45 protein-coding genes (2 of these 45 running past the window's edge) are annotated in these 57,671 nt (G+C 65.0%); 8 read left to right on the plus strand and 37 right to left on the minus strand.

Annotated features, from left to right (window positions below):
• From BX604_RS27000 to BX604_RS27090, 19 genes are all read right to left on the minus strand, one after another.
• A protein-coding gene (locus BX604_RS27000; RefSeq protein WP_098553832.1) for a pyruvate carboxylase crosses the window boundary here: on the minus strand, positions 1–2,536 show its 5' portion. 986 nt of this gene lie to the left of the window's left edge; the window shows 2,536 of its 3,522 coding nt (coding positions 1–2,536); the start codon lies at positions 2,534–2,536; its stop codon lies off the left edge, out of view.
• 434 nt (positions 2,537–2,970) lie between these two features.
• Positions 2,971–3,264 (minus strand): hypothetical protein, encoded by a 294-nt coding sequence (locus BX604_RS38655; RefSeq protein WP_143748130.1) that lies wholly within the window; start codon positions 3,262–3,264, stop codon positions 2,971–2,973.
• 77 nt (positions 3,265–3,341) lie between these two features.
• The gene (locus BX604_RS27010; protein ID WP_098553834.1) at positions 3,342–4,598 is read right to left on the minus strand and encodes an aromatic ring-hydroxylating oxygenase subunit alpha; all 1,257 of its coding nucleotides are present in this window, start codon (positions 4,596–4,598) and stop codon (positions 3,342–3,344) included.
• A gap of 176 nt (positions 4,599–4,774) precedes the next feature.
• A complete protein-coding gene (locus BX604_RS27015; protein WP_098553835.1) occupies positions 4,775–5,701 on the minus strand; it encodes a LysR substrate-binding domain-containing protein in 927 nt (308 codons plus the stop codon).
• A gap of 129 nt (positions 5,702–5,830) precedes the next feature.
• On the minus strand, positions 5,831–6,976 hold the full coding sequence (locus BX604_RS27020) for a porin (protein ID WP_098553836.1): 1,146 nt from the start codon (positions 6,974–6,976) through the stop codon (positions 5,831–5,833).
• 184 nt (positions 6,977–7,160) lie between these two features.
• Positions 7,161–8,162: a LysR substrate-binding domain-containing protein gene (locus tag BX604_RS27025; RefSeq protein ID WP_098553837.1), complete on the minus strand. Its 1,002-nt coding sequence runs from the start codon at positions 8,160–8,162 to the stop codon at positions 7,161–7,163.
• A 453-nt stretch (positions 8,163–8,615) separates the two neighbouring features.
• Positions 8,616–10,109 (minus strand): aldehyde dehydrogenase, encoded by a 1,494-nt coding sequence (locus BX604_RS27030; RefSeq protein ID WP_098553838.1) that lies wholly within the window; start codon positions 10,107–10,109, stop codon positions 8,616–8,618.
• A gap of 16 nt (positions 10,110–10,125) precedes the next feature.
• Positions 10,126–11,457, minus strand: coding sequence for an NAD(P)/FAD-dependent oxidoreductase (locus BX604_RS27035; RefSeq protein WP_098553839.1), 1,332 nt, complete (start codon positions 11,455–11,457; stop codon positions 10,126–10,128).
• Positions 11,458–11,463: 6 nt separating this feature from the next.
• Positions 11,464–12,351 carry a dihydrodipicolinate synthase family protein gene (locus tag BX604_RS27040; protein WP_098553840.1) on the minus strand — a complete coding sequence of 296 codons (888 nt, stop codon included), beginning with the start codon at positions 12,349–12,351 and terminating at the stop codon, positions 11,464–11,466.
• 185 nt (positions 12,352–12,536) lie between these two features.
• Positions 12,537–13,832, minus strand: a complete 1,296-nt coding sequence (glyA, locus tag BX604_RS27045) for a serine hydroxymethyltransferase (protein WP_098553841.1) — start codon at positions 13,830–13,832, stop codon at positions 12,537–12,539.
• A gap of 103 nt (positions 13,833–13,935) precedes the next feature.
• Positions 13,936–14,817: a glycine betaine ABC transporter substrate-binding protein gene (locus BX604_RS27050; RefSeq protein WP_098553842.1), complete on the minus strand. Its 882-nt coding sequence runs from the start codon at positions 14,815–14,817 to the stop codon at positions 13,936–13,938.
• A 153-nt stretch (positions 14,818–14,970) separates the two neighbouring features.
• A complete protein-coding gene (locus BX604_RS27055; protein WP_098553843.1) occupies positions 14,971–15,858 on the minus strand; it encodes an ABC transporter permease in 888 nt (295 codons plus the stop codon).
• Positions 15,855–17,144, minus strand: coding sequence for a quaternary amine ABC transporter ATP-binding protein (locus tag BX604_RS27060; RefSeq protein ID WP_098553844.1), 1,290 nt, complete (start codon positions 17,142–17,144; stop codon positions 15,855–15,857). Before BX604_RS27060 ends, BX604_RS27055 begins: the two co-directional genes overlap by 4 nt.
• 627 nt (positions 17,145–17,771) lie before the next feature.
• Positions 17,772–19,154 (minus strand): MFS transporter, encoded by a 1,383-nt coding sequence (locus BX604_RS27065; RefSeq protein WP_096506076.1) that lies wholly within the window; start codon positions 19,152–19,154, stop codon positions 17,772–17,774.
• Between the two features lie 620 nt (positions 19,155–19,774).
• Complete coding sequence (locus BX604_RS27070; protein ID WP_098553845.1) at positions 19,775–20,986, minus strand: M24 family metallopeptidase; 1,212 nt, start codon at positions 20,984–20,986, stop codon at positions 19,775–19,777.
• A 240-nt stretch (positions 20,987–21,226) separates the two neighbouring features.
• Complete coding sequence (locus tag BX604_RS27075; protein ID WP_098554074.1) at positions 21,227–22,243, minus strand: GlxA family transcriptional regulator; 1,017 nt, start codon at positions 22,241–22,243, stop codon at positions 21,227–21,229.
• A gap of 156 nt (positions 22,244–22,399) precedes the next feature.
• Complete coding sequence (locus BX604_RS27080; RefSeq protein ID WP_098553846.1) at positions 22,400–23,524, minus strand: DUF2817 domain-containing protein; 1,125 nt, start codon at positions 23,522–23,524, stop codon at positions 22,400–22,402.
• 76 nt (positions 23,525–23,600) lie between these two features.
• Positions 23,601–24,767, minus strand: coding sequence for an FAD-binding oxidoreductase (locus BX604_RS27085; protein ID WP_098553847.1), 1,167 nt, complete (start codon positions 24,765–24,767; stop codon positions 23,601–23,603).
• A 1-nt stretch (position 24,768) separates the two neighbouring features.
• Positions 24,769–25,818, minus strand: coding sequence for an aromatic ring-hydroxylating dioxygenase subunit alpha (locus BX604_RS27090; RefSeq protein ID WP_098553848.1), 1,050 nt, complete (start codon positions 25,816–25,818; stop codon positions 24,769–24,771).
• A gap of 169 nt (positions 25,819–25,987) precedes the next feature.
• Between BX604_RS27090 and BX604_RS27095 the strand changes: the two genes are divergently transcribed.
• Together BX604_RS27095 and BX604_RS39135 are read left to right on the plus strand one after the other, a co-directional pair.
• Positions 25,988–26,941 (plus strand): LysR substrate-binding domain-containing protein, encoded by a 954-nt coding sequence (locus BX604_RS27095; RefSeq protein ID WP_098553849.1) that lies wholly within the window; start codon positions 25,988–25,990, stop codon positions 26,939–26,941.
• 50 nt (positions 26,942–26,991) lie between these two features.
• Positions 26,992–27,165: a hypothetical protein gene (locus BX604_RS39135; RefSeq protein ID WP_179894894.1), complete on the plus strand. Its 174-nt coding sequence runs from the start codon at positions 26,992–26,994 to the stop codon at positions 27,163–27,165.
• Positions 27,166–27,217: 52 nt separating this feature from the next.
• Here BX604_RS39135 and BX604_RS27100 read toward each other — a convergent pair whose 3' ends face one another.
• The 6 genes from BX604_RS27100 to BX604_RS27125 form a co-directional block, all read right to left on the minus strand.
• Positions 27,218–27,991, minus strand: coding sequence for an ABC transporter substrate-binding protein (locus tag BX604_RS27100; RefSeq protein WP_096506064.1), 774 nt, complete (start codon positions 27,989–27,991; stop codon positions 27,218–27,220).
• 317 nt (positions 27,992–28,308) lie between these two features.
• Positions 28,309–29,163, minus strand: coding sequence for a 3-hydroxybutyryl-CoA dehydrogenase (locus BX604_RS27105; RefSeq protein ID WP_098553850.1), 855 nt, complete (start codon positions 29,161–29,163; stop codon positions 28,309–28,311).
• A gap of 38 nt (positions 29,164–29,201) precedes the next feature.
• Complete coding sequence (bktB, locus tag BX604_RS27110) at positions 29,202–30,395, minus strand: beta-ketothiolase BktB (RefSeq protein WP_098553851.1); 1,194 nt, start codon at positions 30,393–30,395, stop codon at positions 29,202–29,204.
• Positions 30,396–30,444: 49 nt separating this feature from the next.
• Positions 30,445–32,073, minus strand: a complete 1,629-nt coding sequence (locus tag BX604_RS27115) for an electron transfer flavoprotein-ubiquinone oxidoreductase (protein WP_373562443.1) — start codon at positions 32,071–32,073, stop codon at positions 30,445–30,447.
• Between the two features lie 79 nt (positions 32,074–32,152).
• Complete coding sequence (locus tag BX604_RS27120) at positions 32,153–33,943, minus strand: acyl-CoA dehydrogenase (protein WP_098553853.1); 1,791 nt, start codon at positions 33,941–33,943, stop codon at positions 32,153–32,155.
• A gap of 560 nt (positions 33,944–34,503) precedes the next feature.
• Positions 34,504–35,259 carry a GntR family transcriptional regulator gene (locus tag BX604_RS27125; RefSeq protein WP_098553854.1) on the minus strand — a complete coding sequence of 252 codons (756 nt, stop codon included), beginning with the start codon at positions 35,257–35,259 and terminating at the stop codon, positions 34,504–34,506.
• Between the two features lie 651 nt (positions 35,260–35,910).
• Here BX604_RS27125 and BX604_RS27130 point away from each other — a divergent pair.
• From BX604_RS27130 to yddG, 5 genes are all read left to right on the plus strand, one after another.
• Positions 35,911–37,113 carry an NAD(P)/FAD-dependent oxidoreductase gene (locus tag BX604_RS27130; protein ID WP_257146452.1) on the plus strand — a complete coding sequence of 401 codons (1,203 nt, stop codon included), beginning with the start codon at positions 35,911–35,913 and terminating at the stop codon, positions 37,111–37,113.
• Between the two features lie 120 nt (positions 37,114–37,233).
• Positions 37,234–38,565: an MFS transporter gene (locus tag BX604_RS27135; RefSeq protein ID WP_098553856.1), complete on the plus strand. Its 1,332-nt coding sequence runs from the start codon at positions 37,234–37,236 to the stop codon at positions 38,563–38,565.
• 80 nt (positions 38,566–38,645) lie between these two features.
• Positions 38,646–39,557 (plus strand): dihydrodipicolinate synthase family protein, encoded by a 912-nt coding sequence (locus tag BX604_RS27140; RefSeq protein ID WP_098553857.1) that lies wholly within the window; start codon positions 38,646–38,648, stop codon positions 39,555–39,557.
• Positions 39,557–41,059, plus strand: a complete 1,503-nt coding sequence (locus tag BX604_RS27145; RefSeq protein ID WP_098553858.1) for an aldehyde dehydrogenase — start codon at positions 39,557–39,559, stop codon at positions 41,057–41,059. The genes BX604_RS27140 and BX604_RS27145 overlap by 1 nt, the downstream gene beginning before the upstream one ends.
• 124 nt (positions 41,060–41,183) lie before the next feature.
• Complete coding sequence (gene yddG, locus BX604_RS27150; protein WP_098553859.1) at positions 41,184–42,110, plus strand: aromatic amino acid DMT transporter YddG; 927 nt, start codon at positions 41,184–41,186, stop codon at positions 42,108–42,110.
• 19 nt (positions 42,111–42,129) lie between these two features.
• Here the strand turns inward: yddG and BX604_RS27155 are convergent, their stop codons facing one another.
• The 12 genes from BX604_RS27155 to BX604_RS27205 form a co-directional block, all read right to left on the minus strand.
• Positions 42,130–43,386: an aromatic ring-hydroxylating oxygenase subunit alpha gene (locus BX604_RS27155; RefSeq protein WP_098554075.1), complete on the minus strand. Its 1,257-nt coding sequence runs from the start codon at positions 43,384–43,386 to the stop codon at positions 42,130–42,132.
• 602 nt (positions 43,387–43,988) lie between these two features.
• Positions 43,989–45,326, minus strand: a complete 1,338-nt coding sequence (locus BX604_RS27160) for a hypothetical protein (RefSeq protein ID WP_143748131.1) — start codon at positions 45,324–45,326, stop codon at positions 43,989–43,991.
• Entirely contained in the window at positions 45,326–46,243 is a 918-nt protein-coding gene (locus BX604_RS27165) for a hypothetical protein (RefSeq protein WP_179894895.1), read from the minus strand. The genes BX604_RS27160 and BX604_RS27165 overlap by 1 nt, the downstream gene beginning before the upstream one ends.
• A 770-nt stretch (positions 46,244–47,013) precedes the next feature.
• Positions 47,014–47,391: a hypothetical protein gene (locus BX604_RS38660; protein WP_143748132.1), complete on the minus strand. Its 378-nt coding sequence runs from the start codon at positions 47,389–47,391 to the stop codon at positions 47,014–47,016.
• Positions 47,392–47,471: 80 nt separating this feature from the next.
• The gene (locus BX604_RS27170; protein ID WP_098553861.1) at positions 47,472–48,389 is read right to left on the minus strand and encodes a LysR substrate-binding domain-containing protein; all 918 of its coding nucleotides are present in this window, start codon (positions 48,387–48,389) and stop codon (positions 47,472–47,474) included.
• 154 nt (positions 48,390–48,543) lie between these two features.
• Positions 48,544–49,545 (minus strand): glycine betaine ABC transporter substrate-binding protein, encoded by a 1,002-nt coding sequence (locus BX604_RS27175; protein ID WP_098553862.1) that lies wholly within the window; start codon positions 49,543–49,545, stop codon positions 48,544–48,546.
• 207 nt (positions 49,546–49,752) lie between these two features.
• Complete coding sequence (locus BX604_RS27180) at positions 49,753–50,877, minus strand: quaternary amine ABC transporter ATP-binding protein (protein WP_098553863.1); 1,125 nt, start codon at positions 50,875–50,877, stop codon at positions 49,753–49,755.
• On the minus strand, positions 50,870–51,757 hold the full coding sequence (locus BX604_RS27185; protein ID WP_098554076.1) for an ABC transporter permease: 888 nt from the start codon (positions 51,755–51,757) through the stop codon (positions 50,870–50,872). Before BX604_RS27185 ends, BX604_RS27180 begins: the two co-directional genes overlap by 8 nt.
• A gap of 67 nt (positions 51,758–51,824) precedes the next feature.
• The gene (locus BX604_RS27190; protein ID WP_098553864.1) at positions 51,825–53,150 is read right to left on the minus strand and encodes an NAD(P)/FAD-dependent oxidoreductase; all 1,326 of its coding nucleotides are present in this window, start codon (positions 53,148–53,150) and stop codon (positions 51,825–51,827) included.
• Between the two features lie 17 nt (positions 53,151–53,167).
• Complete coding sequence (locus tag BX604_RS27195) at positions 53,168–54,061, minus strand: dihydrodipicolinate synthase family protein (protein WP_098553865.1); 894 nt, start codon at positions 54,059–54,061, stop codon at positions 53,168–53,170.
• Between the two features lie 4 nt (positions 54,062–54,065).
• Entirely contained in the window at positions 54,066–55,565 is a 1,500-nt protein-coding gene (locus tag BX604_RS27200; protein WP_098553866.1) for an aldehyde dehydrogenase, read from the minus strand.
• A gap of 60 nt (positions 55,566–55,625) precedes the next feature.
• Positions 55,626–56,351, minus strand: a complete 726-nt coding sequence (locus BX604_RS27205; RefSeq protein ID WP_098553867.1) for a GntR family transcriptional regulator — start codon at positions 56,349–56,351, stop codon at positions 55,626–55,628.
• 613 nt (positions 56,352–56,964) lie between these two features.
• Between BX604_RS27205 and BX604_RS27210 the strand changes: the two genes are divergently transcribed.
• Positions 56,965–57,671: the 5' portion of a hybrid-cluster NAD(P)-dependent oxidoreductase gene (locus BX604_RS27210; RefSeq protein ID WP_098553868.1), read on the plus strand. 424 nt of this gene lie beyond the right edge of the window; only the first 707 of its 1,131 coding nucleotides appear in the window; its start codon is at positions 56,965–56,967; its stop codon lies off the right edge, out of view.

A 57,671-nucleotide genomic window follows, 5' to 3' on the forward strand; every position in this document is an offset into this window, starting at 1 on the left:
TGCCCGCGCGGATCTCCGATTCGAACGGCGCGTAGTAGCGGCGCACGCCTTCCCAGTACATCGACGCTTCGTGCAGGCGATCCTGATCCAGCCCCGGATCGCGTTCGCTGCCGGCCAGCGCGGCCGCGATGCTCGACAGGTTCGGCTGCGACGTGAGGCCGCTCATCGCGTCGAGCGCCCCGTCCACCGCGTCGCAGCCCGCGCCGATCGCCGCGAGCACCGACGCCGCGGCAATCCCGCTCGTGTCGTGCGTATGGAAATGCACCGGCAGCCCGGTTTCTTCCTTGAGCGCCTTCACGAGCGTCGCGACCGCCTGCGGACGGCAGATGCCGGCCATGTCCTTGATGCCCAGCACGTGCACGCCGGCTTTCTGCAGCTCGCGGGCGATGCCGACGTAATACTTGAGGTCGTACTTCGCGCGCGACGTGTCGAACAGGTCGCCGGTGTAGCAGATCGCGCCTTCGCACAGCATCCCGCTCTCGCCCACCGCGTCGATCGCCACGCGCATGTTGCGCACCCAGTTCAGCGAATCGAACACGCGGAACACGTCGACGCCCGCATTCGCGGCCTGCTGCACGAAGAAGCGCACGACGTTGTCCGCGTAGTTCGTGTAGCCGACCGCGTTCGAGCCGCGCAGCAGCATCTGGAACAGGATGTTCGGCACGCGCTCGCGCAGCAGCGCAAGACGCTCCCACGGGTCTTCCTTCAGGAAGCGCAGCGCAACGTCGAAGGTCGCGCCGCCCCAGCATTCGAGCGAGAACAGTTGCGACAGCTCGCGCGCGTAGAACGGCGCGATCGGCAGCATGTCGGCCGTGCGCATGCGCGTCGCGAACAGCGACTGGTGCGCGTCGCGCATCGTCGTGTCGGTCAGCAGCACCTGCTTCTGGTCGAGCATCCACTGTGAGAATTTTTCCGGGCCGAGTTCGCGCAGGCGATCGCGCGTGCCGGCCGGAATCGCCACCGCCGTATCGACCTTCGGCAGCACCGGTTTCGACAGCGGCAGCGCCGGCAGCGTGCGGCCCTTCATCTCGGTGTTGCCGTTCACGTTCAGCTCGCCGAGATAGCGCAGCAGCTTCGTCGCGCGGTCGCCGCGCTTCGCGAATGCGAGCAGCTCCGGCGTCTTGTCGATGAAGCGCGTCGTCACGTCGCCGGTGATGAACGCAGGATGATTGATCACGTTCTCGAGGAACTGCAGGTTCGACGTGACGCCGCGAATCCGGAACTCGCGCAGCGCGCGATCCATCCGGTGAATCGATTCGGCCGCCGTCGGCGCCCAGGTCGTGACCTTCACGAGCAGCGAATCGTAGTACGGCGTGATCACCGCGCCTCCGTAGGCGGTGCCGGCGTCAAGGCGCACACCGAAGCCCGCCGCACTGCGATAGGCCGTGAGGCGCCCGTAGTCGGGCAGGAAGTCGTTCTCCGGATCCTCGGTCGTGATCCGGCATTGCAGCGCGTTGCCGTTCAGCGGAATCGCGGGCTGTTCCGGCACGCCGGCCGCGCGCGCGACGAGCGCTCCGGCGCCGTCCGTCGCGTCCTCGGCGAGGCCGATCCGGCCGCCTTCGGTGATGCGGATCTGTGCCTTCACGATGTCGATGCCGGTGATCATCTCCGTCACCGTGTGCTCGACCTGGATGCGCGGGTTCACCTCGATGAAGTAGAACTGGCCGGTGTCGGCGTCCATCAGGAATTCGACGGTGCCCGCATGCGTATAGCCGACCGCGCGCATCAGGCGCAGCGCCGATTCGCACAGCGCGTGACGGCCGTCGTGATCTAGGTACGGCGCCGGCGCGCGTTCGACCACCTTCTGGTTGCGCCGCTGCACCGTGCAGTCGCGCTCGTACAGATGCACGACCGTGCCGTGCAGGTCGCCGAGCACCTGCACCTCGACGTGGCGCGCATTGCGCACGAGCTTCTCGACGTACACCTCGTCGTTGCCGAACGCGGCCAGCGCCTCGCGGCGCGCGACGGGCAGCAGCGTCTCGAGGTCGCGTTCGTTCTCGAGCACGCGCATCCCGCGCCCGCCGCCGCCCCAGCTCGCCTTCAGCATCAGCGGATAGCCGACTTCCGCGGCCAGCGCCTTGCATGCGGCGAGATCGTCCGGCAGCGGCGCGGTCGCGGGCATCACGGGCACGCCGGCCGCGATCGCGGCGTTGCGCGCGGCCACCTTGTTGCCAAGCGTGCGCATCACGTCGGGCGACGGGCCGATCCAGCGGATGCCGGCGTCGATCACGGCTTGCGCGAAATCGGGGTTCTCGGACAGGAAGCCGTAACCGGGATGGATCGCGTCGACCTTTGCCTGGCGCGCGACCCGCAGGATGTCGTCGATGTCGAGATACGCGGCGAGCGGCTTCTTGCCTTCGCCGATCAGGTAGCTTTCGTCCGCCTTGAAGCGATGCAGCGCGAGGCGGTCTTCCTTCGAATACACCGCCACCGTACGCATGTTCAGTTCGGCGGCGGCACGCATCACGCGGATCGAGATTTCCGAGCGGTTCGCGATCAGGATGGACTGGATGGGAGTGGGCGTCACGGCAGCCATGGATAGTGAAGAGTTGAATTAAGCACGCCGACGCACCGTCCTCCGCCCGCTTGCTTCATTGGGCGGCGTGCGGATCGTCGCATCGGTCATTCGCGGTTGCATCGTCCCGGCTTTCGCCAGTCAACATGTTCGTCATATCGCCCGATGGCCGCTATAACCGTCGCGACGATGAATGGTATCCAGCCGACCAACAGGGAACGAAGGACCGGCTCGCCGGCCGGGCTCGCAACAGGATCAGTCGCGGTGGTCGAACAGCGGTGCGTGATCCATCCAGTCGTAGCCTGTCGTGCCTTTCGCCCACGCCCAGTTCGTATCGCGGCACCGTTCGCCGAACCATCCGGGTGTCATGGCGGATGGATTCGCGTCCGTCACGTGTTCCTGCACAACGCGACGCGCCTCGTTCCCATATACCGTGTTTCGTTTGCCGTAGCCAGTCATTGCATCACCTTACGATTGGAAAGCGGGTCGTCCCTCGAACTGCCGGGTGCGTTTCGTTCCGTGTGGAAAGACCGGTCAGACGAGAGGACATCGAGAATGTCGCTCCAGTCATGCAAAAAGCAGGCCACGTCGACGATCGGACGGATGGCGTTGATGGACGGTGACCGGACGCGCGATCCGGTCCTCCACTGGCTCAGGGATGAAATTGAGATTTCAATTCTGAAATCGGTGAATGTCGTCGCAAGGGGTTGCGATGGGGTGCGGTGCGGGTGCCGGAACGGCACGATCATGCGGGTTGAATCCGGAATCGCCTCGATCCCGGTCGTCGTCAACGCATTGACGCTTTCATTTCAGCCCACCCGCCGCGTCAAACCCCGTGCGCACTCAGCCGCGCCGCATACCAGCGCGAGAACTGATCGACATAGGCTTCCGTGAACGGCGAGAACACGCCCGGCGCATACGCCGGATCCTGCGTTCCCGCATGCGTGATCTCGACGAGGTGCTTGTCCTGCGTATTCGTCGCGACCCACACTTCGGTCAGATCCGACAGCGTGTAATCGACACCCTCGACCGCGTCCGCATGCACGAGCCATTTCGTGCGGACGAGCGTGCGGTCCGGCGCGAGCGGAATGATGTACGAAATCACCGCGTGATCGCTCATCACATGGGTCCACGAGTTGTGCGTCCACAGGTGCATATCGCCGAGATCGCGCCGCTGCAGATTGCCGAACAGCTTCGTGCTCGCCACCTTGGTGCTCATCGTCTGCGATTCGCCTTCGCCGGCGATCACGAGCTGCTGGGTCCGGAACTGCGTGACGGCGTCCTCGTCGAGCCATTCGACGGTCGAGCCGATGAAGCCTTCGTTCTCCCAGTTCGTCTGGCAGGCGGCATTGCGCGTCTTGTATTCGTCGAACGCCCGAAGCTGCTCTTCCGTCAGGTTTTCCGGGCAAAAGCCGAAATCCTCGGGCAGGAACGACGCGGTCAGCTCGGGATGGGTGCCCGCGCAGTGGTAGCACTCGCGGTTGTTCTCGATCACCAGCTTCCAGTTGCCGTTCTCGATGATCTCCTGCTCGAACGCGATCTTCGTGTTCCGCATGTCGTACGGTGCGAAGCGCGGCACCATCGTTTCCTCTAGCTTCGCGATGTCGGCCGGCGGAGTGTCGGCGAGGCACACGAAGATGTGCGTGCCGATGATGCGCGTGTGCACCGGAATCAGGCTGCGGCAGGTCGCGTCGAAGTCCTTGCCCATGTGCGTCGCGTGGCGCAGCGAGCCGTCGAGATCGTAGGTCCATTGATGATAAGGACACACGAGCATGCCGACCGTCGACTTCCCCGCCTCCTTCAGCCGCGCGCCGCGATGGCGGCACACGTTCCGGTAGGCGCGGACGTTTTCGTCGTCGTCGCGCACGATGAGGATCGACGACTTGCCGATATCGACGGTCGACACGTCGCCCGGCTCCGGCACGTCGGCGGTCACGCCGACCAGGATCCAGTGCTTCGAGAAAAAGACGTCGACATCCGTTTCGAACACGTCCTGACGGCCGAACAGTTGGCCGGGCATCCCGTGCCCCGGCTGGCGGCTGCGAATCAGGTCCCCATGCGTCTTGACATGCACTTCAGACATCGTCTTTCTCCAATCCTGTGTTGATGGAATCGCGCGGCTTCGGTCATCCCGCTGTGATTCCAGTATTGGATTGTCGAAAAAGAGCGTCAACGCGCTTTGTTTTCGCTCTGGCATTACCTGCGATTATGCGAAAAAGGAAGGTGCGCGGCGGCGCGATCGCCCGCCGCCCGGGCGCGTCAGCCCTGGGCGTCCGCCCGCAGCCATGCGACGAGGCCCTCGATCGCCGGCGTGATCGTCTTGCCGTGCGGCACCACGATGTAATAGGCGTCCGTCATCGGCAGCGACGCGACCGGCAACCGCACGAGTTCGCCCGCGTCGAGCAGGTCCTGGACGAGCCGCCCCCAGCCGAGCGCGACGCCGTGGCCATAGCGGGCGGCGTCGATCGCATCGGTGTACAGGCTGCACCGCAGCGCGTAGTTCAGCCGGTCGGGCCGGAAGCCGGCCGCATGGAACCATGCCTCCCAGCCCATCCAGCCCTCCGACGTCGAATCGGATTCCACGAGCGTGACGGCCGCGAGTTCCGCCAGCGATTCAGGCGTGCCGTGCCGCTGCAGCCACGCCGGCGAACAGACGGGAAAGACGGTTTCGTCGAACAGCCGGATCGCGGTGCCGTCGGCCCAACGGCCGTTCCCGTAGCGCACCGCGACATCGATTTCGTTGTGGCGAAGATCGGCGGTAAACATCAGCGTCGCGAGGCGCAGCTGCAGTTCGGGTTGCGCCGCCTTCAGCGCGGCGAGCCGCGGCAGCAGCCGGAAATGCGAGAACGCGGCGGTTGCCGCGACGACGAGTTCCTGCCGGATCGGGCCGCTCGTCAGGCGGTCGAACACGCCGGCGATCTTCTGCATCGACTCGGCCACCACGCGGTACAACGCGGCGCCTTCGTCCGTCAGCGCGATCGAGCGATGCAGCCGAAGGAACAGCCGCTGGCCGAGCATCTCCTCGAGGAACTTGACCTGCCGGCTCACCGCGGCCTGCGTGACGCCAAGCTCGTGCGCGGCAAGCGTGAAGCTGCCGAGGCGGGCGACCGCCTCGAATTCGACGAGCGCCGTCACGGACGGGATGAGCCGCCGATAGCCTTTGGGGGTTGCCGACGCAGGTTTCATCTGACGGACCAGTCGTTGGAGGTGATGCGGATTCTATCAAGCGGCACATCCGTCATCGACCGCCGGCCATGCGTCGTGCGGGGAGCGGCCGTCGCGCCGGCCGCTCCGGAGACCGGCGATCGACGGCGGTCAGAACTTGTGCCGCAGCGCGACGCGCGCAACGATCTGGTTGCTGCCGGACGACACGCCGTCCGCGCCCGGCACGTAGGCGACATCCAGCACGGTCCCGGTGCGATCGCCGCCGACGTGCTGATAGGCGCCCTGCACGTACACGTCGGTTCGCTTCGACAGGAAGTAGTCGGCCATCAGCCCCGCGCTCTGGTAGTTCGGGTGCTGCTTGCCGCCCGTCGCGTTGAAGTCGGCACGCGTATAGGCATACATCGCGCCGACGAAGAACGCGGGCGTGAACTGGTACTTGCCGTTGATTTCGACGTTCTGGAACCGCAGGCTCGACAACGTCCCCGCCGACGGCGTGATCGCGCCGACGTACCCCGAGCTGAGCGGATTCGCGATGTACGTGTTCGTGTACGAGACGCCGACGTTGGCCTTGCCGAACGTATAGCTCGCGCCCGCGCCGAAGATGCGCAGCCGGTCGGCGAGGAAGTTCTCGTCGCCCGCGTTGGTGATCGCGCCGGCGGCGGTCGACGACGGATGGTCGGCCTGCAGGTACGCGGCGGCGAGCAGCAGGTCGCCGATGACGTACTGGACGCCTGCGCTGAACTGGCGGTTGTTCGCGAAGCCGGTCCCGTTGCTGAAGCTGTACGTGCCGCCGAACTGCAGGCCCGCGATCGTCGGGCTCGTGTACTTGACCGTGTTGTTCACGCGGAACGAGTTGTCCGTGTTGTCGTTGTCGTACGGATGCGAGAACAGGTAACCGCCCCAGCTGCCGTTCGCGGTCGTCTGCGCAAGATAGTCGACGACCGAGTCGTACTGACGGCCCAGCGTCACGGTGCCGAACCGGTCCGACGCAATGCCGACGTACGCCTGGCGGCCGAACATCAGCCCGCCCTGGCCGAGGCGGCCGCTGTTGACGTCGAAGCCGTTCTCCAGCTGGAACACGGCCTTCGTGCCGGCGCCCAGGTCCTCGGCGCCCTTCAGGCCCCAGCGGCTCCCCTGGACGAAGCCGCTCTGGAGTTCATAGACTTTCTTGCCCGATACGTTGTTCGTATAGTTGAACCCTTCGTCGATCAAGCCGTAGAGCGTCACGGTACTTTGTGCGATCGCCGGTGCGGCGATGGCGGACAGGATCGTGCAAGCGAGAATTTTCCGTTTCATTCAGGTCTCCGAACCTAATGTTGCGATGATTGTTATCCAACCTGGCAAATCACTGCTGAAGCAGTTCGGAGCGTATCAATCCAAATTGCGCCCGCCAGAAACATTTCCTGCGGCTTATCCGATACTTTTGGTTATGCAGGCGTCGGCGAGCCGGGCGGGCGACGGCCGGCGTCGGTGTCGCGCGCTATTGGCCGATCTCGACGCCGGCATCGAGCCAGCCGCGCATCATCACGCCGACCTCGTCGCTCAGCCACTGCCGGAACAGCCGGTACTCCGGGCGCGGCTGCGCATTGCGGTGCGTGATCAGGTAGTGATGGCGATCGCGAAACACCAGTACGTCCTGTACCGGCCGCACGAGCAGGCCTTTCTCGATCTGCCGGTGCACGAGGTGATGCCAGCCGAGCAGCGTCCCCTCGCCGCTCTCGGCCTGCGCGACCAGCAGCCGGTAGTCGTTGCTTTCCAGATACTTGTTCTCGGTCATCGTATCGGTGCCGTCGCTCTGCTGGAACCAGTTGCGCCACACGCGCCAGTCGACGTGCTCGCACACCTGCGCGCGGCCGAGCATCGACAGGTTCAACGTCGGGCACGACAGCAGGTCCAGCGGCTTCAGCGACCGGCCATGGAAATGGCGTTCGTGAAACGACGGACTGCACACGGGATAGACGATGTCATGGAACAGCGGCTCGGCCTCGAACTCGGGCTCGCGCGGCGGGTTCTTCGTGATGATCACGTCGGGCTCGATGAGCCCGTCCAGCTCCATGAAATGCTCGGTCACGATCACGTGCAGCCGGATGTCCGGAAACTGCTCGCGAAACGCGGGCAGCCGCGACGACAGCCACAGCGCCGAGAACGTATGCGACACGCAGACCATCAGCGCATGCTTGTCGGTCCGGCGCACGGCCTCCGCCGCCTCGGCGATGTTCATGATCGACAGGTACGACGCGTTGTAGAGAATGCGCCCCGCATCCGTCAGCGCGATATGCCGGCCGGTACGCTCGAACAGCGCGACGTCCAGCGAATCCTCGAGCTCCTTGATCTGCCGGCTGATCGCCGCCTGCGTCACGCACAGCACCTCGGCCGCCTGAGTGAAGCTCTCGTATCGCGCCGCCGTCACGAAACATCGCAGCGCCCGCAACGACGGCATCTGCGCGAGGAGTCGGTCTGCAAACAGTTGCTTCTTCAACATGGCTTTCACTCTCAAAACGGAAATCGGACGCGCCGTCGACGAACCCGTCGACGACAGTCCCGCCGGGTGGCCGCGGGCTGTCTCATCGCAAACCTTTCAATTATCTGAATAGTGCAGCTTGCGCGTCAGCCGGGCGGCTGGCAAGGGCGGCTCAGCCGCCGCGACGGCGTCATGATGACGCCATTCTCGATCGTTTGTGCACCGCGTCGCTATTATCGGAAGCGATGACGGGGACTGCAAGGCGAACCGCGAATCGGCACGTCCGTGGCCGCGCGGCTGCGCAGCATCGCGCGTTTGCGCAACGCACCAAACGACACGCCTCGTGGTGCCGTCATGGCGTCGTGCAGCGTGGCGTCGCGATCGAGCCGCAGCGTGCACGGGCGTCCGAAGCCGCGCCGCGCATGCCGCCAACCGGGCCGCGCGGGCCCGGCGTGCTGCGCCTCGCGCGCGCATTCAGTCGAGCTTCAGCCAGGTGGTCTTCAACTCGCAATACTGATCGTGCGCGTAGACGGACTTGTCGCGCCCGCCGAAGCCCGACTGCTTGAAGCCGCCGAACGGCGTCGACAGGTCGCCTTCGCCAAAGCAGTTCACCGTGACCGTGCCCGCGCGAATGCGCGCGGCCACCTTGTGCGCGCTGTTCACGTTGTCGGTCCACACCGACGCGGCAAGCCCGTAGCACGTGTCGTTGGCGATCCGCACGGCATCGTCGACGTCGTCGTACTCGATGAAGCACACCACCGGCCCGAACACCTCGTCGCGCGCGATGCTCATCTCCGGCGTCACCTGGTCGAAGATCGTCGGTTCGACGAACCAGCCGCCGGTCTCGGTCAGGATCGCGCGCCCGCCGCACGCCACGCGTGCGCCTTCGGCCTTCGCCTTCTCGATGTGGCCGAGCACCTTCTCGTAGTGCTTCTGCTCGATCAGCGCGCCGAGCTTCACGTCCGGGTCGAGCGGATCGCCGGTCTTCCAGCCGGCGAGCACCGCCTGCATCTTCTCCAGCAGTTCCGCCTTGCGGCTCGCCGGCACGAGGATCCGCGAGCCGGCGCTGCAGTTCTCGCCCATGTTCCAGAACGCGGCCGCGACGGCCTGTTCGGCCACCGCGTCGAGATTCGCGACGTCCGGCAGGATCACCTGCGGATTCTTGCCGCCGCACTCGAGCACGACGCGCTTGAGGTTCGTGTCGGCCGAGTAGTGCAGGAAACGCTTGCCGGTGGCGGTCGAGCCGGTGAACGCGACGAGATCGACGTCGGGATGACGGCCGATCGCTTCGCCGGCCTCGCCGCCGAAGCCCGTGACGACGCTGAACACGCCCGGCGGCACGCCGGCCTCGGCCGCGAGATCGGCAATGCGCAGCGTCGACAGCGACGTCTGCTCCGCCGGCTTCACGACCACGCTGTTGCCGACCGACAGCGCCGGACCGATCTTCCACGCGAGCATCAGCGCCGGGAAATTCCACGGCAGCACCGCGCCGACGACGCCGATCGGCTCGCGGGTGATCATGCTGACGACGCCCGCGCCGGACGGCGACAACGCGTCGTAACGCTTGTCGGTCACCTCCGCGTGCCAGCGAATGCACGCGGCCGACTCGGGGATGTCGAGCCCGAGGCATTCGCCGATCGGCTTGCCGGCTTCCAGCGCCTCGAGCAGCGCGAGTTCGTCCGTATGTTCGTCGATCAGTTGCGCGAGCCGGAGCAGCACCGCCTTGCGGTGCGCGGGCGCGGCCTTCGACCACACGCCGGAGTCGAACGCGTCGCGGGCGGCCGCGACCGCCTGATCGACGTCGCGCGCGTTGCAGCGCGCGACGTCGGCGAGCACCTTGCCGGACGCCGGGTTGAGCGTGCCGAACGTCTCGCCCGACGCTGCCGCGCTGCGTTTGCCCGCGATGAAGGCGCGACCGTCGAGCGACAGCGCTTGCGCCTGTTGAATCCAGTCCTGATGGGTCGTCATGTCGTTTCCTCAAAAATCAAAGTTCGGCGCCGGCCGAGAATTCCTTGGCCCAGATCGTCGCCGACACGGCCAGGTCGACGAGCGGCCGGACCGGCAGCGGGCGGGGATGCGGCTGCTTCAACAACTGCTGCACGAGATCGTTCGATTCGCCGAGCGCGTATTCGGCGATCAACTTGCCGGACGCCGACCCGCGGCTCAGGCCGAGGCCGTTGCATCCGAGCGCTTCGTAAAGGCCGTCGTCGCGCTTGCCGAACAGCGCGCCGTTGTTCGCGGACAGGCACAGCGGCCCGCCCCACGTGTATTCGAGCTCGACGCCGCCGAGCATCGGGAAGCGGCGCGCGAACGAGCGCTGATGCAGGCTGCGCGACTTCACCAGATCGGCCTGCGACACCTTCACGTCCGGCCGGAACGCGAAATGGTTGCGCACGCAAATACGGTTGGTAATGAGGCGCCGCACCGTGGTGCCCATCGGGTCGGCCGGGATCACCGACCACGAGCGCGTGCCGCCGAGTTTCGCCACTTCGTCCGGATTCATCGGACGCGTGAGCGAAGCGAACGTATAGACCGGCAGCAAGCCGTTCGAATGCCGGCCGAAGGTCGCCGCATAAGCGTTGGTGCACAGGATCACCTGCTTCGCGACGATCTTGCCGCCCGCGAAATGCAGCACCCGCGTGTCGCCGTGCTGTTCGATCGACGTGACCGCGCTGAGCTCGAACACCGTCACGTTGTCCGGCTGCGTCGCCGCCAGGCCGCGCATCAGCGCGGCCGGCTGCACCGTGCTGCAGCCCGGCGTAAACAGCGCGCCCGTGTAGAAACCGGTTCCGGTCACGGCCTGGATCGCCGGCTGGTCGAGCCATTCGCACGCTTCGCCGATGCGCGCCAGCCCGTCGGCGAAATGCGCGAGCGCCGCCGCGCCTTTCTTGTTGACCGATGCGTGGAATTTGCCGTCGTCGCGCCAGTCGCAATCGATGCCGAAGCGCCGCACGATCGAGCGGACATAGTCGATGCCGTGCCGCTGGAAGCGGACATCGGCGCGATCTTCGTCGATGCTGCGCGAATAGCTTTCGCTGCTGATGTCGTGCGGCAGGTCGACGAAGAATCCGGAATTGCGCCCGGCCGTCGTGCGTCCGATCCGGTCGGCCTCCACCAGCGCGATGCTCGCGTGGGGCGCCAGCTCCGCGAGCCGGCGCGCCGCGCACAGCCCGGTGATGCCGCCGCCGATCACGACCCAGTCGAACCGGGTCTCGGACGCGACGGTGCGGGCATCCTGCGCAGGCGGCAGGCTCTCCCACCAGCCGTTCATGCCGTCCGGCGCCGGAAACCGCGCGAATTCCAGATTCGAGCCCATGATGGGTTACCGGCCGTCGCGGATCAGCGGTTTCACGAGCGTCGCGAACGCGTCGCGCTCGTCGCCCGACAGCGCGCCGAGCGGCGCACGCGCGACGCCGACCGGCAGCCCGGCCAGCTCGCAGCCGTAGCGCACGTACTGAATGAACTTGCCGCTGCGCTCGAGCAGTTCGAGCACCGGCAGCAGTTGCGCCATCAGCGTGCGCCCGGTCGCGAAATCGCCGCGCGTCACGCAGGCGTCGAACAGCTCCGTGTGTGCTTCCGGCAGGAAGTTCGACGCGCCGCCGACCCAGCTGCGCGCGCCCCATGCGAAGAATTCGAGCGCCTGGTCATCCATCCCGCAGCTGAGCACCAGCCGCCCGCTGAAATGCGTCGACAGATGATGCAGATGCGCGATGTCGCCGGTGCTTTCCTTCATCGCGACGAAGTTCTTGCGCTCGAGCAGCTTCTCGAGAATCGCATCGCCAATCCCGGTGCCGGTGCGGGCCGGAAAGTTGTACAGCATGATCGGCATGTCGAGCGCATCGTCGACCGCGAACAGATGCGCGAGCAATTCCTGCTGCGTCGGCTGCGCGTAGTACGGCGCCGCGACCAGCAACGCATTCAGTCCCGCGCGCTTCGCTTCCCGGCCCAGACGCAGCACTTCCTTCGTCGTGGTCGCGTTGATGCCCGCGGTCAGGAACGTCTTGCCGCCGGCCGCGGCCGCGACCGTGTCGAACGTGCGCACGCGCTCGTCGAAGCTCAGTGCGTAGTATTCACCCGTCGTCCCGCCGATCCCCAGACCCGACACGCGGCCAGCGAGATCGGCAGCATGCCTGCCCAGCAATGCGTGGTCGATTTCGCCGTCCGCGTCGAACGGGGTGACCAGCGGTGTGTGTACGCCCTCGAAGCTCATTTCAATTCCTCATCTGAGTGGATGGGCCAGGCCGTCGCTGCAGCGGACGCATCGTTGAAGCGTCGCAGCACACACGGAACCGGCCATTCGACAAACGTCGTCGGCACGCCGCCGCGTTCGGGCAGCCGGGCCGATCGATTCGATACGTCACCGGGACGCGAGCCCCGGTCTGCCCGCTTCCGGGATCAGGCGAACGCCTCCGCATGCGCGTAAATGGGGAACTGGTTGCACAGATCGCGCACGCGGGTCCGGACCGCACGCTCGACCACTTCGTCGCCGCCCGGATCGCGCGTGAGCGCCGACAACACGTCGAGGATCATTTCGCCGATCTGCTCGAACTGCGCGGGACCGAAGCCGCGCGTGGTGCCGGCCGGCGTGCCGAGCCGGATGCCGGACGTGACGGTCGGGTTCTCCGTATCGAACGGAATCCCGTTCTTGTTGCAGGTGATGCCTGCGCGCTCCAGCGCCTTCTCGGCCTGCGTGCCGGTAATGCCCCGGGCGCGCAGGTCGACCAGCAGCAGGTGGTTGTCGGTGCCGCCCGTGACGAGCGTCAGCCCGCCGTCGGTCAGCACGCGGGCGAGCGCCTGCGCGTTGCGCAGCACCAGATCGATATAGCTCGTGAACTCCGGGCGCAGCGCTTCGGCGAAGGCGACCGCCTTGCCCGCGACGACATGCATCAGCGGGCCACCCTGCAACCCCGGAAATACCGCCGAATTGACCTGCTTCGCGACGTCGGCGTGCTTCGTCAGGATGAAGCCGCCGCGCGGGCCGCGCAGCGTCTTGTGCGTGGTGGACGTCACCACGTCGGCGAACGGCACCGGGTTCTGATGCCGGCCGGCTGCGACGATGCCCGCGATGTGCGCCATGTCGACCATCAGCTTCGCGTCGACGCTGTCCGCGATCTCGCGGAACGCGGCGAAGTCGAGCGCCCGCGGATAGGCCGAGTAGCCCGCGATGATCAGCTTCGGACGATGCCGCTCGGCGAGCCGGCGCACGTCGTCGTAGTCGATGCGCAGCGTGTCCGGGCTCACGCCGTACTGCACCGCGTTGAACCATTTTCCCGACAGCGCCGGCCGCGCGCCGTGCGTGAGATGGCCGCCCGCATCGAGCGACATGCCCATCACCGTGTCGCCCGGCCTGACCAGCGCGAGCATCACCGCCCCGTTGGCCTGCGCGCCCGAATGCGGCTGCACGTTCGCATAGCCGGCGTCGAACAGCGCGCATGCGCGGTCGATCGCGAGCGCCTCGATCCGGTCGACGTGGTCGCAACCGCCGTAGTACCGCCGGGACGGATAGCCTTCCGCATACTTGTTCGTCAGGACGGTGCCCTGCGCCTCCAGCACCGCCGCCGACGCGATGTTCTCGGACGCGATCAGCTCGATCTGGGTTTGCTGGCGCCGCAGCTCCAGCGCGATCTCCGATGCGATCACCGGATCCCGACTCTGAAGCGTTTCGGAAAAAAAGCGGGCGTTCTCGTTCACTTGGTCACTCCGCGACGGGAATCATGACGTGCTGCGTGTCCTGCACACTGGCCGGCCGGCGAATTCGTCGCGCCCCGGCGATCGACACCGGGGCGCGCGGGATTTACTGCTGCAACCAGGCCTTCAGCTTCTCCGGATGCGCATCGACGAATTTCTTCGCGGCCGTCGCATAGTCGTTCGTGCTGTTGCCTTCGAACTCGATCGCTTCGACGTCGGCCAGCGTCAGCTTCAGGTGCTTGAAGAACACGTCGGCGCGCGGGAACTTGCCGGCGAACTTCTTCGATGCGAACGCATGGATCTGCTCTTCACCGCCCAGCGTGCCCTTCGGATCCTTCAGGTAGCGCATCTGCCACTTCTGGAACAGCCAGTGCGGGCTCCAGACCGTCGCGACGACCCACTGCTTCGACTGGTACGCACGCGACACGCTCGCCAGCATCCCGGCCTCGCTCGATGCCTGCAGGTTGTAGCCGTCCAGGTTGTAGGCCTTGATGGTCTTTTCGGACGCCTGCATCAGGCCGCCGCCCGGCTCGATGCCCTGGATCGTGGCGTTCAGCTTGCTCTTGACTTCCGGCTTGTTCAGGTCGGCGATCGACGACAGCTCCGATTCCGGAACGTAGGTCGGCACGGCCCAGCCGTTCTTGCCGCCGGTGTAGATGATGCCGACGTCATCGAGGTCGTTCTTGTACTTCGCGTAGTACGTGGCATGCGTGACCGGCAGCCAGCCGCCGACCATGATGTCGAGATCGCCGCGCGCAACGCCCTGGTACTGGATGCCGATCGCCGCCTGCACGAAGTCCACCGGCTGCTTGAGCTGCGTTTCCAGCACGTACTTCGCGACGTTGGCCACCGCCAGCACGTCCGCCCAGTTGGTCACCGCGATCTTGATCGGCTCGGCCGCCGACGCCGCTCCCACACCTGCGCTGCAGGCAACCACCGTCGATACCGCAAGTTTCGCCAGAAGCGACTTGAACGTATGGGTTTTCATCTAGTACTCCTTTTTAATCACGCGGGTCTTTCAAGGATGAGGAACGCCTCCGAACGGCGTTTCTGGTCTCCACGCACTGCTACATCGGTTCCGCCGCGGCACCGTGGTCGCGGCGCGTCATCGTCCTTCAGCTGCTTGCAACTACCGTGACCATCAGGTGCGCGCCGCGCCACGCGGGCCGGCCTTGCCGGCACGCGCCATCGGCTTCTTCACCTTCTTCTTCGCCTGCACGCCGAAGCTCTCCGTCAGGCGATCGAGCACGATCGCGAGCAGCACGACACCCAGCCCGCCTTCGAAGCCGATCCCGATGTCCAGACGCTGGATGCCGCTCAGCACGTATTCGCCGAGGCCGCCCGCGCCGATCATCGACGCGACCACCACCATCGACAGCGCCATCATGATCGTCTGGTTCACGCCGGCCATGATCGACGGCAGCGCGTTCGGCAACTGGATCTTCCACAGCAGCTGCCAGTCGGTGCTGCCGAACGAACGGCCGGCTTCGATCAGTTCCTCGCGCACCTGGCGGATGCCGAGCGTCGTCAGTCGCACCACCGGCGGCATGGCGAACACGATCGTCGCGATCACCGCCGGCACGCGTCCGAGCCCGAACAGGATCACGGCCGGGATCAGGTACACGAACGCGGGCATCGTCTGCATGAAGTCGAGCAGCGAGCGCAGGATCATGCCGATCCGGTTGTTGCGCGCGCCCCAGATGCCGAGCGGCACACCGATCACCAGGCTGAAGAACGTCGCCGCGATGACGAGCGCGAGCGTCGATACCGTCTGCGTCCACAAGCCCATGTAGTGGATCAGGAGCAGCGCGAAGCCGACGAAGATCGAAAACACGATGCCGCGGCGCCACAGCGCGAGGCCGACCAGGAGCACGACCATCGCGACGAACGGCACGGCGCCGAGCCCGTCCTCGAGCAGCTTCACGACCGCGCCGAGCCCGGCCGAGAACGTGTCGAAACCGCCACGAAAGTGCAGAAACAGGAAATTGACGAAGTCTTCCGCGAACTTCCCGATCACCGACGAATTCATGCTGCCCTCCGTTGCATCATCTGCTTGAGTATCGTCCGGCAGGACACGACGCCTGCCAGTTGCCCGACCGCGTCCGTCACCGGCACGTCGTGCTGCTGGGTCAGCGCGATCGATGCGAGTCGATGCAGATCCGTATCGATCGACACCGCGTTGAAGTCGTTCAGGAATGCCTCGCGAATCGGCCGCGCGCCGGACCGGTGCAGCGTGGCGGGCGTGACGCAGCCCAGGTAATGACCAGCCTCGTCGCACACGTAGCCGCATTCGGCGCCGCTGTCGATCAGCTGGTTCAGGTAACGATCGGACGGCGTGCCCGAATCGCAGCGCAGCAGCCCGCGCTCGACCTGCGTCATCATGCTGGAGGCCTTCAGGAAGCGCGACACGTCGACGTTGCGGAAGAAGTCCTGCACGTAGTCGTCCGCCGGCGTCTGGATCAGTTCGGCCGGCGTGCCGACCTGGATCAGGCAGCCGTCCTTCATGATGCCGATGCGGCCGCCGATCTTCACCGCTTCCTCGATGTCGTGGGAGATGAACACGATCGTGCGCTGTTCCTCCTTCTGCAGGCGCAGCAGCTCGTTCTGCATTTCGAAGCGGATCAGCGGATCGAGCGCGGAGAACGCCTCGTCCATCAACAGCACCGACGGATTCACCGCCAGTGCGCGCGCCAGGCCCACGCGCTGTTGCATGCCGCCGGACAACTCGCTCGGCAGCAGCTTTTCGTACGAGCCGAGGCCGACCCGCTCCAGCGCGGCACGCGCGACTTCGTAGCGCTGCGCCTTCTTGATGCCCGCGACTTCCAGCCCGTACGCGATGTTGTCGATCACGGTCCGGTTAGGCAGCAGTGCGAACGACTGGAACACCATCGCCATCTTCTGGCGTCGCACGTCGCGCAGTTCCGGCGTCGACATCGGTGCGATGTCGCGGCCTTCGAGCACGACCTGCCCCGACGTCGGCTCGATCAGCCGGTTGAGCAGGCGCACGAGCGTCGACTTGCCGGAGCCCGACAGCCCCATGATCACGAAGATCTCGCCGGCCCTCACGCTCAGGCTCACGTCGTTGACCGCCACCATGTTGCCGGTTTCGGCGAAAATCTCGTTGCGGCCGACACCGCTCTTCAGCATCTCGATCGCACGCTCGGGCTTCGGACCGAAAATCTTCGACAGGTGCTTGACGGTCAGGATGTCGTTTCCGGTCGCGATGCTCGACCGGGCGATCGACGGCGCACCGTCGGTGTGGATTGCCCCGGGGGGAAGTACGTCGCCCGGTGCAAACGTCAGATTTGGGGCCATTCTGTCATCCCGACTGGATGGTGAAGGAAACCGCGAACTTCGTACGAACCGCCATCGCTTGCCCGCTTGCTGCGCGGGCTCGATGCCGCTCCTGCTTGGTTGACGGCGCTGATGCAGTGATTGCAGCGTATCAATCCAATTACATCGGTCCCGATACATTTTCTGTGCGCTTTTCCATACCTTTGGTAATGCATCGAATCCGGGCAAAAAGGCGTGCTTGCCCCGAAACCGTGCGAATGGCGTGAAAGCCAATGGCGGCGGGGCTGTGCGGGATTTCGCTGGAATCGCGGCAATGGGGTGCACGCGGTGCGCAAGACGGTGCGCTAGGGGAAAATCCCGACGAGGGGACTTAAGGGAAACTACGGAGAAAACGGTCGAATGAAGGCAAAAACGTCCGTCGAACCGGGTCGGGTATGCAGGATCGGCGATCGACGGCGATCGCCACCGCGCCGCCATCGCCGCGACGAACAACACGCAATCCGCACGCGCGACGTCGTCACGAACGTCGATAACGCGCGATGGCATCGCGACTGCTGAAAAAAACACCGTGCGGCAGCGCATTCGCTACTGCCGTACGGCGTTCTGGTTCAAACCGGGTGAGAACCGGCCGAACGATTCATCGCATCGTCAATCGTCCGCAAGCGGCCGCTTCGATGTTTCACTGCTCGCGAGCATCGCGACCAGCGCGACACCCGCCGCCCCGACCAGATACCATGCCGGCGCCAGCTTGTTCCCGGTCGCGCCGATCAGCCACGTCGCGACCAACGGCGCCGTCCCGCCGAACAGCGCATTCGCCGTATTGAAGCAGAACGCAAAACCGGTGTAACGCACCCGTGTCGGGAAAATCTCCGACAGGAAGCAGGGCAACGTCCCGTCGTTCATCGTCAGCAGCGCACCGAACGCGATCTGGATCATCACGATCGTCGCGAAGCTCGCGCCGGCCAGCCCCTTGAACAGCGGCACCGTCAGCGCCGCGAACAGCACCGACGCGCCGATCAGCATCGTCTTGCGCCCGACCCGATCCGACAGCGCACCCATCAGGAAGATCAGCCCGATATACGCCGCCAGCGAAATCGTCGCCGCGATGAACGACTCGGTCTCGCCGACACCCATCTCGGTAGACAGGTAGGTCGGCATGTAGCTCAGCACGAGATAGAACGCCACGGCGTTCAGACAGGTCACGCCGAACGCGATCAGCATCCTGCCGCGATGCCGCGTCAGCAATTCGGTGGCCGGCGCCTGCGCGACATGGTGCGCGCTTTCGAGCGCCTTGAACTTCGGCGTGTCCTCGAGTCGAATACGGATGTAGCGTCCGACCAGGCCGAACGGCGCAGCCAGCAGGAATGGCAGACGCCAGCCGAAATCGTGCAGTTGCTGCGACGTCAGCACCGCGTGCATCGCCGCGACGAAGATCGACCCGAATAACAGGCCGGCCGCGGTGCTGGCCGGCACGATACTGGTGTAGAACCCGCGCTTGCCTTCCGGCGCATATTCGGCAAGGAACGCCGACGCCCCCGCATACTCGCCCGACGCCGAGAAACCCTGCACGACCCGCACCAGCAGCAGCAAGACCGGCGCGACCATCCCGACCTGCGCATAAGTCGGCAGGAACGCGATCAGGAACGTCGAGCCCGACATGATCAGGATCGACAGCGACAGCGCGGTCCGGCGTCCGACCCTGTCGCCGAAGTGCCCCCACACCACGCCGCCCAGCGGCCGGATCACGAACGAGATCGCGAACACGCCATACGCGGCCAGCAGCCCCGTCATCGCGTCGCTCTTCGGGAAGAACACGACCGCGATGACGGTCGCGAGATACCCGTACGATGCGTAATCGAACCATTCGACGAAATTGCCGATGAAGCTCGCACTTGCCGCCCGCCGGAGCAGCCGCGTATCGACCTCCGCGCGCGCGGGCGCGCCGCCGCTCGAATGAGCGGTGCCGCCCTGGCTCGGCAACCATGCGCCGGCATCGGCCGACCGGCCCGACATTACCTTTCTGGTACTCATGCTCAGTCTCCAAACTGAATAGTACGTTGCGGTGTCATGGCCGCCATCCGTGATTCGATCGATCGTGCGGTGAGTGCACTGCGCAGTGCCGAATCGCGGCCGTTCAAACGCATGGTAGGAGTTGGAGCCCCAGGAAGATTTTCCTTTTCGACAATAAACTCCCTGGATTCGACATCGAGGGTTAACACCGTCGGGCATCGGGCGGCACGCCGCGTCGACGGCGATCGCGTGTCGAAAATCCGAAGTCGTGAGGAAGGCCGGCATCGCGCTGCGCGAACGCGGAAGCGCGTGATTGTCACGTGGGAGAGGATGCCAGTCGAAGACGGTCGACGGAGAGGGGCAGGAAACGCGCGTGCCCGGCCACTTGACGGCCGGTCAGGCAAACGGAAGGGGGATGCAAGATCGCGCAGCCGGAACGCCGGAACGCGATCACTCGCGAAGACAGGCGGCCGCATGCCCTGCCCGTTCGCGCATCGACCGGGACGGGACCCGCGATCGACTCGATATGCTTCGTTTAACGAAATAGCCGACGTTGACGATCCTGGCGGATCGCCCTCCGTCGGCTACGGGGTGCCTTCCATGCCGCGTGCGCCATCATCCGCGAACGCGGCGGATGCCGCTCACGCCTTGATGATGTTGCGCTCCGGGCCATACGGGAAGCCGGTGATGTTGGTGGCGCCGCGCTCGCCGACGACGAGGATGTCGTGCTCGCGATAGCCGCCCGCGCCCGGGTGCCCTTGCGGCATCATGATCATCGGTTCCATCGACACGACCATGTTCGGCTCCAGCACGGTATCGATGTCCTCGCGCAATTCGAGCCCCGCCTCGCGTCCGTAGTAGTGCGACAGCACGCCGAACGAGTGGCCGTACCCGAACGTGCGGTATTGCAGCAGCCCGTATTCCGCGTAGATCTTGTTGAGTTCGAGCGCGATGTCGCCGCAGCGTGCGCCGGGCTTGATCAGCTTCAGTCCCGCTTCGTGCACTTCGACGTTGACCTTCCACAAACGCAAATGTTCATCCGGACAGTGGTCGAAGAACATCGTGCGCTCCAGTGCCGTGTAGTAGCCGGCAATCATCGAGAAGCAGTTCAGACTCAGGATGTCGCCCTTCTGCACCTTGCGCGTGGTGACGGGGTTGTGCGCGCCATCCGTGTTGATGCCGGACTGGAACCACGTCCACGTATCCATCAGTTCCGACTCGGGGAAGCGTCGCGCGATCTCGCGAACCATCGCCTGCGTGGACGCCAGCGCGACTTCGTGTTCGGGCACGCCTTCGTGCACGGCGGCAGCCAGCGCCGCGCCGCCGACATCGCAGACGTTCGCGCCATGCTTGATCAGCGCGATTTCCTCGTCGGACTTGATCATGCGCATGCGCATCGTCTGCGCGCCGATGTCGACGAACTCGACCGACGGCAGCGCCGCCTTCAGCTTCGACAGCACCTCGAGCGGCACATGGTCGAACTCGATGCCGACGCGCCCCCGATTGTCGATCTCGGCCTGCACCGCGCGGAAGAAATTGTCGCGTTGCCAGTCGGTATAGACGACGTTGTAGTCGCCGACCGTGCGCCGCCACGGCTGGCCGCCATCGATGTTCGCCGAGATCGACACGACCTTGTTCGGCGTGACGACGAGGCCGTACTTCCGGCCGAACGAACAATACAGAAAGTCCGAGTAGTAGTTGATGTTGTGATACGACGTAAACAGCGCCGCGTCGATGTTTTCGCGCGCCATCAGTTCGCGCAGCTTGCGCTGACGGTTCGCATATTCGGCATCGGAGAAGGTGTGCTTCACCTTTTCGCCATTCTCGATTCGAATCAGGTTCTCCATCTTCATGAGCTCGCTCCTCGGTAAAAAGCGTGGTGGGTGTGAGCAAATGGTAGAAGTTCGGCAGATTCGAAGATTTCCGCAATGGACATCGGAATCCGCGATTTGGCCATGTCGGGTTAACCCACCAATCCGGCACGGCCCGCCGTGCGCGAACGAGCGCGAACGAGCGCGGGCCTGTCCGTCGGCGGGACGATCGTCGGTACGGGAATGAATGCCGGCCGAGCCCGGCAGGCGATCGCCGCCGGACTACAGCGCGTTCTGGTAACGGCGCCGGTCGGCAATCGGCGAGATCTGGAACTGTTCCTTGTAGCGCGTCGCGAAATGGGTCGTCGACGTGAATCCGGTACGCGCACACACTTCCTCGAGCGAGGTCGCGGTGCGGTAAAGCAGTTGCCGCGCACGCAGCAGGCGAATCTCCAGATACGCCTGCGCGGGCGACTTGCCGAGGCGATCCTGGAACCACCGCTGCAGCTGTCGCTGCGACACCTGCAAATGGACGGCGATCTCCGGCACGGAAAGCGTTTCCTCGACGTTGCTTTCCATCAGTTGCAAGGCCTCGTCCAGCTTCTCGTGTTCCGCGCCGATGTACTGACGCAGCGACGTCTGCTGCCGGTACTCGCGGCTGCGCGGCTCCGCGACCAGCAATTCGAGCACGCGCGCGGCCAGTGCCGGGCTGCCGGGCGCGGTTGCCAGCAGATGCACCATCAGGTCGAGCGGCGCGACGCCGCCGCTGCACGTATAGCGGTCGCGATCGATTTCGTAGAGGCGGGTCGACACGGTCAGTTTCGGAAACTGCTCCATCAGGACGTCCTGGTCCTCCCAATGGATCGTGCAGCGATAGCCATTCAACAACCCGGCGCGCGCGAGGAAGTAGCTGCCGGTATCGAGGCCGCCGAGCGCGGTCCCGTTGCGTGCCTGCCGACGCAGCCAGTCGACGATCGCGCCGGTCCGTCGGCGCGGGATGGGATTGGGGCCGACGACGAATACCACGTCGAATGCGTCGCTGTCCGACACCGACACGTCCGGCACGACACGGATGCCGTCGCTCGACTGGACGAACGCGTCGCCGGCCCCGATCAGCCGATAGTCGTAGACTCGCCGCCCGACGACCATGTTCGCGATCCGCAATGGATCGATCGCGGCACTCAGCGCGATCAGCGAGAAGTTGTCGACCAGCAGAAAGCCGTAACGGACGATTCGAAGGTCATGAAGACCTTCGCGCGATCGGGGCGGCAGCGACGATACGGGCGCGGTTTTCGACATCGAGGGATCAGTGCCATCGGACGGATGCGGCATCATAGCGCCGCGAATCCGGTGACTGCAATGCGCGCTTTCCGGCGGCCGCCTTGTCGTGATCGCCACCGCGTCGCCGTGCAGGCAATTCGCACGCATGCCCACCGATCGCGCGGCGGGTAGCACTCAATCTTCGCGGATTGGCCGAATTTCCGGCAACCCGTTCAACGCGCGATTCAGCACCTGCCGGGTACGCACCCACGCAATCTCCCGCCAGTCGGGATCGGCGGGCAAAAACGCGTCGAGCAGCGCACGCTTGATCTGCCTGCCAAGCGCATCGCGCGGATCGCCATGCAGATGCAACCAGTGATCGTCGCGCAGCGCCGCATGCATCGGCACCTCGGGAAACGTCCCGCATTCGATCACGAGTTGCATCAGATGCGTATCCGGCAGCGCATCGAGCATCGCCTGCGACGTGTAGCCGGTCGCACGCGCGGCCACGCCCGTGTCGCTGACCGCCGCATCCTGCGCCGTCAGCAGCGTATAGAGCCACGGGCCGAACAGCTTTTCGGCATCGGCGAGCGCCGGATAGCGCGACTGCGCGATCGCCATCAGCATCGGATGCCCGAACGGCCCCGCGCCGGTGTGCAGGTCGAACGCGATCGCGATCCGTGCGGGCTGCAGGTACTGCGCGACGATCTCGCGCAGCGTCCGGTTCGACCACGTCGCCTGCTGCCCGCCGTAAAAAAGTCCGTCCGCGTGAACGTATTGCCCGGCTTCGAGCAACGCCAGATAACCGGGCCAGCCGAGCGAACGCAAATGCGCGTCGAGCCGTTCATCGGCGTGTCGGCGTTCCGGGCCGTCGACATCGCGGCACGTGTAGATTTCGTGAATCGATTCGTAGCCCTGATTGACTGGCAGCGCGGCCCCGAAATCCACGTAGTTCCGGTTCAGGTCGACGTTGTCTTCGTTGACGCGCCGCACCCATGCGGTGCCCCACGGATTGATCAGATGCACCATCAGCACGGCCACGCCGGGCGGCAGCGCACGCCCGGCGAGTTCGTGCAGCCATTCGGTCTGACACGTGGATCCATAATAGCCTTCGACGCCATGCGTGCCGGATACGACCGCCAGCACGCGATGCGCGTCGCGCGGGCCGAGCCACGCGACGTCGGTCGCGAGCGGCTCACCCGCCGGCCCGGTGAGCGGGTGCGGATGGCTCGTCACCGTCGCGCCGGCCGCTTCGGCCGCCTGCAGGAACTGCGCGCGTTGCCGCGTGAAATCGGCCTCGACCGGAAAGCCATGCTTCATCGTTGAATCCTCCTTGTTCGCGCGGCGGACCGTAGCGTCCGTCGCCTGTTCGGTTCATATGCGCGGCCGCCGCGCGTCAGTGGCGCCCGCATTGCAGATCCAGCGTCACCGCGCCGGTCGGCCGTGCGCAGCACAGCAATACCGACCCTTCGGGTGGCGCCGACAGCGGCGCCTCGTCATACGCGACGCTGCCGGACAGCAGCGGCGTCATGCAGGCATTGCACAGGCCGGCACGGCAGTTGAATACCGGCGCATATCCCGCCTGCTCGGCCATCTCCAGCAACGAGCCGTGTTCCGGTCGCCAGCGTATCGGCTTGCCATGCGGCTCGAAGCGCACGGTGATCGCAGCGCCGTCGGCATCGGCCGGATCGGCACTCGCACTCGCACCCGTGGCCGCAGTCTGCTCCGCGACGCCGGACCGCGGTGCATCGGTTTCGTCTTCAAGCACCGTCGCCGGCCCGAAGAATTCGTGGCGAATCCGCTCGCGCGCGACGCCCAGCCCGCGCAGCAGGCGCCAGTTCGCCTGCATGAAACCGGGCGGGCCGCACAGGTACACGTCGTAGTCGTCGAGCGGCAGCAGCGATTGCAACAAGTCGCGCGTCACGATCCCGCGACTGTCGAAGCCGCCGCGCGCGTCATCGTCCTCGAGCGGCTGCCGGTAGCACACGTGCACGTCGATACCGTCCCGCGTCGCGGCCAGCGCGCGCACTTCGTCGGCGAACGCATGGACCGCGCCGTTCTCGCAAGCGTGAATGAAATGCACGCGCCGATGCGACGCGCGCGACAGCCGATGCAGCATGCTGACCATCGGCGTCACGCCGACGCCGCCGCTCATCAGCACGACCGGACGCTCGCTGCCTTCGTCGCACACGAACGCACCGGCCGGGCCGGCCAGTTCGAGTTCGGTGCCGACCTCGACGTTCTCGTGCAGATACGTGGAACCGCGTCCCGGCGGCACGTCACCGCCGCCGTCCTCGCGCTTGACCGAGATGCGCCAGCGCGTCGTGTCGGCAGGGTCGCCCGACAGGCTGTAGTGGCGCAGCACGCGCTCACCGTCCGGCAGCGTCAACCGCAGCACGACGAACTGGCCGGGCGTGAACACCAGCAGTCGCGCACCGTCCACCGGTACGAGTTCGAACGAGACGATCGCGACGCTCTCACGCGTGCGGCGCTCGACGCGAAACCGCTCGAAACGGCTCGGCGCGGTCGGCGCCTGCGCGGCAGTCAAACCGGCGGCGGCCATGTTATCGCCCCGCCTCGCACGCGACGGCAGCCGCCGCCTGCTCGGCGTCGATCATCTGGCCGAGCGCGCGCCGGAACCGCAGCGGCCCGGAATCGATCGCGAGATCGATGTTCGGCTTGCGGCGGCGCGCCATGCCCGCATGCACGGCGGCCAGCACCACGCGATCCTCCTCGAACGCATGGCGCACGTCCTCGTCGAACGCACGCGACACCTGTGCGTCGCCCGGCGCGAAATTGCGCGTCTGGAACCAGAAGTAGCGCGTATGCGCATCGTCGACCGGCGTCATGAAGTTGTACGAGTTCATCAGGAACACGTCCGGATGCACGACACCGTCGTCGCTGCCGGTGCCGGCCGGCGTGAAGATCGCCTTGATCACCGCGACCGACGGAAACCGCACCTCGTAATGCTGCTTGCGATCGCAGCGCCCCGGGAAGCGGACGAATTTCGCGTAGAACGGCGCGACGTCGACGTCGCGCATCCAGCGCGACACGGTCACGCCGTTGTCGGCGACGCTCGTCTTCAACGGCTCGGATTCGCACGCGGCGTTGCCGAACGACGAACGATGCACCCACGCGACATGCGACGGATCGAGCAGGTTGTCGGTCATGTACAGGTAATGACAATCGACGGTCATCGCATCGCCGCGATTGAGGCCCCATGCCGGATCGTTCCATTCGTCGATCGTCAGGATCGCGTCCGGATCCGCGGCCGCTTCGTCGCCCATCCACACCCACACGAGCCCGTAGCGCTCCGCGACCGGGTACCGCCGCACCATCGCCTGGGCCGGAATCCGGGCCGAGCCCGGCGCGCGCACGCACGCGCCGGAACAGTCGAACGTCAGGCCGTGATAGCCGCATTCGACGTCGTCGCCCGTCAGCCGGCCCATCGATAGCGGCAGCATCCGGTGCGGGCACGCGTCCTCGAGCGCCACCGGCGTGCCGTCGGCCTTGCGGTACAGCACGATGCGCTCGCCGAGCATCGTCACGGGCGTCAGCCGGCGCGTGACATCCTTGTCCCATGCCGCGACATACCAAGCGTTTCTCAAAAACATCCGATTCTCCTGTTGTTCGGAGCCGCGCGCCGCGCTCTCCGGTCTCGATGCGTCAGACCGAAGCATAAGAAACCCCGACAGGAAAGAATAGCTACCCAAAACTGATCGATGCTTTAGTATCTCTAAAACGAATTTCGTCTACGATCACGCTTTTGCCGGATCCACTGCCATGAGTACGCTTCCTCCGTTGCGCGCGCTGCAGGTCTTCGAAGCCGTCGGTCGCTGCGGCGGCATCGCCGAAGCCGCGAAGCGCCTCGGCATTTCGGCGGGCGCCGTCAGCCAGCAGATGAAACTGCTCGAGGACACCCTCGGCCTCAGCCTGCTCGAGAAGGACGGCAAGCGGCTGCGGCTCACGACGGCCGGGCGCCGCTACCACGAGCGCTGCGCGGACGCGTTCGAACGGCTGCGCATCGCGCACGCGGAAGTCGAGCGCTCGCGGCACGACCGCAACCTGCGGATCAGCGCGCTGCCGTCGCTGCTGTCGAAATGGCTCGCGCCGCGCGTGATCGAATGGCAGCAGGCCTACCCGGAACTGAGCCTCTATCTCGACGGCACGCATACCGAGCCGTTTCCGGACGGCTGCGAGATCGATTTCCGGATCAGCTATGGCGATCGCGTCGCCGACGTCGACAACGCGGTCGAGCTGTTTCGCGACGCGGTGGTACCCGCCTGCAGTCCGCACCTGCTGCACGATCGCGCGCCGCTCGCGGCGGCGGCCGACCTGCTGCCGTTCCCGTTGATCGCGATCGACTGGCAGCCGAAGTTCGCGTCGCCGCCGTCGTGGCAGGACTGGTTCGACGCGCATGGCGTGGATGCATCGATGGCGGCACCGGTCCGCCATGCCTTCTCGCTGTCGAGTGTCGCGATCCAGGCCGCGATCGACGGCCACGGCTTCGTGCTCGCCCAATCGTCGATGATCGCCGACGACGTCGCCGCCGGGCGGCTCGTCGTGCCGCTTGCGTCGGGGCTGCCGCTGCCGTGGCCATACTTCCTCGCGTGGAAGAAAAGCGCGTTCGACAAACCGGAATGCCGCAGCTTCCATCGCTGGCTGCTCACGCGTGCGCGCGAGCAGCAGCAGGTGAGCGACCAGTTGATCGCGGCGTGCCCGACGGGCGCCGCGTAGCACGACGCAGCACGTGTGCCGGATGCCGACCCGGGCGCAGCGCACTGCCATTGCGCGAGTCGCTCGAAGAGGCCCTGGTCAGCGTGATCTCGCGCAGCGATCGACCGCCGGGGCCGGCGGCCGAATGCTTTCTCGACTGCCTGATCGAGACGATCCGCACGGCGCTGTCATCCGCGTCGCCGCATGCGCGCAACGTGCTGCAATCGGTCGACCTGCTGATCTGAGCGCCGCCCGGCATCCAATCTGCCGGACGGCACGCGATGGAACCGTATCCGGTTACGGATTCGACCGTTCGATATCGAAATAGTGGCGTTCCAGCCGGCGGAACGTGCCGTCCTGGTTCATCGCGGCGATCGCGCCGTCGATCTTGTCGCGCAGCGCGCCGTCCTCCTTGCGCAAGCCGATCGCCACGCCCTTGCCGAGCGTCTTCTCGTCGACGACCGGCTCGCCGACGAATGCATAGCCCGCCCCTTGCGGCGTTTTCAGAAACCCTTCGCTCGCGGAGATCATGTCGGTCAGCGTCGCGTCGAGGCGGCCGGCGCGCAGATCGTTGTATACGAGTTCCTGGTTCGCGTACGACACGATCTCGATGCCGGCAGGTGCCCAGTACGTGCGCGCATAGGTCTCCTGCGTCGAGCCCTGCGCGACGCCAACGCGCTTGCCTCGCAGCGACGCGACGGTCGGCTTGAGGTCGCGGCCGCGCGGGCCGACCAGCCGGCTCGGCGTATTGAACAGCGACGTGGAGAACGCGACCTGCGTCTCGCGCTGCGGCGTGACCGACATTGCAGACAGGATCGCGTCGAACTTTCGGCCCTTGAGCGCCGGGATGATACCGTCGAATGCCGTCTCGACCCACACGCACCGCGCGTTCAAACGGCGGCAGATCTCGTTGCCGACATCGATGTCGAAGCCGACGAGTTGCCCCGACGGCGCTTTCGACTCGAACGGTGCGTAGGACGGATCCACGCCGAAACGAAGGCGTGTCGCGTCGCCCGCATGGGCGGAAACAGCGGACACCAGCATGACCAGACCGGCAATTGCGTTTTTCATGTGTGCTCCAGGGGACTCGGATCGAGGCGGCGCTACTTGCGTTGCGCGTGCCCGGCCGACAGGTTGAAACGACCGGGACCAAGCTTAAAAATCCACAATTCCGCCGAACAGAGGCCTTGTGCTGCGCGTCCCTTAAGTTTTTCTAAAATGGCCGCGTGCGGTTGCGCCGTTCGACTCGCCCCGGAACGCCTCCATTCATCTGCTGAATCCACGCGGTCGCGTTGCCGCGGGATCTGGCGGTGCTCGACGCATAAGCGCGCCGCTTAAAACAAACGGCCGCCCGAAGGCGGCCGCACGAAGTGGCACCGACGCGCCGCTTACTTGCCGTAGTCGTACACCCCGCGCCCGGTCTTGCGCCCGAGGCGCCCGGCCGACACCATCTCGCGCAGCAGCGGGCATGCGCGGTATTTCGTGTCGCCGAAGTCCTTCAGGAACACGTCCATCACCGCGAGGCACACGTCGAGACCGACCAGATCGGCCAGCGCGAGCGGCCCGATCGGATGGTTCGCACCGAGCTTCATCCCCGCGTCGATCTCCTCGGCCGACGCGATGCCTTCGGCCAGCACGAAGAACGCTTCGTTGATCATCGGCACAAGGATCCGGTTCACGACGAAGCCCGGCGCGTTGCGCACGCCGATCGGCGACTTGTCGAAACGCTCGGTCAGCGCGCGCACGGCCGACGCCGTTGCTTCGCTCGTCTGCAGCCCGCGGATGATCTCGACGAGCGGCATCAGCGGCACCGGGTTGAAGAAGTGCATGCCGACGAAGCGCGACGGATCGGCGAGCAGCGCCGCGAGCGACGTGATCGAGATCGACGACGTGTTGGTCGCGATGATCGCATCGGGCCGCGCGACCGACTCGATCTGCTTCAGGATGCGGCTCTTCAGCTCGACGTTTTCGGTCGCGGCTTCGATCACGATGTCGACCGCGGCGAGCTTCGCGTAATCGGTCGACGTCGTGATGCGCGCGAGCGCGGCGTCGCGTGCGCCGGCGTCGAGCTTGTCCTTCGACACGAGCCGCTCGAGGCTGCCCTTGAGCGCGGCGACGCCCTTGTCGAGCGCCGCATCGCTGACGTCGATCATCACGACGTTGAGTCCTGCAACGGCCGCGGTTTGCGCAATGCCGTTGCCCATGGTTCCGGCGCCCACGACGCCGACGGTTTCGATGGCCATACGATTCCTGTGTGTTCGGGTGCTTGAGCGGTCGATTATCAGATGTTCTCGAAGATCGCCGCAATCCCCTGACCGCCGCCGATACACATCGTCACGAGCGCATAACGCCCGCCGATGCGCTTGAGTTCGTACAGCGCCTTGACCGTGATCAACGCGCCCGTCGCGCCGATCGGGTGGCCGAGCGAAATGCCCGAGCCGTTCGGGTTGACCTTGGCCGGATCGAGGCCGAGCTCCTGCGTGACCGCGCATGCCTGCGCGGCGAACGCCTCGTTCGCCTCGATCACGTCGAGATCGGTGATCTTCAGGCCCGCGCGCTCGAGCGCCTTCTGCGTGGCCGGCACCGGGCCGATGCCCATGTACGCCGGATCGACGCCCGCATGCGCATACGCGACCAGACGCGCGAGCGGCTTCACGCCCTGCGCGCGCGCGGCGTCCGCGCTCATCATCAGCACCGCGGCGGCGGCGTCGTTGATCCCCGACGCGTTGCCGGCCGTCACCGTGCCGTTCTCCTTCGCGAACACCGGCTTGAGCTTCGTGAAATCGTCCGGGCCGGCATCGTGGCGCACGTGCTCGTCGCTGTCGAACGCGACCTCGCCCTTCTTCGTGCGGATCGAAATCGGCAGGATCTGGTCCTTGAAGCGCCCTTCGGCGATCGCGCGCGCCGCGCGACGATGCGATTCGAGCGCGAGCGCATCCTGCGCGTCACGCGAAATGCCGTATTTCTTTGCGACGTTCTCGGCGGTCACGCCCATGTGGATCGTCTGGAACGGGTCGTGCAGCGCGCCGAGCATCATGTCGACGAGCTTGCCGTCGCCCATGCGCTGGCCGAAGCGCGCGGCCGGCACCGTGTACGGCGCACGGCTCATGTTCTCCGAGCCGCCGCCGATCGCGACGTCGGCATCGCCGAGCATGATCGTCTGCGCGGCCGACACGATCGCCTGCAGGCCCGAGCCGCACAGACGGTTCACCGTCAGCGCCGGCGCATGCTGCGCGACGCCGCCGTTGATCGCCGCGACACGCGCGAGGTACATGTCCTTCGGCTCGGTGTTCACGACGTGGCCGAACACGACATGGCCGACCGCATCGCCCGGCACGTTCGCGCGCGACAGCACTTCGGCGACCACCTTCGCACCCAGATCGGTCGGCGAGAAATCCTTCAGGCTCCCGCCGAAATCGCCGATCGCGGTACGGACACCGCTCACCACCACGACTTCCTTCGCTGCATTGCTCATCGTCTCACTCCGGTTCGTTCGCGCCCGCGGGCGCAGGGATGCGTTTGCGTTACATGTTCGGGTAATTCGGCCCGCCACCGCCTTCCGGCGTGACCCACACGATGTTCTGCGTCGGGTCCTTGATGTCGCAGGTCTTGCAGTGCACGCAGTTCTGCGCGTTGATCACCAGCCGGTCGCTGCCGTCGTCGTTCTTCACGAACTCGTACACCGCCGCCGGGCAGAAGCGCCCCTCCGGCCCCGCGTACGTGCGCAGGTTCACGTTCACCGGCACGCTCGCATCCTTCAGCGTCAGGTGCGCCGGCTGGTTCTCCTCGTGGTTCGTGTTCGAGATGAACACCGACGACAGCCGGTCGAACGTCAGCTTGCCGTCCGGCTTCGGATACTCGATCGGCGTGCATTGCGACGCCGGCTTCAGCATCTCGTGGTCCGCATGCTTGTGGTGCAGCGTCCACGGCACGTTGCCGCCCATTACCTTCTGTTCGAGCCCGACCATCAGCGTGCCGAGGTACAGCCCCTTGGCCATCCACTGCTTGAAGTTGCGTGCGCGGTACAGCTCTGTATGCAGCCACGATTGCTTGAAGGCGTCCGGGTAGGCATTCAGCTCGTCCGACTGACGGCCTGCCTGCAGCGCATCGAATGCGGCGTCGGCGGCCAGCATGCCGGTCTTGATCGCCGCGTGGCTGCCCTTGATCCGCGACGCGTTCAGGAAGCCCGCGTCGTCGCCGATCAGCGCGCCGCCCGGGAACACCGTCTTCGGCAGCGACAGCAGGCCGCCGGCCGTGATCGCCCGCGCGCCGTACGACACGCGCTTGCCGCCTTCGAGGAACGCGCGGATCGACGGATGCGTCTTGTAGCGCTGGAATTCCTCGAACGGGGAAAGATACGGGTTCGTGTAGCCCAGGCCCACCACGAAGCCGACCACGACCTGGTTGTTGTCCATGTGATACAGGAACGAGCCGCCGTACGTGTCGGACTTCAGCGGCCAGCCGGCCGTGTGGATCACGAGGCCCGGCTTGTGCTTCGCGGGATCGATTTCCCACAGTTCCTTGATGCCGATCCCGTACGCCTGCGGATCGGCGTTCGCGTCGAGCTTGAACTTCGAGATCAGCTGACGGCCGAGGTTGCCGCGGCAGCCTTCGGCGAACAGCGTGTACTTCGCGTGCAGCTCCATGCCGAGCTGGAAGTTCTCGGTCGGCTCGCCGTCCTTGCCCACGCCCATGTTGCCGGTGGCGACGCCTTTGACCGAGCCGTCGTCGTTGTAGAGAATTTCCGCGGCCGGGAAACCCGGGAAGATCTCCACGCCGAGCGCCTCGGCCTGTGCCCCAAGCCAGCGGGTCACGTTACCCAGCGAGATCACGTAGTTGCCGTGGTTCTGGAAGTTGGCGGGCAGCGCCCAGTTGGGCGTCTGCACCGCGCTCTTCTCGGACAGGAACAGGAAGCGGTCTTCCGTCACGTCGACGGTGAGCGGGGCGCCGCGTTCCTTCCAGTCGGGGAACAGTTCGGTGATCGCGCGCGGATCCATCACCGCGCCCGACAGGATGTGCGCGCCGATCTCGGAACCCTTTTCGAGCACGCACACGCCGATCTCGGCGCCTTTCTCGGCGGCCAGCTGCTTGAGCCGGATCGCCGCAGACAGCCCGGCGGGGCCGCCGCCGACGATCACGACGTCGTATTCCATCGATTCGCGCGGGCCGTACTGCGCGAGCAAGTCCTGTGTGGTCAAAATCCTGTCTCCTCCTGCGCCCCGACCGTTACGGTCAGAACTGGTCTTCCGTCAACGCGAGCACGCTCTCGTTGCCCTTCGCGCCGACGATCGACGCTTCGAGGCCGACTGCCTGCACGAGCACATGTTCCGCATAGCATTGCGCGATCGCGATCTTCGCATCGAAGAACGCCGTGTCGCTCGCGCGGTTCGCCTGCGCCGCCAGCAACGCGCGCGCCATCTGCCAGCCGCACAGCACGACACCCGCGAGCTTCAGGTACGGCACGCTGCCCGCGAACACCGCGTTCGGGTCCTGCTTCGCGTTCGCCAGCACGTAATCCACCACCGCCGACAGCGACCGCGCGCCCTGCTCGAGCTGCGCCTTCATCGACGCCGCCGCCGCGCCGTCCAGCTTGCCGAGCGCCGCGACAGTCTCGCCGATTTCGGCGATCAGTGCGTTGGCGACCGCACCGCCGTCGCGCAGCGTCTTGCGGCCGACGAGGTCGTTTGCCTGGATCGCAGTCGTGCCTTCGTAGATCGCGAGGATCCGCGCATCGCGGTAGTACTGCGCCGCGCCGGTTTCCTCGATGAAGCCCATCCCGCCGTGCACCTGCACGCCTAGGCTCGCCACGTCGTTCACCATCTCGGTGCTCCAGCCCTTCACGACCGGCACCAGATATTCGTAGATTGCCTGATGACGCACCCGCGTCGCCTCGTCCGAATGGCGGTGGGCAATGTCGCTGTGCGCGGCGGCCACGTAGGCGAGCGCGCGCGCGCCTTCGGTCAGTGCACGCATCGTGCCGAGCATCCGGCGTACGTCCGGGTGATGGATGATGGTCACCGACTGTTTGGCCGACCCGTCGACCGGGCGGCTCTGCACGCGCTCCTTCGCGAATTCGGCGGCCTTCTGGTAGGCGCGGTCGGCCACGCCGATCCCCTGCATCCCGACGCCGAAGCGCGCCGCGTTCATCATGATGAACATGTATTCGAGGCCGCGATTCTCTTCGCCGATCAGGTAGCCGATCGCGCCGCCGTGGTCGCCGTACTGCAGCACCGCCGTCGGGCTCGCCTTGATCCCGAGCTTGTGTTCGATCGACACGCAGTGCACGTCGTTGCGCGCGCCGAGCGAGCCGTCTTCGTTGACCATGAACTTCGGCACGATGAACAGCGAAATGCCCTTCACGCCTTCCGGCGCGTTCGGCGTGCGCGCCAGCACCAGGTGGACGATGTTGTCCGCCATGTCGTGCTCGCCCCACGTGATGAAGATCTTGGTGCCGAACACCTTGTACGTGCCGTCGCCCTGCGGCTCCGCGCGCGAGCGCACCAGCGCGAGGTCCGAACCGGCCTGCGGCTCGGTCAGGTTCATCGTGCCCGTCCATTCGCCGGAGATCAGCTTCGGCACGTAACGCTGCTTCTGTTCGTCGGTGCCGGCCGTCAGCAGCGCTTCGATCGCGCCGTCGGTCAGCAGCGGACACAGTGCGAACGACAGGTTCGACGCGTTCAGCATCTCGATGCACGGCGTGGCGATCAGCTTCGGCAGGCCCTGGCCGTCGTATTCGGCCGGATGCTGCAGGCCTTGCCAGCCGCCTTCGACGAACTGGCGGAACGCGGCGCCGAAGCCGGGCGTCGCCGTCACGACGCCGTCCTTCCAGCTGCTCGGATTGCGGTCGCCTTCGACGTTCAGCGGCGCGAGCACCTCGCCGCAGAATTTCGCGGACTCGTCGAGCACGGCCTGCGCCGTGTCGTAACCGGCTTCCTCGAAGCCCGGCAACTGCGCAACGGCGTCGATGCCCGCGAGTTCCTTCAGCACGAACAGCATGTCCTTGACGGGGGCGTTATAGCTCATGGTCGATGTTCCAATCAGGCAGTGAAGGGGGTGCGCCACTGAGCCCGCTACGGCAAAACCGGCCAGCTCCAGGCGACGTCATGACCCATCGTAATGCCGCGCCGGCCGTTTCCCATTGTCATATCCGGCCCACATGGTGACAAAACCGGCCACGCGATGCGCGGGCGGCGCAGGCAAGGAGCGGGCCGGATGCGGGTCGGGCGGGCGCCGGCTTCGTGGAAAACGATGTGAGCAAGCGGTGTGCCGGTGTGTGCGGCGGGGCGTCGAACGAAGCAACCGTTCGCGTGTGGCCAGTGCCGGTCGACGATAGGGTGCCGGTTATGGGAGTCGCCGAAGGAACCCGGTTATGGGAGGGCCCGATCGCGCCGTAAAGTCATCGGGATCGAAATTCGGCAGCGGATCGCAGTTCGAGAATCCGCGGGCAACACGCATCCGGGCCTGCGCCCCGGCCGATCGCGGAATCCGGCCTCGTTGCAAGGCCGGCCGCCAGCGCCCCACGCCAGTGACCGCGCCGGCCCGCCGGCCGATCCGCGACCACCAAGCGATAGCCAACCCTGCCGCTATCGCCTGTCCTGCGCCAGCACCGGATCGCCGAGGTTCACGGAAACGGCCATCCCCTGCGGCGCCGCATACTCGGTCATCCGCCGGCGCGACAATTCGAAGTGATCGCGCACCAGTTGCCCGGCCGCGTCGGCGTCCTGCCGCTCGAGCGCGTCGATGATCTGGTCGTGCTGGACGACGGCGCTTTCCAGCGTGTGCTGCATCGTGTCCGTCGTCGGATAGCGGTAGAACATCTTCCCGAGCCGCGCGTGATCGATCAGCAGGCGGCGCAAGCTCGGCATCAGGTAATCGTTCTGCGCGATCCGGCCGATCTCGAGGTGGAATTCGTCGTTGTAGATCACGCGGTTGACGACATTGCCGCTGGCGATCGCCGCACGGAACTGCGCCTGGATCGCACGCAGCCGCGCGATGTCGTCGGGCGTGGCATTGAGGGCCGCGAGCTGGGTGGTCGCGATATAGATCACCGGCGCCGCGATGAAAAAGCTGCGCAGCGACTGGAAATTCATCGACGACACGCGCGGCGCGCGATTCGTCTCGAGCTCGATATAGCCTTCCGCCGCCATCTGCCGGATCAGCTCGCGGATCGGCGGGCGCGACATGCCGAACTCGTCGGCCAGTGCGGCTTCGTCGATCAACGCGCCCGGCGCCAGCTCCATGTTCACGATCCGGCGTCGCAACGCCTCGCCCAAGGCCGACTTGCGATCGACCGTTTGCGTCGTATCCGCCGGTGCCGAATCCCCACCCGTTCCTTTCATAACGCTCTCGTCAATGTGAAGCGCGTACTATACGGCCCCGCCCGGGGCCATGGCTAGCGCCGTCCCTTGCCCCGCCGGTCTGCGCGCTGCGTGCGCCGCCGGCTCCCGTTCCCGCCTCGACGGCCGCGCAACGCGGCATGCCCCCCGCCCCGTCACCCGCCGTCTCCTCCATCGCCCATCCAGCCACTGCATTCGTCGAGGGTTAACCCGCGATTCCCGCCATCCGATTGTTGGACTATAGTCTGTCTACTAACTATAGTTTATTAGACGCACGACAAAATATTTTCTTTCTGGCGCGGTGTCTCGCGTGCCTTCGTGGCGCCGACCGGACCGATCCAGGGAGTCGGACAAGGGCGATCCAGGTACCACCGCCGACCTGAATCACCCGCACAGCCAGCGGCTGACATCGCGAATCAGGACATGGGCGCCTTCGCACGCACGTGTCGTATCAATCAACGAGACACTGGATTCAGAATGCTTAGGGTTACTTCGCCGACGGTAGAAGAGGTTGCGCAGCCGCAGCGCGATGCGCGCAAGGTCAGGGTCGGTGCGCTGCCCGCCGACGACAAAGCGTGCGGCTGGTATCACACGAGCCCGCCGCGCGTGCCGCGGCCGTCGCACACGGGCACGACGAAGGCGCGCTGGGGCGTGATCGGCGCCGGCTTCACCGGGCTTGCCGCGGCGCGTCAGCTCGCGCTGAACTTCCCCGACGACGAAGTCGTCCTGGTCGACGCGCAGGACGTCGGCTTCGGCACGTCCGGGCGCAATGCGGGTTTCGCGATCGACCTGCCGCACGACATCGGCGCGGACGACTACATCGGCGATATCGACACCGCGAAGATGACCCTGCAGCTGAACCTGCTCGGCCAGTCGGTCCTGCGCTCGCTGGTCGACGAGCACGGCATCGACTGCCACCTGCGCGCGTCCGGCAAGTACCAGGCAGCGGTCGAGCCGCGCGGCATCGCGGTGCTCGACGCGTACCGGCGCGGTCTCGACAAGCTCGGCCAGCCGTACGAAGTGATCGAAGGCAAGGACCTGCCGTCGCATATCGGCACCGACTTCTACCGCAAGGGCCTCTTCACGCCCGGCACGATGCTGCTGCAGCCGTCGGCGCTCGTGAAGGGCCTGGCCGACAGCCTGCCGTCGAACGTGACGCTCTACGAGCACACCGCGATCACCGACGTCGAATACGGCGACAGGATCGTGCTCGCGCATGCCGGCGGACGCATCACCGTCGACAAGCTGGTGCTGGCGAACAACGCGTTCGGCATGCGCTTCGGTTTCCTCGCGCGCACGATGTTGCCGGTGTTCCTGTACGCCAGCCTGACGCGCCCGCTGACCGGCGCCGAGCAGGCGCGACTGGGCGGCCAGCCGTTCTGGGGCGTGATTCCGGCCGACCCGTTCGGCAGCACGGTGCGGCGCACCCACGACAACCGCATCCTGATCCGCAACAGCTTCAGCTTCAATCCGAACGGCCGCCCGAACGATCGCCACCGCGCACGCGCGCTGGCGCGCCATCGGCTCTCGTTCGAACGCCGCTTCCCGGTGCTGCCCGACGTCGAATTCGACTACACGTGGAGCGGCTCGCTCGCGCTGTCGCAGAACCACAAGGGCTTCTTCGGGCAGCTCGCGCCGAACGTCTATGGCGCGCTCTGCTGCAACGGCCTCGGCATCACGCGCGGCACCGTGACCGGCACGCTGCTCGCCGACTGGCTGGCCGGCAAGCGCGACGCGCTGACCGACTTCCTGCTCGCGACGTCGGGCCCGAACCGCACGCCGCCCGAGCCGTTCCTGTCGGCCGGCGTGAACGCCACGCTCTGGTGGGGCCAGCGCAAGGCCGGTCTGGAGAGCTGAACGGGCCGCACCACACGACGACACCATCGAATCCGGGCTTCAGCGATCGGGCCGCCGCCGCACGGCGCGCCCGCGGAGATCGCGCCCACTCACAGGACATCAGGCAGGAGACAACAGCGAATGGCAAAAACAACGGTATCCATCGAAGACGTACCCCTCAACGGATTTCACCAGTTGCTCACCGTGCGATCGGGCGGCGGCTGGCTCATGGACGGCTACGTGCTCAGCATCATCGGCGTGGCCATGGTGCAATTCTCGGCCGCGCTGCACCTGACCAGTTTCTGGGAAGGCATGGTCGCGGCGTCGGCGCTGCTCGGCATCTTCGTCGGCGGCTTCCTCGGTGGCTGGCTGACCGACCGGATGGGGCGCCGCCGGCCGTATTTCTTCGGGCCGGTGCTGTTCATCGTCTGCTCGATCGCGCAGTTCTGGGTGCAGTCGGGCGAGGCGCTGTTCGTGCTGCGCTTCATCACCGGCATCGGCGTCGGCATCGAATATCCGGTCGCCGGCTCGCTGCTGACCGAATTCATGCCGCGCAAGTACCGCGGCCCGCGTCTCGCGATGCTGACCATCATCTGGTTCTTCGGCGCGGCGCTCGCGTACATCGTCGGCAACATCCAGCTCGCGAAAGGCGGCCCCGACGCATGGCGCTGGGTGCTGGCGAGCCCGGCCGTGATCGGCGTCGCGCTGTTCCTGGTGCGCATCGGCACGCCGGAGTCGCCGCGCTGGCTGCTCAACAAGGGCCGCAAGGCGGAAGCCGAAGCGGTGATCCGCAAGGTGTACGGGCCGTCGTTCTCGATCCGCAACCTGCCGGAAGAACCGGTCGACCGCAAGGTGTCGCTCGGCGCGCTGCTGCATTCGGGCTACGGCAAACGCATGCTGTTCGTGGTGCTGTTCTGGACCTGCTCGGTGATTCCGGTGTTCGCGGTCTATTCGTTCGCACCGCGCGTGCTGCAGGCGCTGCGCCTCGAAGGCGACTGGGAAGCGTACGGTTCGGTGGCCATCACGCTGCTGTTCGTGGTCGGCTGCGCGATCGCCACGCGCATCATCAATACGCTCGGCCGCCGTGCGCTGGTGATCCACAGCTTCCTGTGGTCGGCGCTCGCGCTGCTGGCGCTGGGCGCGTGCTCGGACAGCTCGGCGATGCTGATCCTGGTGCTGTTCGGCGCGTACGCATTGCTGATCGGCGGCGCACAGGTGCTGCAGCTCGTCTATCCGAACGAAATCTTCCCGACCGACATCCGCGCGTTCGCGGTCGGCATGGGCGCATCGCTGTCGCGCATCGGCGCGGCGGTCGGCACCTGGCTGGTACCGATCGCACTGCAGAACGTCGGCATCGGCAACACGATGTACGCGGCCGCGGCCGTGTCGATCGTCGGCCTGATCGCATCGGTCGCACTCGCCCCCGAGACGGCTTCGCTGTCGCTTCAGGAAGCCGCTTCGCTCAGTCACTGATACGCATTACACGCACGCCGCGGCCGTCGCGGCGTCGGCATTTCCAACGCAACGCCTACTTTCATTCGCTGGAGCACATCATGAATTTCAATGGCATCTACACGCCGGCCATCACGCCCCTGACCGCCGAAGGCGGCATCGACAAGGCGGCGTTCGCCGAAGTCCTCGAGTACCTGATCGGCGCGGGCGTGCACGGCATCATCATCGGCGGCTCGACCGGCGAGTACTACGCGCACACCATGCAGGAACGCATCGACCTCGGCGCGTACGCGAAGCAGGTGATCGGCACGCGCGTGCCGCTCGTGATCGGCACCGGCGCGATCCGCACCGAAGACTCGATCGAATACGCGAAGTCGGCCCGCGAGATCAAGGCCGATGCGATCCTGGTCGGCTCGCCGCCGTACGCACTGCCGACGGAGCAGGAAAACGCCGCCCACGCGATCGCCGTGGACCGCGCCGCCGACCTGCCGGTGATGCTCTACAACTACCCGGCGCGCATGGGAGTGTCGATGGGCCGCGAGTTCTTCCGCACCGTCACCGCCGCGTCGAAGAACTTCGTCGCGATCAAGGAAAGCTCGGGCAGCACCGGCCAGCTCCACATGCTGGCGCGCGAATTCCCGAACATCAGCGTGTCCTGCGGCTGGGACGACCAGGCGCTCGAATTCTTCGCGTGGGGCGCGAACAGCTGGGTCTGCGCGGGGTCGAACTTCCTGCCGGCCGAACACGTCGCGCTGCACCAGGCATGCGTGGTCGAGAACGACTTCCGCAAGGGCCGCCGCATCATGTCGGCGATGCTGCCGCTGATGGACTTCCTCGAAGACGCGGGCAAGTTCGTGCAGTCGATCAAGTACGGCAGCGAACTCGTCGGCCTGCGCAGCGGCGGCGTGCGTGCACCGCTGCAACCGCTCGACGACGCGAACAAGGCAGTGCTCAAGCAGATCGTCGCCGACGTGAAGCACGAGATCGCGGCGATCGTCGGGGGCCAGGCCTGATGGCGGAACTGCTCAGCGCATCGCAATACGCAGCCATCGCGGCCGGGCTGACACTGCCGACGCAAGCCTTCGTCGACGGGGCGTTTCGCCCCGCCCACTCCGGCAACACGTTCGCAACGGTCAACCCGGCCACCGATCAGGTGCTCGCGCACGTCGCGGCATGCGACGCCACCGACGTGGACGATGCCGTCGCGCGCGCCAAGGCGGCCTTCGCCGACGGCCGCTGGCGGCAACTCCCGCCGTCGCAGCGCAAGTCGATCCTGCTGCGGTTCGCCGATCTGCTCGAACAGCACGCGCACGAACTGGCGACGATGGAAAGCCTCGACAGCGGCAAGCCGATCCGCGAATGCCAGAACATCGACGTCCCGGAAACGATCCACACGATCCGCTGGCACGCGGAGCTGACCGACAAGGTCTACGACAACACCGCGCCGGTCGGCTCGAACGCGCTGGCGCTGGTGGTGCGCGAGCCGATCGGCGTGGTCGGCCTGGTGCTGCCGTGGAACTTCCCGCTGCTGATGCTGGCGTGGAAGATCGGCCCGTCGCTCGCGGCCGGCTGCTCGATCGTCGTCAAGCCGGCGATGGAAACCACGTTGACCGCGCTGCGCGTGGCGGAACTCGCGCATGAGGCCGGCGTGCCGGCCGGCGTGTTCAACGTGCTGCCGGGCGGCGGCAAGGAAGTCGGCGAGCCGCTGGGTCGCCATCCGGACGTCGCGATGGTCAGCTTCACCGGCTCGACCGCCACCGGCCGGCGCTTCCTGCACTACGCGGCAGAATCGAACCTGAAGCGCATCGTGCTCGAATGCGGCGGCAAGAACCCGGCCGTGGTGATGCGCGACGTGACGGACCTCGACGCGGTCGCGCAGCACGTGGTGAACGGCGCGTTCTGGAACATGGGCGAGAACTGCTCGGCGTCGTCGCGCCTGATCGTGCACGCGGACATCAAGTCGGCGCTGCTCGAGCGCATCGGCGTGCAGATGCGCGAATGGAAGATGGGCGACCCGCTCGATCCCGAGCATCGCGTCGGTTCGCTGATCAGCAAGGCGCACTTCGACAAGGTGCGCGCGTATCTCGACCAGGTCGGCACGGACAAGCTCGACGTCGTGTTCGGCGGATCGACCGAGCACGGCATCTTCGTCGAGCCGACCGTGGTCGACGGCGTGCGCCCGGACCACGCGCTGTTCCAGGAGGAAGTGTTCGGGCCGGTGCTGGCCGTCACGACCTTCACGGACACCGACGAGGCGATCGCGCTCGCGAACGATTCGGTGTACGGGCTCGCGGCGTCGGTCTACACCCAAAACCTGAACGACGCGATTCATCTGTCGCGTGCGATCCAGGCCGGCGTGGTGACGGTCAACTGTTTCGGCGAAGGCGACATCACGACCCCGTTCGGCGGCTACAAGGCTTCCGGGTTCGGCGGCCGCGACAAGTCGATCTGGGCGCATGACCAGTACACCGAGATCAAGACCATCTGGATCGACGTACCGACCCGCACCGCATAAAATCATCGCCGCGCGACACCCGCATGCCGGCCGCGATCGCCACGAGCGATCGCGGCCGGTTTGTCGCATCTGGCGGGCCATCGGCCCGCAGCAACACATTCACCCGGTATCGGCAGGAACAAGCATGAACAGCAGGAACAGGGCGACGCTGACTGGACTCGTCGCAATCGTTTTATGGAGTTCGATGGTCGGGCTGATTCGCGGCCTGAGCGAGAGTTTCGGCGCAACCGGCGGCGCCGCGATGATCTACACGGGAGCGGCGGCACTGCTGCTCGTGACGACCGGGCTGCCGCGTCTTGGCGAAGTCCCGCGCCGCTACCTGCTGTGGGGCAGCGCGCTGTTCGTCGCGTACGAATGGTGCCTGTCGCTGTCGATCGGCGACGCGCATACGGCGCGCCAGGCGATCGAAGTCGGCATGGTCAATTATCTGTGGCCCACCTTCACGATGGTGTTCGCGATCCTGTTCCTCGGCCAGCGCGCGAACCTGCTGATCGTGCCGGGCGTGATCCTCGCGATGGTCGGCGTGGGCTGCGTGCTGGGCGGCGAGCACGGGCTCGATACCGCCGGCATGCTCGCCAATATCGCCGACAACCCGTTCAGCTACGGGCTGGCGTTCGTCGGCTCGCTGATCTGGGCCGCGTACTGCACCGTGACGATCCGGATCGCGAACGGCAAGAACGGCATCACGCTGTTCTTCATCATGGTCGCGGTCTCGCTGTGGATCAAATACCTGTTCGACGGCGAGCACACGATCGTCTTCAACTTCAATGCGCTCGCCTACCTGCTGCTCGCGTCGGCAGCGACGGGCTTCGGCTATTCCGCGTGGAACATCGGCATCATGCGCGGCAACGTCGCGATCCTGGCCGGCGTGTCGTACTTCATCCCGGTCATCTCGGCTGCCCTCGCCGCGCTGCTGCTGAACGCGTCGCTGTCGTCCGGCTTCTGGCTCGGCGCGTTCTGCGTGTGCGGCGGCTCGATCCTGTGCTGGCTCGCGACGCGCAAGCGCGCGCCGCGCGCCGCCGTGTCGGCGCAGGCCGAGCAGTGCACGTGACGGCATCGGCGCTCGCGCGTCAGATACCGTGCGCGTCGAGACGCCCCGCATACCATCCGACGAACTGATCGACGTAGTTTTCGGTGGACGGCGAGTACGGGCCCGGGATGTATCCCGGGTCCCGCGCGCCGCGATGGTTGATCGCCACCAGGCTCGCGTCCTGCGCATTCGTCGCGACCCAGACCTCGGTCAGCTTCGTCAGGTCGTAGTCGACGCCTTCCACCGCATCGGCATGCACGAGCCACTTCGTGCGAACCAGCGTCTTTTCCGGCGTGAGCGGGATGATGTAGCTGATCATCGCGTGGTCGCTCATCACGTGGGTCCACGAGTTGTGCGTCCACATGTGCGTGTCGCCGAGGTCGCGGCGCGTAATATCGCCCAGCAGTTTCTGCGATGCGACCTTCGTATCCATCGTCTGCGATTCGCCGTGACCTGCGATCAGCAGACGCTCGGTGCGGAAATGCGTCGCGACGTCGCCGGACAGCGCCTCGACCGCCTTGCACACCCAGCCTTCGCTTTCCCAGTTGGCTTGCGTGTCGGCATTGAGCTTCTCGTACGCTTGCTGGGCCTTCAGCGCCGCTTCGTCCATGTCGTCCGCGCAGGAACCGGTCGACTCGGGCAGGAACGACTGCGTCAGCTCCGGATGCCCGGCCTCGCAGTGGTAGCACTCGCGGTTGTTCTCCATCACGAGCTTCCAGTTGCCGTCCTCGACGATCTCCGACTCGAACGCGATCTTCGTGTTCTGCAGTTCGTACGGCGCGAAGCGCGGCCCCATCGTTTCTTCCAGGTGCGCGATGTCGGCCGGCGGCTCGTCCGCGAAGCACACGAACACGTGCGTGCCGACCACCTTCACGTGCACGGGCAACAGATTGCGACAGGTGCTGTCGAAGTCCTTGCCCATGTGCTTGGTGTGGCGCAGGCTGCCGTCGAGGTCGTAGGTCCACTGGTGATACGGGCACACGAGCATGCCGACCGTCGACTTGCCCGCTTCCTTCAGGCGTGCGCCACGATGGCGGCATACGTTGCGATATGCACGGATGCCTTCGTCGTCGTCGCGCACGATCATGACCGACGCCCGGCCGATGTCGACCACCGACACATCGCCCGGCTCCGGGACATCGGCGGTCACGCCGACCACGATCCAGTGCTGGTTGAAAAAGATGTCGACGTCCGTGTCGAATACATCCTGGCGGCTGAACACTTCGCCCGGCAACCCGCAGCCCGGCTCGCGGCTGCGCACGAGTTCGCCAAGCGGCTTCAACTGAACGTCTGACATCGTCTTCTCCAACGGTGATGGGGAAGCGGGACTTCGATCGATCCCGCGTTAGCCGCAGTATTGGAGGGCCGGAAAAACGCGTCAATGCGCTTTATTTTCCGCGATTCATTACATTGGATTATGGGTCGATAGCGGCCGCCGGACAGGGTCTTTCGCGACGGATTCGGCTGGCTTCGGGACGCAAAAAAATAGTTCATCGCGGAATTCCGGGGGAACGCTGGGGAACTCCGGGGGGAACGTCGGCGTTCGGCCAGGAACTGCCGTTCGCAAGCCTTGACGGTAGGACGTCCATGCGCCTACCAGGTCACGGCACTTCGCCGCCAATCGAAGGACCGCTTCGAGTCGGAAGTCGACAATCGCGCGTCGCAGGGCGGAGGCCGGCCGAGTTCGGCCATGAGGAGTTGCTCACCCGACCGAGACGTACGGCTCGATGTCGACCAGTTTCGGTCATTTACCCACTTGGACGCTGAGAAAACTAGCCGGAAACCGCGCATTGCATAGCACCGATCGGCAGAAGCAGCGATGTTGACCGTATAACGCCTGGCCCACTTGTTAAACTGCCCCGGTTCGCCTGGGGCTTTTTTGCGCAGGTAGTTCTGCAATCAGCTTAAGGCTGGGTTTAACGAATTTGCCTCGATTGATTCAATGTGAAGCTTCTGCATGCCTGCGAGCGCGTCAATCGACTCAAACTCGTAGAAAATTCTGCTCAGAAATCCAGGAGATGTCGTCACGAATATGTCTTTGTTTGGCTGAGCACCTAGCCGCGAGACTATCAAGCCTTGCTCCGTAAGGTCCGCGTGGAGTCCGTGCTTCGCGTATGTGTGCTTCAGTTCATTCACGTCAACACTTACTATGAGTGTGATATCTCCGTTGAGGAATTCGAAGATTGCCTGACTACAATTGATGGACAACAAAAACGGCAGATAAATTCCCCAGTCTCCCTCTGCCTTTGCCCGGTTCAACATAACCACGGAACAACTAGGGTTTAAATGCGGCGAGAGGACGTCGTCTATGTCACCGCCCCTCAAACATGCGTAGACAAGTCCGGGTTCGGGCGAGATCGCCATTCCTCCGGTCTCTAGCGACAATTCGATGCATTTATTTAATACTGCCGCATGGTTCGTTTTGGGCGTTGGCAACTCGACGCGTCGAAGGCGCTCATGACCACGGAAGTTAAATGAGATATCGGTTTCGTAAAAATCTCGAATCTTCTTGATATTTTCAAGTTGCCTCTCGACACGTGCGTTGCTGTTCTCACTCGCTTTCACCTCGATGGGAATGGGGTCCAGCCCAGCTAGAATGCAGACATCTCCGTGGCGAAGCACATTGGATATATCGCATAACATGGCGGGAATCCCTTGGCGTGCCATCAAGCGGACTAACCGCCATTCGTGTTCGAAACCTTCTTTGCCCGCAAGGGCCCCCGCTGCTTCCTTTTTTGCTCCATCATCAACATTGAAGATCATGTGTTTGATGGAAAATTTATCCAGATAGACAAAAGCGATGCTGTCACCGAAGCTGCGCCAAACGAAAAGGAGCCATTGGTAAAAACGCACGGCTCCGGAAACTGCTGCAATCTCTTCCTTGATCAATCTGGCATCAGCTTTGGAGAGGCCTCCGCCTCTTTTTCCGCGAGTTAGTTCTCGTTTAAGTGACTTGAGCTCAGCGACTCGCTGGTCGGTCCGACGAATGCGGGAAACTATCTCGCGTTGAAGCACAAGCAACTGATCAAAATTTTCCGGATTCGACTGAACCTTCCGAAGCAACGTCACCAACTTGGAAATTGATTTCCGATATCGTGCCAGCACGTCTGCAAATCCTCTACATTTGGTAAAGTAACTGCATGCAAACACTTCAATGTCTGCATATTGAGCATGCATTACCCGCAACCGTTGAATTTTGAGTACTTCAGCATCGCCGATGCCAGGCGGCAGTTCCACTAACGACTAGTTTCCGAATCAATGTCGATCGATGGATCCGGCTGCGTTGATGTAATTGCAAACTCGTTGATTTCTTCGGGAACCGAAGAGTTCGCTCTTCTCGTATCTGGAGAAAAGTCGTGCCAAAATAACCGGGCCGCCTCGGGATCGTAAACCCATGGGTGGTCAAGTGCATCGGACTTTCTTAAGCGATGACCACGAAGAAAAATGTCTTGTTTTTGATGGGGTAGTTCCGGCGGCCAGTAAACGCCGAAATGTCTTTGGTTCATGTTTTGGTACACCTTCGATATTTGAGGTGCGCCACCGATATCCCTAAATTTCTTGGAAGAAAGAATAGTATAAAATGCTTCGGCCGGAAGCATGTCCAACTTTTTTTCAATTCCCCAATATTTTTTTCGATTTTCGGAGATATGGCGAACCATTGCGCCCAAAGGTTCTTCGTCGCCAATGTATGTAATGAACTCTCCGGCTACCTTTCGCGCAGGCCTGCTCTCAAATTTTCTTCGCTTTGGGTGAAAGACGATGCGGCGGACGAAGAAATCCTTTAGTCTGGCGGAATAACCTGCAAAGATGAACGAGCATTTTGGCAGGCTTAGTTCTGGAAGCACTGGGTTGGTGTCGGAGACGAATTTTAACGATTCGTTTAACATATTTATAATCAAATCGTATGCATCGGAAACATCCAGCACTCTATCGCGCAAATTCACAAATGATTCAATATAAGATGTGATCTGCGCAATTAGTGGATAAGTCCAGTCAGTTTCTCCTGCGAATGAGATTATTGCATCACTTCGACCAACGCCAAATATTTTCGGACCATAGTCCCAAATTTTTCCGCCACTTAGCCTGCTATCAGACATCATCCACAATTCACGTCCTGTATGAGTAGCTCTAGTCCAGCTAACGACAAGTGTCATTTTATTTTCAATGGAAATTAATGGATTGCAGGATAAGTTTATTTTTTGACAAATTAATCATGGCATTTAATATAGAGAATTAATGGTCAGGGGCGCCCGAGCACAACCATGTGGCTTTGCCTCAATCAAGGGCACATACAATTCATCAAGAACCTGCGGGTAGCCGCCGCTTCCGCGATACTGCTGCTAACTGCGCCTCGCACTGATAGACCGAATCCAGGGCCCCAGTTGCCCGTTGTGAAGAATTTCCCATCCCGCGACGCATCGCCCCCTGGCTTCCGCCGCGAGTTGGCGAAGCAAAGAATGCGTTCCGTTTCCATCGTATAGCCCCGTCTCAGTTTTGTTCTTCAGAAACACGCGATTAAGTTGATGTAACACTTTGTAAGTGTAGCATCCAAGCTCCCGCCAATGTCGTGATATCAGTGTCGTGTCGTCCAGCAAGTAAGCGCCCATGCTCTTTGCATAATCATCGTCCTTTTCGCATCCCAGTTCGCCTGCGTTCCGTCCGCAAGAAAATGCTCAGCGCTCCAGCGATCGACCATCGGCTCTTCTCACTCACGGATTGCGCGCCTCGCGATCAACACGCGGCGGCCGATGTGAATCTCGCGTGCTCGGAGTCCGTGTTTACGCATCTCGTAGAACGCCGAGCGCGAAAGCTTGAGTGTTCACGGAACTCCAGCAGGACGATCGCGCCGCCGCACTCAACAATCTCCACCTATATCAATTCGGCGGGGAGATCGGCCATATTTGTATCTCCATCGAGCGTGCATTCAAGATGCTTGAACTTCGCTCGCTTTATCCGGCGTGTCGAAACGGCGACTCGTATCCGGTCGAATCAGCTTCTCGACCATGAGATGCTGCGTTCGGACGGGTTTCTCAAGTCGCACGAACCATTCATCAATGACCATCGACGGCAGGCTGAAGGGGCGCCCAATCACGGACAGTTCAACAAGCGGCGTTGCGCGGCGCGCACGAAGGGCAGCTAGACCGTTGAAAACGGACGTTGCAGTTCGAAGGACAAGTGACGGGAATGGGTCGACAAGCGACACCCACGGAAATCCACGAAGAACAAAAAAATCCCGCGCCATCGACCCAATGCGCTCGACGGTCGCGGGACAAGGCAGTTCACCCGGAGGGCGAAACTGCATCAGTGATCAGGATGATCAAGCAATTGAAACGCGCGACGCCGAATGCGCGGAGGCGCGTACCAGTCGGCACGCGCCTCACGTCACGCGACGCCTGCGTCGTCCTTCAACAGGTCGATCAGCGTCTGGATCGTCGGCGTGATCGACCGTCCGTGCGGCACGACCAGGTAATACGCGTCGTTCAACGGCAGCGTGACATCCATCAGACGCACCAGGTCGCCCGACGCGAGATGTTCGTGGAGCAACCGGCTCCACCCGAGCGCGACGCCCTGCCCGAGCAAGGCCGCCTGGACCGCGTCCGGATACAGGCAGGTGCGCACGCCGTACCTGAGCTTGGCCGGGCGCGCGCCGACGGCGCGAAACCACTTGTCCCAGCTCAGCCAGCCCTCGGATGTCGAGTCTTCCTCGATGAAGGTCATGTTCGCGAGCTCGTCGAGCGAGCCGGGCGTGCCGTACTCGTCGCGCCAGGCCGGCGAGCATACCGGGAACACCTGTTCGTCGAACAGCAGATGCGCGCTCCCGTCGCTCCACTTGCCGTCGCCCCAGCGAACCACGGCGTCCACCTCGGTATGGCGCAGATCGGCGGTAAACATCGTCGTCGTGAGACGGATGCGCAGGTTCGGGTGCAACGCCTTGAGCCGCGCGAGGCTCGGCATCAGCCGGAAGTGCGAAAACGCCGCCGTCGTGGCGAGCACCAGTTCCTCGTCTTCGAGCCCGGTCGACAGCCGGTCGAACACGCCGGCGATCTTGCCCATCGCTTCGGCCACGACGGCATAGAGCGCCGCGCCTTCGTTGGTCAGCGTCGTCGTGCGGTGCAGGCGATCGAGCAGGCGCACGCCGAGCTGTTCCTCGAGCAACCGGATCTGCCGGCTGACGGCGGCCTGCGTGACGCCGAGCTCGGACGCGGCCTGCGTGAAGCTGCGAAGCCGCGCGACGGCCTCGAACTCCACCAGCGCCGTCAACGAAGGGATGAGCCGCCGATAACCTTTTGCACCGTCCATGCCTGCTTCACCGTGAATCGTGTTGTCTGAGTCGCCCGCGCCGCCGTTCCGCCGCGCCGTATACGCCACCGACGGGCGGCGGCCATCCAAGCCATCCGCCCGTCGGGGTTCGACGCGCCCGGAATCGACGACGATCCCCGGCCCGCGTGTGCGCTTACAGCGACGCCTTGACCTTCTCCGCGGCAGCTGGCGTCACCCACTTCGTCCACACGTCCTGCTTTTCCTTCAGGAAGCGCTTCGCGCCGTCTTCGCCGGTGGCCTGGTTGGCCGTCATCCACAGCATGATCTGCTGCAGGTCGGCGGTCTTGAAGCTGCGCGTGTTGAGATACTTCATCACGTCGGGGCTGGCTTTATCCGCGAACGGTTTGGCGATCAATGTATACAACTGCCCGACCGGCCAGCCCGTCGGCTTCGGATCGGGACAGCTGGCCACCGTCGTGCAGCGCTTCCACTCCGCCTGGTCGACCGGCACGCCGGCGTCGAGCTTCACCATCTGGTATTTGCCGAGAAGGGAAGTCGGCGACCAGTACACCCCGAGCCATGCCTGCTTCCGTTCGTAGGCCTTCGCCATCGATCCGTCCAGCCCCGCCGCCGATCCCGTATCGACGATCCGGAACCCGGCCTGCTGGGCCTTGTACGCCTTGAACAGTTGAGCCGTATTGACCGTCATCCCCCACCCTTGCGGGCCATTGTAGATCGCGCCCTTGCCGGGATTTTCCGGATCGGGGAACAGCTCGGGATGTTTGAGCGCGTCCGGAATCGTCTTGATGTCGGGGTGCGCATCCGCGACGTACTTCGGGATGTACCAGCCGTAGACCGCGCCCTCCTGAATGGTCTTCGCGCCCATCACGATCTTCTTCTCGTCGATCCCGCGTTGCACGATCGCGGGCAGCAACGCAATCGCGCCTTCCGACACGACGTCCGGCTTGCCCTTGTCGACCATCGACGTAATGGTCGGCACGGTGTCGCCGATCACGGTGTTCACCTGGCAGCCGTAGCCGTCGCCGAGAATCGCCTTGTCGACAGCCGCTTCCAACTCGGCGCTTTGCCAGTTCATGCTCGCGATCGTCACGCTTCCGCATCCGGCGGCGTAGGCATGCGAGCCGCCACCGAGAACACCGGCCGCCACGAGTGCGCCAAGAAATTTCAGTTTCATTGCAGTTTCCTCAAAGTTGCCGGGCCTTCCCCGGTTTGCGTTGGTCTGGGTGCGCTTCCATGTCAGCCTGATGCGAACACGGTCGAGCGCATGACTGCGGGCGTGTGCGATTGCTTCAATCGCCGGCCGGATGGCAATACGCGGCTGTGCGCGGCCTCGTGCTCCCACGAATCGAACGTCGGTACCCGGTGCGCATCCCGGCGTGCTTCATCCGCGCGCAACCGCCACGGAGGCATCCGCACGTGCGTGCGCAGACGGCTGCGCGTGCGGCATGCGTGGCACGTCGTGCGCGTCTTCCGGCGCCGCCAGTGCACACGCCAGCTGGCGCAGGTCGACGGTGCCGAGCGGCTGGTTGCCGTCGCCGACGACCGTCAGGCGATCGACGTCCGGGTCGCGCGTGAGCATCGACAGCGCGCCCTCGAGCGTCGTGCCCGCGGCGACGCGCATCCCGGCCGCCGGCACGGTGGCGCGCAGCGGCGCCATCACGTCCTCGACGCAAACCACGCGACCGCGATTCACCTGCCTGACGAAGTTGGTCACGTACTCGTCGGCCGGACGCAGGACGATGTCCTGCTTCGTGCCCTGCTGCACGATGTTGCCGTCGCGCAGGATCGCGATCTGGTCGCCGAGCCGCAGCGCCTCGTCGAGGTCATGCGTGATGAAGACGATGGTCTTGCGGATTTCCTTCTGCAGATCGAGCAGCACCGTCTGCATGTCCATCCGGATCAGCGGGTCGAGCGCCGAATACGCTTCGTCCATCAGCAGGACGGGGGCATCCATCGACAGTGCGCGGGCGAGACCCACACGCTGCTGCATGCCGCCGGACAACTGGTTCGGATAGCGCTGCTCGAAACCCTTCAGGCCCACGCGCTCGAGCCAGCGCATCGCGGTGTCGACCGACGTGTCGCGCGCGACGCCGCACACTTCGAGCCCGTAGATCACGTTCTCGAGCACGTTGCGATGCGGCAGCAGCGCGAACTTCTGGAACACCATCGCCGTCTGGCGGCGGCGGAACTCGCGCAGTTCCTTGAGCTTCATCCGGCAGACGTCGACGCCGCCGATCAGCACCTCGCCGGCCGTCGGGTCGATCAGCCGGTTGATGTGACGGATCAGCGTCGACTTGCCCGAGCCGGACAGGCCCATGATCACCTGGATGGAACCGGCGGGAATGTCGAGGTTGATGTTGCGCAGTCCCAGCACGTGGCCGGTCTGCGCGAGCAGCTCTGCCTTCGACAGACCGTTCTTCACGGCATCGACATGCGACGCGGCCTTCGGCCCGAAGATCTTGTACAGATTGCGGATCTTGATGCCGCCGGATTGAATGTCAGCCATGGACCACCTCCTGATGCTTTTGAAGCCGCTTGCCGTAGGCCTGGCTGACGCGGTCGAAGATGACGGCGATGCCGACGATCGCGAGGCCGTTGAAGATGCCGAGCGTGAAGTACTGGTTGGCGATGGCCTTCAGGACCGGCTGGCCGAGCCCCTGCACGCCGATCATCGCGGCGACCACCACCATCGCGAGCGCCATCATGATGGTCTGGTTGACGCCGGCCATGATCGTCGGCAGCGCGAGCGGCAACTGCACCTTCACGAGCCGCTGCCAGCCCGACGAGCCGAATGCGTCGGCGGCTTCGATGATGTCCACGTCGACCAGCCGGATCCCGAGATTGGTCAGCCGGATCATCGGCGGAATCGCATAGATGACGACCGCGATGAGGCCGGGCACGCGGCCGATGCCGAGCAGCATCACGACCGGAATCAGGTACACGAAGCTCGGCATGGTCTGCATCACGTCGAGCACCGGGTCGACCAGCCTGCGCATGCGATTCGACTTCGCCATCAGGATGCCGATCGGCAAGCCGATCAGGATCGACAGCAACGTGCAGACGAAAATCATGGACACGGTCCGCATCGTGTCCTCCCACATGTCGAGATAGCCGATCGCGGCCAGCGTGACGAAGCAGCCGGCGACGATCTTCCAGTTGCGGCTCGCGATCCACGCGACCGCGAGCACCAGCAGCATGATGATCGGCCACGGGGTGCGCGTCATGAAGTGCTCGGCCGCCGTCAGGAATTGCTGAAGCGGCTGGAACGCCGCGTCGATCGGATCGCCGTATGCGGCGGTAAACGCACGGAAGCCGTCGTCGATCGAGCGCTTCATGTTCAGCAGCGCGTCGTCCTGCATGTGCGGGAATGTGTGTATCCAGTCCATTTGATCCTCCATCAGTCCGATGCCGGCCGGAAGGCCTGCGAATGCGCCGGCGCGAAAGGGTTGTCGTTCATTCGAGGCCGGCCGACCATTCCTTGACGCTCAGGTTCGCCGTCGCGCCGATCGTCAGGAACGGCTGCGGCGGAAGCCGCTTCGGCGCCGCGAACCCGCGGAACACCTGCACCAGCCATGAATCCATCCCCAGCGCCGCCTCGGCGGCCGCGATGCCCGACGCGGTCGCCTTCGTCGCGCCGACGCCGTTGCAGGCGATCGCGGCAAAGATGCCCGGCTCGATTTCACCGAATGCCGGCACGCCGTTCCACGTCAGCGCCATCGCGCCCGCCCAGCGGTACTGCATCGGCAACCCCTTGAGCATCGGGAAGCGTGCGTCGAACTTGCGGTCGTGGACGCGGCCGGCGCGTGCGATCGCGCCTTCGGTCACCTGCAGCCGCGGGTTGTACGTGTAGCGCGAGCGGATCAGGATCCGGTCGCCGTCGTCGCCCCGAACACGGCGAACCGTGGTGCCCATCGGAAACGCCGGTGTCGCGGCCCACGAACGTTCGCCACCGAGCCGCGACGGATCGAATGCCTTCGACATCGATGCGTACGTGTAGACATGCAGCAGCACACCCGGAAGGAGGCCGAAACTCTGCGCATGCCCGTTGTTCGCCAGGATGATCTTGCCGGCGTTGACGGCGCCGTTCGGCGTCTTGATGCGCCACGCCGCGCCCTGCCGCTCCATCGACAGTGCGGGTGTATTCTCGAAGAGCGTCACCGGATCGCGGAACGAGTCGGCGAGGCCGCGGACGTACGCAGCCGGCTGGATCATCACGGTGCCGGGCGTGAAGATCGCAGACGTGAACGACTTCGTTCCCGTGACCGCCGCGATCTCTCTTGCATTGAGCAGATGATATGGTTCGTTGACCTTATCGAGCTGGACCGCATAAGAGGCGACGTGCTTGTCACCTTGCGGCCCCATCGCGACGTTGTACTTGCCGCACGGATCGAACACGTCCTTGCCCCAGCCTTTTTCCAGCGCCAGGTCGCGGGCCAGTGCGATCGCCATCCGGTGCACCTGGATGTCGTGTCGCCGCGCGTCGCTGTCCGACCCGCCGTAGTCTTCGGACGACACCTCGTGCGGCAGGTCGATGATGAAGCCGGAATTGCGCCCGGTCGCGCCTTCGGCGACCTCACCGGCCTCCAGCACGACCACCTTGAGGCCGGGATCGAGTTGCGACAGGCGCCGGGCCGCGGACAGCCCCGCGAAGCCGCCGCCGATGATCGCGATGTCGGCGTTCACCGTGGCGGTGAGCGGCGCGCGCGGCGCCCGCGGGGGCAGCATTTCGACCCAGCCGGACTTGCCGAGATGCTGCGGGAGTTTGCTCGCTACGAACATGATGGTTCACCCGTTCCTTACACGGCCTGCCGCTCGCGCTCGACGAGCGCGCCAAGTGCGCCGTGCAGCGCGTCGCGCTTCGCCGCGGACAGGCGCGACAGCGGGCGACGCGGATTGCCTGCGCCATAGCCGGTCAGTTCGGCCGCCGCGTAGACCGACTGCACGTAGTCGCCTTCCCAGATCAGCGACATCGCGGGCTCCAGCAGTCGCCAGGTTTCGCGGGCGTCGTCCCAGCGATGTTCCTGCGCGGCCGCGACGAGTTCCAGGCACGTCTTCGGCGCGAAGTTCGCGCCACCCCAGATCAGGCCGCTGACGCCGGCATACATCGCATACGGCACGAGCGGATCCGCGCCGTTCATCATCGGCAGCCCCGTGCGCACCAGCGCCGCTTGCTTCGCGAGATCGCCGCTGCTGTCCTTCACGGCCAGGAACTCGGGAATTTCGCACAGCCGGCGCAGCAGCGACGGCGTGATCTCGACGCCGACCGCCTGCGGCACGTTGTAGCCGATGATCGGCAGCCCGCCGCGCGCGACGGCGGCATAGAACTCGAACACGCCGTCGTCGTCGGTCGGCCCCTCGAAGAACGGCGGCAGGACCATCACGCCGTCCGCACCGCAATCGGCCGCATGACGCGTGCGATCGACGACATCGTCGACGAGCAGCGCGGACGTTTGCGCGATGATGCGAGCGCGGCCGTCGATGACCTTCGCACCGAACGCGACCAGCGCCTTCGATTCCTCCGGTGACAGGTACACGTGCATGCCGGTGCCTGAGCTCAGTACGAAGCCCTCGATGCCGACCGCGAGATAGCGTTCGATCAGTTGCGCCAGTCGCGCATGATCCGGCTTTCCGTTCTCATCGAAAGGAGTACTGATTGCCAGGTTGATGCCAGGGAAAGCAAAGTCTTTCATGTCGTTATGCCTCGTCCGCTTCGTTGTCGTTCAGGTCGACCCAGAGGGTCTTGAGCTGCGTGTACTGGTCATGCGCGTGCAGCGAGTTGTCGCGTCCGCCGAAGCCCGACTGCTTGAAGCCGCCGAACGGGGTCGTGATGTCGCCTTCGCCGAAGGCATTCACCGTCACCGTGCCGGCGCGAATCGCCCGGGCGGCGCGCAGCGCGCGTTTGCCGTTGCCGGCGAATACCGACGCGGCAAGGCCGTAGTCGGTGTCGTTCGCGATGTCGATCGCCTCCTGCATGCCGTCCACCGTGATGACGGACAGGATCGGCCCGAAGATTTCCTCGCGCGCGTGCTTCGCATCGTTGTTCGCGACGTCGATGATGGTCGGGTGGACGTAGCGGCCTTCGCTCGTCTGGCCTCCATACAACACGGTGTAGTCGCCGGACAGATAGGACTGCACCTTCTCGTAGTGCTGTTGCGACACGAGCGGCCCGATCCGGTGCGCGGGATCGAGCGGATCGCCCACCCGCCATTCGTCGGCGAGCTTCGTGATCTTGTCGAGCAGCGCCGCCTTGATGTCGCGATGCACGATCAGCCGCGAAATCGCCGAGCAGTTCTCGCCCATGTTCCAGAACGCGCCGTTGACGATGTGGCCCGCCACTGCGTCAAGGTCGGTCGCATCGGCCATCACGACGCACGGGTTCTTCCCGCCCATCTCGAGCACGACTTCCTTGAGGTTGCTCTCGGCCGAATACGACAGGAAGCGCCGGCCGGTGTCGGTGGAGCCGGTGAACGACACCATGTCGATGTCGCGATGGCGGCCGATCGGTTCGCCGACCGCGGGGCCCGTGCCCGTCACGACGTTGAACACGCCGGCCGGAATGCCGGCCTCGAGCGCGAGCTCGGCGACCCGCAAGGTGGTGAGCGACGTTTCCTCGGCGGGCTTCACGACGAGCGTGCAACCGGCCGCGAGCGACGGACCGATCTTCCACGCGAGCATCAGCAGCGGGAAATTCCACGGCAGCACGAGGCCGACGACGCCGACCGGTTCGCGCACGATCATCGAGATATGGCCGTCGGACGCCGGCGACACCTGGTCGTAGATCTTGTCGATCGCTTCCGCATGCCAGCGCAGCACGTTGACCGTTTCCGGAATGTCCACCGTCTGGCAGTCGAAGATCGTCTTGCCGCTGTCGAGGCTCTCCATCACCGACAGCTCGAGCGCATGCTGTTCGACGAGGTCCGCCAGCCGGAGAATCGCGTGCTTGCGGGCCGCCGGATGCAGCTTCGACCAGCGGCCGTCGTCGAACGCGGCGCGCGCGGCGGCGACCGCGACGTCGACGTCCTCCTTCGCGCACGCCGGCACGTCGGCGAGATGCTCGCCGGTTGCCGGGTTGATCGTGGCGAACGTGTCGCCCGAGCGCGCCGTGCGGGCTTCGCCGTCGATCACGACGCGGCCCGGCAGGTTCAATTCGCGAGCGATACGTCGATACTCGCTCGTGGACAGCAACTCAGTCATATCAGTCTCTCATCGACACGGGTTTCATGAGGAACCGAACCAACCGCTCGGTTCGTGCTACTAAAAATCAAGCGATACGTCCACACCTTCGGGCGCCACGTACGACGCCATGTTTCTGCGCGCCAGATACACGTGCGCGCTCACGATCTCGCCGGCCGCCTGCGCATCGCGGCGCTCGATGGCGTCGATGATCGCGTCGTGCTGCTCGATCGCCTCGACGAGCTCCGCTTCCATCTTCTCGTCGCGCGGCTGGTAGAACGTCTTCGCGAGCCGCGCATGATCGATCAGCAAGCGACACAGGCTCGGCAGCAGGTACGGGTTGTGGGCCATCTTGCCGATCGCGAGGTGAAACTCGTCGTTCTGCAACACCCGCTCGTCCACGCTGCCCGTCGCCACCGCCGTGCGAAACCGCTCCTGGATCCGCTTCAGCCCGTCGATTTCCGCCGGGGTCGCATGCATCGCGGCCAGCTTGGTCGTCCCGACGTAAATCATCGGCGCGGCCAGGAAATAGTTGCGCAGCGAGTCGTAGTTCATCGACGCGACCCGCGCGGCGCGATTGGCCTCCAGCTCGATGTAGCCCTCCGCCGCCATCTGCCGCATCAATTCGCGTACCGGCGGACGCGACAACCCGAATTCCTCGCCGAGCGCCACCTCGTCCAGCGTCGCGCCCGGCTGGAGCTCCATGCTGAGGATCCGGTGGCGAAGCGTCTGCGCCAGAACCGCCTTGCGATCCAGCGCCGGCGACTGCGCATCTTCACGCTCGGCTTCCACGAGATTGGGCTTCATGTGCTCTCCTGTTGCATGCATCGTCTGTATACAAATTGTATTCGTCAAGACTTCAATGTGTCTAATAAGGGAAACTGCGGATGCCGGGGCGTCCGTCCCGGCCCCGAAAACGGCCTGACGAGACGCGATCGACGCGCGGCTTTTCCGCTGCCGAGGCCGCCCGGGCAAGGATCCGTGTGCGCCCAACCGCAGATGTTAGAGGAACAGCCTTCGCCCGGCGCCTGATTCGCGCCGGCACGACATCGCAGAAATCTGGTTTGCAGCGCATGCGGCCTGCCGCGAAGGCGGGCGCGAAACGCGCAGCATCGCCGGCACGTTAGCTGTTCGCGCCGCGCCATTTCGAACGACATCGACCGCCGCGCTATCCCGCTCGTTCGCACCGAGGCCATGCCCGCGCAGGCGCGCGCGACGCATAACCTAATGTAATGGCGCCCGGAAAATAAAGCGCATTGACGCTGTTTTAGTGCACGCCAATACTCGGCGCACAGCGAAGGCAATCCGGGCATGGAGCGAGACACGACACGAGGCGCAATGCCGCCCGTCATCGACGCCCGGCTTTCGCGAATGACAGCGTGCACGCCATGCGTGCGACGCGCCCCAAGGAAGCGATGCCATGAACTCCGTCAACACCATGTTCGACCCCGCACACGAAGCACACGACCGTCTCTCCCATCCCGGCACGTGGGACAGCACCGGAAGAACCTGGGCGAGCGGCGAACAGCAGGTCCTGACCTGTTGCCGCGTCGTCGACGAGACGCACGACGTCAAGAGCTTCGCGTTCCGCGTCGGCGACGGCGCGCCGGTGCGCTTCGAACCCGGCCAGTTCATGACGGTATCGGCGAACGTCCACGGCCAGTCGGTCGAGCGCTGCTACACGATCTCGTCGCCGCCGACGCGCCCCTATCTGCTGTCGATCACGGTCAAGCGCGTCCCCGGCGGCGTCATGTCGAACTGGCTGCACGACACCATGAAGCCGGGCAGCCAGTTGCTGGCGTACGGCCCGTCGGGCAGCTTCACGCCGACGGCGGCGCCCGCCGCCAAACTGCTGTACCTGTCCGCCGGCTCGGGCGTGACGCCGCTGATGTCGATGACGCGCGCGAGCATCGACCTCGGGCTCGACCTGGACATCGTGTTCGTGCATAGCGCGAGAACCCCCGCCGACATCGTGTTCCGCAACGAGCTGCAGCGGCTCCAGGCGCTGTCGCCGCGCCTTCGCACGTGCTTCGTCTGCGAAGGCGTCGGCGATGAAACGCACTGGCCGGGATCGATCGGCCGGCTCAGCCTGCCACTGCTTGCCGAGCAGGTGCCCGACTACGCCGA

It is taken from the genome of Burkholderia sp. JKS000303, from assembly GCF_002563755.1.
Classification (GTDB): domain Bacteria; phylum Pseudomonadota; class Gammaproteobacteria; order Burkholderiales; family Burkholderiaceae; genus Burkholderia; species Burkholderia anthina_B.

Bases quoted from the DNA above. Each gene is read 5' to 3' on its own strand.
- BX604_RS27135 (WP_098553856.1), top strand. From the start codon at position 37,234: ATGGCAAAAACAACGGTATCCATCGAAGACGTACCCCTCAACGGATTT.
- BX604_RS27040 (WP_098553840.1), bottom strand. From the start codon at position 12,351: ATGAGCTTCGAGGGCGTACACACACCGCTGGTCACCCCGTTCGACGCG.
- BX604_RS27055 (WP_098553843.1), bottom strand. From the start codon at position 15,858: ATGAATTCGTCGGTGATCGGGAAGTTCGCGGAAGACTTCGTCAATTTC.
- BX604_RS27050 (WP_098553842.1), bottom strand. From the start codon at position 14,817: ATGAAAACCCATACGTTCAAGTCGCTTCTGGCGAAACTTGCGGTATCG.
- BX604_RS27195 (WP_098553865.1), bottom strand. From the start codon at position 54,061: ATGAAAGACTTTGCTTTCCCTGGCATCAACCTGGCAATCAGTACTCCT.
- BX604_RS27065 (WP_096506076.1), bottom strand. From the start codon at position 19,154: ATGAGTACCAGAAAGGTAATGTCGGGCCGGTCGGCCGATGCCGGCGCA.
- BX604_RS27020 (WP_098553836.1), bottom strand. From the start codon at position 6,976: ATGAAACGGAAAATTCTCGCTTGCACGATCCTGTCCGCCATCGCCGCA.
- BX604_RS27145 (WP_098553858.1), top strand. From the start codon at position 39,557: ATGGCGGAACTGCTCAGCGCATCGCAATACGCAGCCATCGCGGCCGGG.
- BX604_RS38655 (WP_143748130.1), bottom strand. From the start codon at position 3,264: ATGATCGTGCCGTTCCGGCACCCGCACCGCACCCCATCGCAACCCCTT.
- BX604_RS27185 (WP_098554076.1), bottom strand. From the start codon at position 51,757: ATGGACTGGATACACACATTCCCGCACATGCAGGACGACGCGCTGCTG.
- BX604_RS27090 (WP_098553848.1), bottom strand. From the start codon at position 25,818: ATGTTTTTGAGAAACGCTTGGTATGTCGCGGCATGGGACAAGGATGTC.
- BX604_RS27075 (WP_098554074.1), bottom strand. From the start codon at position 22,243: ATGTCGAAAACCGCGCCCGTATCGTCGCTGCCGCCCCGATCGCGCGAA.
- BX604_RS38660 (WP_143748132.1), bottom strand. From the start codon at position 47,391: ATGCAGTTTCGCCCTCCGGGTGAACTGCCTTGTCCCGCGACCGTCGAG.
- bktB (WP_098553851.1), bottom strand. From the start codon at position 30,395: ATGAGCAATGCAGCGAAGGAAGTCGTGGTGGTGAGCGGTGTCCGTACC.
- BX604_RS27080 (WP_098553846.1), bottom strand. From the start codon at position 23,524: ATGAAGCATGGCTTTCCGGTCGAGGCCGATTTCACGCGGCAACGCGCG.
- BX604_RS27200 (WP_098553866.1), bottom strand. From the start codon at position 55,565: ATGACTGAGTTGCTGTCCACGAGCGAGTATCGACGTATCGCTCGCGAA.
- BX604_RS27100 (WP_096506064.1), bottom strand. From the start codon at position 27,991: ATGAAAAACGCAATTGCCGGTCTGGTCATGCTGGTGTCCGCTGTTTCC.
- BX604_RS27120 (WP_098553853.1), bottom strand. From the start codon at position 33,943: ATGAGCTATAACGCCCCCGTCAAGGACATGCTGTTCGTGCTGAAGGAA.
- BX604_RS27060 (WP_098553844.1), bottom strand. From the start codon at position 17,144: ATGGCCCCAAATCTGACGTTTGCACCGGGCGACGTACTTCCCCCCGGG.
- BX604_RS27155 (WP_098554075.1), bottom strand. From the start codon at position 43,386: ATGTCAGACGTTCAGTTGAAGCCGCTTGGCGAACTCGTGCGCAGCCGC.
- BX604_RS27205 (WP_098553867.1), bottom strand. From the start codon at position 56,351: ATGAAGCCCAATCTCGTGGAAGCCGAGCGTGAAGATGCGCAGTCGCCG.
- BX604_RS27035 (WP_098553839.1), bottom strand. From the start codon at position 11,457: ATGGGCTCGAATCTGGAATTCGCGCGGTTTCCGGCGCCGGACGGCATG.
- BX604_RS27085 (WP_098553847.1), bottom strand. From the start codon at position 24,767: ATGGCCGCCGCCGGTTTGACTGCCGCGCAGGCGCCGACCGCGCCGAGC.
- BX604_RS27115 (WP_373562443.1), bottom strand. From the start codon at position 32,073: ATGGAATACGACGTCGTGATCGTCGGCGGCGGCCCCGCCGGGCTGTCT.
- BX604_RS27140 (WP_098553857.1), top strand. From the start codon at position 38,646: ATGAATTTCAATGGCATCTACACGCCGGCCATCACGCCCCTGACCGCC.
- BX604_RS27030 (WP_098553838.1), bottom strand. From the start codon at position 10,109: ATGACGACCCATCAGGACTGGATTCAACAGGCGCAAGCGCTGTCGCTC.
- BX604_RS27175 (WP_098553862.1), bottom strand. From the start codon at position 49,545: ATGAAACTGAAATTTCTTGGCGCACTCGTGGCGGCCGGTGTTCTCGGT.
- BX604_RS27070 (WP_098553845.1), bottom strand. From the start codon at position 20,986: ATGAAGATGGAGAACCTGATTCGAATCGAGAATGGCGAAAAGGTGAAG.
- BX604_RS27170 (WP_098553861.1), bottom strand. From the start codon at position 48,389: ATGGACGGTGCAAAAGGTTATCGGCGGCTCATCCCTTCGTTGACGGCG.
- BX604_RS27125 (WP_098553854.1), bottom strand. From the start codon at position 35,259: ATGAAAGGAACGGGTGGGGATTCGGCACCGGCGGATACGACGCAAACG.
- BX604_RS27190 (WP_098553864.1), bottom strand. From the start codon at position 53,150: ATGTTCGTAGCGAGCAAACTCCCGCAGCATCTCGGCAAGTCCGGCTGG.
- BX604_RS27025 (WP_098553837.1), bottom strand. From the start codon at position 8,162: ATGTTGAAGAAGCAACTGTTTGCAGACCGACTCCTCGCGCAGATGCCG.
- yddG (WP_098553859.1), top strand. From the start codon at position 41,184: ATGAACAGCAGGAACAGGGCGACGCTGACTGGACTCGTCGCAATCGTT.
- BX604_RS27165 (WP_179894895.1), bottom strand. From the start codon at position 46,243: ATGACACTTGTCGTTAGCTGGACTAGAGCTACTCATACAGGACGTGAA.
- BX604_RS27010 (WP_098553834.1), bottom strand. From the start codon at position 4,598: ATGTCTGAAGTGCATGTCAAGACGCATGGGGACCTGATTCGCAGCCGC.
- BX604_RS27015 (WP_098553835.1), bottom strand. From the start codon at position 5,701: ATGAAACCTGCGTCGGCAACCCCCAAAGGCTATCGGCGGCTCATCCCG.
- BX604_RS27095 (WP_098553849.1), top strand. From the start codon at position 25,988: ATGAGTACGCTTCCTCCGTTGCGCGCGCTGCAGGTCTTCGAAGCCGTC.
- BX604_RS27180 (WP_098553863.1), bottom strand. From the start codon at position 50,877: ATGGCTGACATTCAATCCGGCGGCATCAAGATCCGCAATCTGTACAAG.
- BX604_RS27105 (WP_098553850.1), bottom strand. From the start codon at position 29,163: ATGGCCATCGAAACCGTCGGCGTCGTGGGCGCCGGAACCATGGGCAAC.